The sequence below is a fragment of the Enterococcus sp. 9E7_DIV0242 genome (assembly GCF_002140975.2).
Taxonomy (GTDB): domain Bacteria; phylum Bacillota; class Bacilli; order Lactobacillales; family Enterococcaceae; genus Enterococcus_L; species Enterococcus_L clewellii.
In genome coordinates, this window is the sequence record NZ_CP147247.1 from 230,687 (window position 1) to 288,189 (window position 57,503).

General features: G+C 39.8%; 62 protein-coding genes and 2 riboswitches (2 of these 64 running past the window's edge). Of the genes, 52 read left to right on the top strand and 10 right to left on the bottom strand.

The features are described 5' to 3' along the window. The 17 genes from uraA to A5888_RS01205 form a co-directional block, all read left to right on the top strand. Positions 1-147: the end of a uracil permease gene (gene uraA, locus A5888_RS01125; protein ID WP_086347447.1), read on the top strand. The gene continues 1,167 nt to the left of window position 1, outside the view; only the last 147 of its 1,314 coding nucleotides appear in the window; its start codon lies beyond the left edge, outside the window; the stop codon is at positions 145-147. Between the two features lie 115 nt (positions 148-262). Next, complete coding sequence (locus A5888_RS01130; RefSeq protein ID WP_086347448.1) at positions 263-1,189, top strand: aspartate carbamoyltransferase catalytic subunit; 927 nt, start codon at positions 263-265, stop codon at positions 1,187-1,189. A 10-nt stretch (positions 1,190-1,199) separates the two neighbouring features. Beyond that, positions 1,200-2,483, top strand: coding sequence for a dihydroorotase (locus A5888_RS01135; RefSeq protein ID WP_086347449.1), 1,284 nt, complete (start codon positions 1,200-1,202; stop codon positions 2,481-2,483). A 2-nt stretch (positions 2,484-2,485) separates the two neighbouring features. After that, the gene (locus tag A5888_RS01140; RefSeq protein WP_086347450.1) at positions 2,486-3,571 is read left to right on the top strand and encodes a carbamoyl phosphate synthase small subunit; all 1,086 of its coding nucleotides are present in this window, start codon (positions 2,486-2,488) and stop codon (positions 3,569-3,571) included. Beyond that, entirely contained in the window at positions 3,564-6,752 is a 3,189-nt protein-coding gene (carB, locus tag A5888_RS01145) for a carbamoyl-phosphate synthase large subunit (protein ID WP_086347451.1), read from the top strand. The genes A5888_RS01140 and carB overlap by 8 nt, the downstream gene beginning before the upstream one ends. A gap of 224 nt (positions 6,753-6,976) precedes the next feature. Then, positions 6,977-7,759: a dihydroorotate dehydrogenase electron transfer subunit gene (locus A5888_RS01150; RefSeq protein ID WP_086347452.1), complete on the top strand. Its 783-nt coding sequence runs from the start codon at positions 6,977-6,979 to the stop codon at positions 7,757-7,759. Beyond that, on the top strand, positions 7,759-8,688 hold the full coding sequence (locus A5888_RS01155; RefSeq protein ID WP_086348321.1) for a dihydroorotate dehydrogenase: 930 nt from the start codon (positions 7,759-7,761) through the stop codon (positions 8,686-8,688). Before A5888_RS01150 ends, A5888_RS01155 begins: the two co-directional genes overlap by 1 nt. Then, positions 8,685-9,401 (top strand): orotidine-5'-phosphate decarboxylase, encoded by a 717-nt coding sequence (gene pyrF, locus A5888_RS01160; protein ID WP_086347453.1) that lies wholly within the window; start codon positions 8,685-8,687, stop codon positions 9,399-9,401. The genes A5888_RS01155 and pyrF overlap by 4 nt, the downstream gene beginning before the upstream one ends. Then, a complete protein-coding gene (gene pyrE / locus A5888_RS01165) occupies positions 9,402-10,034 on the top strand; it encodes an orotate phosphoribosyltransferase (RefSeq protein WP_086347454.1) in 633 nt (210 codons plus the stop codon). It begins immediately after the preceding gene. 268 nt (positions 10,035-10,302) lie between these two features. Next, entirely contained in the window at positions 10,303-11,013 is a 711-nt protein-coding gene (locus A5888_RS01170) for a carbonic anhydrase family protein (RefSeq protein ID WP_086347455.1), read from the top strand. 12 nt (positions 11,014-11,025) lie between these two features. Further along, on the top strand, positions 11,026-11,928 hold the full coding sequence (locus A5888_RS01175; protein WP_086347456.1) for a LysR family transcriptional regulator: 903 nt from the start codon (positions 11,026-11,028) through the stop codon (positions 11,926-11,928). Positions 11,929-12,186: 258 nt separating this feature from the next. Continuing rightward, positions 12,187-12,474 (top strand): WXG100 family type VII secretion target, encoded by a 288-nt coding sequence (locus tag A5888_RS01180; RefSeq protein ID WP_086347457.1) that lies wholly within the window; start codon positions 12,187-12,189, stop codon positions 12,472-12,474. A 20-nt stretch (positions 12,475-12,494) separates the two neighbouring features. Continuing rightward, positions 12,495-12,920 (top strand): hypothetical protein, encoded by a 426-nt coding sequence (locus A5888_RS01185; protein ID WP_086347458.1) that lies wholly within the window; start codon positions 12,495-12,497, stop codon positions 12,918-12,920. Further along, entirely contained in the window at positions 12,913-13,197 is a 285-nt protein-coding gene (locus A5888_RS01190; RefSeq protein ID WP_086347459.1) for a hypothetical protein, read from the top strand. The genes A5888_RS01185 and A5888_RS01190 overlap by 8 nt, the downstream gene beginning before the upstream one ends. Before the next feature lie 15 nt (positions 13,198-13,212). Then, positions 13,213-13,509, top strand: a complete 297-nt coding sequence (locus A5888_RS01195) for a hypothetical protein (protein ID WP_086347460.1) — start codon at positions 13,213-13,215, stop codon at positions 13,507-13,509. A 122-nt stretch (positions 13,510-13,631) separates the two neighbouring features. Further along, positions 13,632-14,336, top strand: a complete 705-nt coding sequence (locus A5888_RS01200; protein ID WP_086347461.1) for a hypothetical protein — start codon at positions 13,632-13,634, stop codon at positions 14,334-14,336. Next, positions 14,306-15,901 carry an Mbeg1-like protein gene (locus A5888_RS01205; protein WP_086347462.1) on the top strand — a complete coding sequence of 532 codons (1,596 nt, stop codon included), beginning with the start codon at positions 14,306-14,308 and terminating at the stop codon, positions 15,899-15,901. Before A5888_RS01200 ends, A5888_RS01205 begins: the two co-directional genes overlap by 31 nt. A 169-nt stretch (positions 15,902-16,070) precedes the next feature. On the opposite strand, the gene hisC is transcribed toward A5888_RS01205, so the two are convergent. Further along, positions 16,071-17,117: a histidinol-phosphate transaminase gene (gene hisC, locus A5888_RS01210; RefSeq protein ID WP_086347463.1), complete on the bottom strand. Its 1,047-nt coding sequence runs from the start codon at positions 17,115-17,117 to the stop codon at positions 16,071-16,073. Between the two features lie 290 nt (positions 17,118-17,407). On the opposite strand from hisC, the gene A5888_RS01215 reads away from it, so the two are divergent. The 5 genes from A5888_RS01215 (at position 17,408) to A5888_RS01235 (ending at position 22,009) form a co-directional block, all read left to right on the top strand. After that, positions 17,408-18,577, top strand: coding sequence for a pyridoxal phosphate-dependent aminotransferase (locus tag A5888_RS01215; RefSeq protein ID WP_086347464.1), 1,170 nt, complete (start codon positions 17,408-17,410; stop codon positions 18,575-18,577). Positions 18,578-18,843: 266 nt separating this feature from the next. Beyond that, positions 18,844-19,737 carry a phosphate ABC transporter substrate-binding protein PstS family protein gene (locus A5888_RS01220; protein WP_086347465.1) on the top strand — a complete coding sequence of 298 codons (894 nt, stop codon included), beginning with the start codon at positions 18,844-18,846 and terminating at the stop codon, positions 19,735-19,737. 188 nt (positions 19,738-19,925) lie between these two features. Beyond that, on the top strand, positions 19,926-20,252 hold the full coding sequence (locus A5888_RS01225) for a PadR family transcriptional regulator (RefSeq protein ID WP_086347466.1): 327 nt from the start codon (positions 19,926-19,928) through the stop codon (positions 20,250-20,252). Position 20,253: 1 nt separating this feature from the next. Then, positions 20,254-21,099, top strand: a complete 846-nt coding sequence (locus tag A5888_RS01230) for a hypothetical protein (RefSeq protein ID WP_086347467.1) — start codon at positions 20,254-20,256, stop codon at positions 21,097-21,099. 85 nt (positions 21,100-21,184) lie between these two features. Then, entirely contained in the window at positions 21,185-22,009 is an 825-nt protein-coding gene (locus A5888_RS01235) for a YwqG family protein (protein WP_086347468.1), read from the top strand. A gap of 55 nt (positions 22,010-22,064) precedes the next feature. On the opposite strand, the gene A5888_RS01240 is transcribed toward A5888_RS01235, so the two are convergent. Next, positions 22,065-23,825: a sensor histidine kinase gene (locus A5888_RS01240; protein ID WP_086347469.1), complete on the bottom strand. Its 1,761-nt coding sequence runs from the start codon at positions 23,823-23,825 to the stop codon at positions 22,065-22,067. Continuing rightward, a complete protein-coding gene (locus tag A5888_RS01245) occupies positions 23,822-24,535 on the bottom strand; it encodes a response regulator transcription factor (RefSeq protein WP_086347470.1) in 714 nt (237 codons plus the stop codon). Before A5888_RS01245 ends, A5888_RS01240 begins: the two co-directional genes overlap by 4 nt. A gap of 354 nt (positions 24,536-24,889) precedes the next feature. Between A5888_RS01245 and A5888_RS01250 the strand changes: the two genes are divergently transcribed. From A5888_RS01250 to A5888_RS01280, 7 genes are all read left to right on the top strand, one after another. Further along, positions 24,890-25,366, top strand: coding sequence for a DUF523 domain-containing protein (locus A5888_RS01250; protein WP_086347471.1), 477 nt, complete (start codon positions 24,890-24,892; stop codon positions 25,364-25,366). Next, entirely contained in the window at positions 25,359-26,003 is a 645-nt protein-coding gene (locus A5888_RS01255; protein ID WP_086347472.1) for an NUDIX hydrolase, read from the top strand. The genes A5888_RS01250 and A5888_RS01255 overlap by 8 nt, the downstream gene beginning before the upstream one ends. Positions 26,004-26,051: 48 nt before the next feature. After that, the gene (locus A5888_RS01260) at positions 26,052-26,390 is read left to right on the top strand and encodes a putative DNA-binding protein (protein WP_086347473.1); all 339 of its coding nucleotides are present in this window, start codon (positions 26,052-26,054) and stop codon (positions 26,388-26,390) included. Between the two features lie 4 nt (positions 26,391-26,394). Next, a complete protein-coding gene (gene ffh, locus A5888_RS01265) occupies positions 26,395-27,813 on the top strand; it encodes a signal recognition particle protein (protein WP_086347474.1) in 1,419 nt (472 codons plus the stop codon). 69 nt (positions 27,814-27,882) lie between these two features. After that, positions 27,883-28,662, top strand: coding sequence for a MurR/RpiR family transcriptional regulator (locus tag A5888_RS01270; RefSeq protein ID WP_249274392.1), 780 nt, complete (start codon positions 27,883-27,885; stop codon positions 28,660-28,662). Between the two features lie 157 nt (positions 28,663-28,819). Continuing rightward, positions 28,820-30,091, top strand: a complete 1,272-nt coding sequence (locus A5888_RS01275) for a PTS sugar transporter subunit IIC (RefSeq protein WP_086347475.1) — start codon at positions 28,820-28,822, stop codon at positions 30,089-30,091. 156 nt (positions 30,092-30,247) lie between these two features. Then, the gene (locus tag A5888_RS01280) at positions 30,248-31,687 is read left to right on the top strand and encodes a glycoside hydrolase family 1 protein (RefSeq protein ID WP_086348323.1); all 1,440 of its coding nucleotides are present in this window, start codon (positions 30,248-30,250) and stop codon (positions 31,685-31,687) included. Positions 31,688-31,757: 70 nt separating this feature from the next. Here A5888_RS01280 and A5888_RS01285 read toward each other — a convergent pair whose 3' ends face one another. Further along, the gene (locus A5888_RS01285; RefSeq protein WP_339101864.1) at positions 31,758-33,053 is read right to left on the bottom strand and encodes an MFS transporter; all 1,296 of its coding nucleotides are present in this window, start codon (positions 33,051-33,053) and stop codon (positions 31,758-31,760) included. 123 nt (positions 33,054-33,176) lie between these two features. On the opposite strand from A5888_RS01285, the gene A5888_RS01290 reads away from it, so the two are divergent. The 3 genes from A5888_RS01290 (at position 33,177) to A5888_RS01300 (ending at position 36,436) form a co-directional block, all read left to right on the top strand. Next, on the top strand, positions 33,177-34,154 hold the full coding sequence (locus tag A5888_RS01290; RefSeq protein ID WP_339101865.1) for a helix-turn-helix domain-containing protein: 978 nt from the start codon (positions 33,177-33,179) through the stop codon (positions 34,152-34,154). Positions 34,155-34,219: 65 nt separating this feature from the next. Next, on the top strand, positions 34,220-34,786 hold the full coding sequence (locus tag A5888_RS01295) for a DNA-3-methyladenine glycosylase I (RefSeq protein ID WP_170924673.1): 567 nt from the start codon (positions 34,220-34,222) through the stop codon (positions 34,784-34,786). Positions 34,787-35,004: 218 nt separating this feature from the next. Beyond that, positions 35,005-35,083: riboswitch (Fluoride riboswitch) on the top strand. A 162-nt stretch (positions 35,084-35,245) separates the two neighbouring features. Continuing rightward, complete coding sequence (locus A5888_RS01300; protein ID WP_086347479.1) at positions 35,246-36,436, top strand: cation:proton antiporter; 1,191 nt, start codon at positions 35,246-35,248, stop codon at positions 36,434-36,436. 79 nt (positions 36,437-36,515) lie between these two features. Here the strand turns inward: A5888_RS01300 and A5888_RS01305 are convergent, their stop codons facing one another. After that, entirely contained in the window at positions 36,516-37,073 is a 558-nt protein-coding gene (locus A5888_RS01305; protein WP_086347480.1) for an NADPH-dependent FMN reductase, read from the bottom strand. Positions 37,074-37,265: 192 nt separating this feature from the next. Between A5888_RS01305 and A5888_RS01310 the strand changes: the two genes are divergently transcribed. From A5888_RS01310 to A5888_RS01330, 5 genes are all read left to right on the top strand, one after another. Next, on the top strand, positions 37,266-38,072 hold the full coding sequence (locus tag A5888_RS01310; RefSeq protein WP_170924674.1) for a GNAT family N-acetyltransferase: 807 nt from the start codon (positions 37,266-37,268) through the stop codon (positions 38,070-38,072). Between the two features lie 257 nt (positions 38,073-38,329). Next, on the top strand, positions 38,330-39,229 hold the full coding sequence (locus A5888_RS01315) for a metallophosphoesterase (protein WP_086347482.1): 900 nt from the start codon (positions 38,330-38,332) through the stop codon (positions 39,227-39,229). Between the two features lie 149 nt (positions 39,230-39,378). After that, positions 39,379-39,654, top strand: a complete 276-nt coding sequence (gene rpsP, locus A5888_RS01320; RefSeq protein WP_086347483.1) for a 30S ribosomal protein S16 — start codon at positions 39,379-39,381, stop codon at positions 39,652-39,654. Positions 39,655-39,665: 11 nt separating this feature from the next. Continuing rightward, positions 39,666-39,911 (top strand): KH domain-containing protein, encoded by a 246-nt coding sequence (locus tag A5888_RS01325; protein WP_086347484.1) that lies wholly within the window; start codon positions 39,666-39,668, stop codon positions 39,909-39,911. A gap of 95 nt (positions 39,912-40,006) precedes the next feature. Continuing rightward, positions 40,007-40,552 carry a TIGR01440 family protein gene (locus tag A5888_RS01330; protein ID WP_086347485.1) on the top strand — a complete coding sequence of 182 codons (546 nt, stop codon included), beginning with the start codon at positions 40,007-40,009 and terminating at the stop codon, positions 40,550-40,552. Between the two features lie 116 nt (positions 40,553-40,668). Here the strand turns inward: A5888_RS01330 and A5888_RS01335 are convergent, their stop codons facing one another. Together A5888_RS01335 and A5888_RS01340 are read right to left on the bottom strand one after the other, a co-directional pair. After that, entirely contained in the window at positions 40,669-41,007 is a 339-nt protein-coding gene (locus A5888_RS01335; protein WP_086347486.1) for a hypothetical protein, read from the bottom strand. Then, positions 40,973-42,307, bottom strand: a complete 1,335-nt coding sequence (locus A5888_RS01340; protein WP_086348324.1) for a DUF1576 domain-containing protein — start codon at positions 42,305-42,307, stop codon at positions 40,973-40,975. Before A5888_RS01340 ends, A5888_RS01335 begins: the two co-directional genes overlap by 35 nt. A gap of 202 nt (positions 42,308-42,509) precedes the next feature. Here A5888_RS01340 and A5888_RS01345 point away from each other — a divergent pair, with 202 nt between their 5' ends. The 3 genes from A5888_RS01345 (at position 42,510) to A5888_RS01355 (ending at position 45,163) form a co-directional block, all read left to right on the top strand. Beyond that, positions 42,510-43,055, top strand: coding sequence for a TetR/AcrR family transcriptional regulator (locus tag A5888_RS01345; protein WP_086347487.1), 546 nt, complete (start codon positions 42,510-42,512; stop codon positions 43,053-43,055). Between the two features lie 86 nt (positions 43,056-43,141). After that, positions 43,142-43,639, top strand: coding sequence for a type II toxin-antitoxin system death-on-curing family toxin (locus A5888_RS01350; RefSeq protein WP_139843792.1), 498 nt, complete (start codon positions 43,142-43,144; stop codon positions 43,637-43,639). Between the two features lie 306 nt (positions 43,640-43,945). After that, positions 43,946-45,163: an IS110 family transposase gene (locus tag A5888_RS01355; protein WP_086347488.1), complete on the top strand. Its 1,218-nt coding sequence runs from the start codon at positions 43,946-43,948 to the stop codon at positions 45,161-45,163. A gap of 317 nt (positions 45,164-45,480) precedes the next feature. Here A5888_RS01355 and A5888_RS01360 read toward each other — a convergent pair whose 3' ends face one another. Further along, complete coding sequence (locus A5888_RS01360) at positions 45,481-46,224, bottom strand: peptidylprolyl isomerase (protein ID WP_086347489.1); 744 nt, start codon at positions 46,222-46,224, stop codon at positions 45,481-45,483. Between the two features lie 182 nt (positions 46,225-46,406). Between A5888_RS01360 and A5888_RS01365 the strand changes: the two genes are divergently transcribed. The 10 genes from A5888_RS01365 to A5888_RS01410 all read left to right on the top strand — a co-directional run bounded on the left by A5888_RS01365 (position 46,407) and on the right by A5888_RS01410 (position 54,945). Further along, positions 46,407-47,498 (top strand): DUF871 domain-containing protein, encoded by a 1,092-nt coding sequence (locus A5888_RS01365; protein WP_086347490.1) that lies wholly within the window; start codon positions 46,407-46,409, stop codon positions 47,496-47,498. A 210-nt stretch (positions 47,499-47,708) separates the two neighbouring features. After that, positions 47,709-48,338, top strand: coding sequence for an NUDIX hydrolase N-terminal domain-containing protein (locus A5888_RS01370; protein ID WP_086347491.1), 630 nt, complete (start codon positions 47,709-47,711; stop codon positions 48,336-48,338). Positions 48,339-48,369: 31 nt separating this feature from the next. Continuing rightward, positions 48,370-49,293 carry an alpha/beta hydrolase gene (locus A5888_RS01375; protein ID WP_086347492.1) on the top strand — a complete coding sequence of 308 codons (924 nt, stop codon included), beginning with the start codon at positions 48,370-48,372 and terminating at the stop codon, positions 49,291-49,293. Positions 49,294-49,477: 184 nt separating this feature from the next. Then, the gene (gene xerD / locus A5888_RS01380) at positions 49,478-50,368 is read left to right on the top strand and encodes a site-specific tyrosine recombinase XerD (protein WP_086347493.1); all 891 of its coding nucleotides are present in this window, start codon (positions 49,478-49,480) and stop codon (positions 50,366-50,368) included. A 17-nt stretch (positions 50,369-50,385) separates the two neighbouring features. Further along, entirely contained in the window at positions 50,386-50,742 is a 357-nt protein-coding gene (locus A5888_RS01385; protein WP_086347494.1) for a GNAT family N-acetyltransferase, read from the top strand. A 63-nt stretch (positions 50,743-50,805) separates the two neighbouring features. Further along, positions 50,806-51,585, top strand: a complete 780-nt coding sequence (locus tag A5888_RS01390) for a segregation/condensation protein A (protein ID WP_086347495.1) — start codon at positions 50,806-50,808, stop codon at positions 51,583-51,585. Beyond that, the gene (gene scpB / locus A5888_RS01395; RefSeq protein WP_086347496.1) at positions 51,582-52,199 is read left to right on the top strand and encodes an SMC-Scp complex subunit ScpB; all 618 of its coding nucleotides are present in this window, start codon (positions 51,582-51,584) and stop codon (positions 52,197-52,199) included. The genes A5888_RS01390 and scpB overlap by 4 nt, the downstream gene beginning before the upstream one ends. Beyond that, positions 52,200-52,919 carry a pseudouridine synthase gene (locus tag A5888_RS01400; protein ID WP_086347497.1) on the top strand — a complete coding sequence of 240 codons (720 nt, stop codon included), beginning with the start codon at positions 52,200-52,202 and terminating at the stop codon, positions 52,917-52,919. A 278-nt stretch (positions 52,920-53,197) separates the two neighbouring features. Continuing rightward, the gene (locus A5888_RS01405) at positions 53,198-53,848 is read left to right on the top strand and encodes a GNAT family N-acetyltransferase (protein WP_086347498.1); all 651 of its coding nucleotides are present in this window, start codon (positions 53,198-53,200) and stop codon (positions 53,846-53,848) included. A 186-nt stretch (positions 53,849-54,034) separates the two neighbouring features. Then, positions 54,035-54,158, top strand: a riboswitch (FMN riboswitch). A 184-nt stretch (positions 54,159-54,342) separates the two neighbouring features. After that, positions 54,343-54,945: an ECF transporter S component gene (locus A5888_RS01410; protein ID WP_086347499.1), complete on the top strand. Its 603-nt coding sequence runs from the start codon at positions 54,343-54,345 to the stop codon at positions 54,943-54,945. Between the two features lie 60 nt (positions 54,946-55,005). Here A5888_RS01410 and A5888_RS01415 read toward each other — a convergent pair whose 3' ends face one another. Continuing rightward, positions 55,006-55,833, bottom strand: coding sequence for a DNA-formamidopyrimidine glycosylase family protein (locus tag A5888_RS01415; protein WP_086347500.1), 828 nt, complete (start codon positions 55,831-55,833; stop codon positions 55,006-55,008). A 242-nt stretch (positions 55,834-56,075) separates the two neighbouring features. Between A5888_RS01415 and A5888_RS01420 the strand changes: the two genes are divergently transcribed. Together A5888_RS01420 and A5888_RS01425 are read left to right on the top strand one after the other, a co-directional pair. Further along, positions 56,076-56,504 (top strand): GNAT family N-acetyltransferase, encoded by a 429-nt coding sequence (locus tag A5888_RS01420; RefSeq protein ID WP_086348326.1) that lies wholly within the window; start codon positions 56,076-56,078, stop codon positions 56,502-56,504. A gap of 103 nt (positions 56,505-56,607) precedes the next feature. Beyond that, the gene (locus A5888_RS01425; RefSeq protein WP_086348327.1) at positions 56,608-57,336 is read left to right on the top strand and encodes an alpha/beta hydrolase; all 729 of its coding nucleotides are present in this window, start codon (positions 56,608-56,610) and stop codon (positions 57,334-57,336) included. On the opposite strand, the gene A5888_RS01430 is transcribed toward A5888_RS01425, so the two are convergent. Continuing rightward, a protein-coding gene (locus A5888_RS01430) for a ferredoxin (RefSeq protein ID WP_086347501.1) crosses the window boundary here: on the bottom strand, positions 57,333-57,503 show its 3' portion. 45 nt of this gene lie beyond the right edge of the window; the window shows 171 of its 216 coding nt (coding positions 46-216); its start codon lies off the right edge, out of view — the gene reads right to left on this strand; its stop codon occupies positions 57,333-57,335. The two genes, A5888_RS01425 and A5888_RS01430, sit on opposite strands and share 4 nt — an antisense overlap.

The following is a 57,503-nucleotide window of genomic DNA, read 5'->3' on the forward strand; positions in this document are numbered from 1 at the left end:
GTTATCGGTATCGGCGGAGCTTACCTGAAAATCGGTGGTTTCGAATTGACTAGTATGGCATTAGCGACAGTATTGGGTATTGTATTAAATCTAGTTTTACCAGCACATGCACGAAGTGAAGATGGGCAACAAGAAGTAGATATTTGAGTAACGAACTGAAAAAATGAAAGATGGAGGCAGGAAACTTTCATTGTAACTATTTTATTAGAAGCAAGTTGAAAATGAGGATTTTATTCACAAAATACACAAGGAGGAATGACGAATGATTCATACATCAGAACGTGTCAGTTTGAAGCATCTGTTGACAGTTGAAGCATTAAGTGATCAAGAAGTGATGGGGTTGATTCGACGAGGGCAGGAGTTCAAAAAGGGAGCTGTCTGGCAATCGGCGGGGAAACAATTTTTTGCAACAAATCTTTTCTTTGAGAACAGCACGCGGACACATAAGAGCTTTGATGTCGCAGAAAAGAAGCTAGGTCTTGAGGTTATCGAATTTGAGGCCAGTACTAGCTCAGTTCAAAAGGGTGAAACATTGTATGACACTGTTTTGACTATGTCTGCTATTGGTGTAGATGTGGCAGTCATTCGTCATGGTGAGGAAAACTACTATGATGAACTGATTCAAAGTAAGACGATTCAATGTTCAATAATCAATGGCGGTGATGGCAGCGGTCAGCATCCTACACAATGCTTATTGGACCTGATGACGATCTACGAAGAGTTTGGTCATTTTGAAGGCTTGAAGGTAGCCATAGTTGGTGATTTGACTCATTCCAGAGTGGCAAAATCCAACATGCAAATGTTGAAGCGGTTGGGTGCTGAAATCTATTTCTCCGGTCCGGAAGAATGGTATGATGCACAGTTTGATGTCTATGGGGAGTATGGGCAGTTAGACGATATTGTAGAAAAGGTAGACGTGATGATGCTGCTTCGTGTACAGCATGAACGTCACGACGGGACAGAGAGCTTTTCTAAAGAGGGCTATCACCAGCAATATGGTCTAACAGTCGAACGGGCAAAACGTTTGAAAAAGGGAGCAATCATCATGCATCCGGCTCCTATCAATCGAGATGTAGAGCTTGCGGATTCATTAGTTGAAGGAATCCAATCAAGAATCATTCAGCAAATGAGCAATGGGGTCTACATGAGAATGGCAATTTTGGAAGCAGTACTAGAAGGAAAGGCGTAGGTGGCAGAGTATGAAAACATTGATAAAAAACGGGAAAATTGTAGAAAAAGGAAATCAGTTAACAGAGGCGTCTATTTGGATCGAAGATGGAAAAATCTTTGCTATTGGGAAGGCTTTTGATGAAACGGGTTTTGATAAAGTATACGATGCGAACGGGCAGCTCATCACTCCGGGCTTAGTAGATGTTCATGTGCACTTGAGAGAACCGGGCTTCACATATAAAGAAACAATCGAGACAGGGAGCAAAGCAGCAGCAAGAGGCGGATTTACGACAGTTTGTGCGATGCCTAACCTGAATCCGGTACCGGATACTGCTGAAAAGCTGAAAGAAATTTACGCTATTATTCAAAAGGATGCGGTGGTGAAGGTGCTGCAATATGCGCCCATCACAGAAGAGCTGCGCAGTGAACGTTTAACGGATCAAAAAGCCTTGAAACAAGCTGGTGCATTTGCTTTTACGAATGACGGTGTAGGCGTTCAGACAGCTGGTACGATGTATCTGGCAATGAGGGAAGCTGCGGCAAACAACATGGCGTTGGTAGCACACACCGAAGATGAATCGTTATTATTTGGTGGTGTGATGCACGAAGGCGAAATTTCTAAAAAGCTAGGGCTTCCTGGGATTCTCAGTGCAACAGAGGCGTCACAGATTGCCAGAGATATTACTTTAGCAAAAGAGACAGGTGCACATTATCATGTCTGCCATGTGTCGACAGAAGAAAGTGTTCGTGTGATCCGTGATGCGAAACGTGCCGGTATTCATGTGACTGCTGAGGTTTCTCCTCATCACTTGTTGCTGATCGATGAAGATATTCCGGAAGATAACGGGTTTTGGAAGATGAATCCTCCGTTAAGAGGAAAAGCAGATAGACAGGCGTTGATCGACGGGTTACTCGATGGAACAATCGACTGTATTGCGACAGACCATGCCCCACATGGCTTGGAAGAAAAAAATCAAACATTCTTGAAAGCACCATTTGGAATCGTGGGCAGTGAAACGGCCTTCCAATTGATTTACACGCATTTTGTAGAAACAGGCAAATTTACACTAGAGCAAGTCGTTGATTGGATGGCAGTAAAACCGGCAGCCATTTTCGGATTAGATGCTGGTACATTGAAAATCGGCGCAGCTGCTGACATTGCGGTTTTTGATTTAGCATTAGAAGAAGCAATCGATGAACAGGATTTTGAATCAAAAGCTGTTAATACCCCATTCGTTGGCTGGAAGGTCAAAGGAAATACCATGCTGACGTTTGTGAACGGAAAGCTGGTATGGGCTAAGGAGGAAGTGTAACGTTGAAACGATTACTTATTTTAGAAGATGGAACTGTCTTTGAAGGAAAGGCCTTCGGAGCGGATGCAAATGTAGTAGGCGAAGTCGTATTTACAACAAGTATGACTGGCTATCAGGAAACAATCACTGACCAAAGCTTCAACGGTCAGATCATCACCTTTACGTACCCAATGGTAGGGAACTACGGAATCAACCGTGATGATTATGAATCTATTGCTCCAACCTGTAAAGGAGTAGTAGTTAAAGAGTTTGCACGTCTGGCTTCTAATTGGAGGAATCAGCTTACTTTAGATGAATTTCTAAAGCGTAAAGGTATTCCTGGGATTGCCGGGATCGATACACGTGCACTGACGAAAAAACTTCGTTCGGCAGGAACAATGAAGGGAATGCTTGTTGATAAAGGGGATGAACTAAACCATCTCTTTGATCAATTGAAAGCGACCGTGTTGCCGCACAATCAAGTGGCTCAGGTTTCTACAACAAAGCCTTACCCTAGTCCGGGGATCGGCAGAAATGTCGTGGTTGTTGATTTTGGGTTGAAACACAGTATTTTACGTGAGCTTTCCAAAAGAGAATGCAACCTGACTGTTTTACCATACAATACGGATGCACAGACGATTCTTGATCTTCATCCAGATGGGGTGATGTTGACGAATGGACCAGGCGATCCAAAAGATGTACCTGGTGCAATCGAAATGATCCAGCAGATTCAAGGGAAAGTCCCCATTTTCGGTATATGCTTGGGGCACCAGTTGTTTTCATTAGCAAATGGCGCAGACACGTATAAGATGAAATTTGGTCACCGCGGATTAAATCATCCGGTAAAAGAAATTGCAACAGGGCGTATTGATTTCACCTCACAAAACCATGGGTATGCAGTTGATGAAAACACCATTGATCCTGAGAAGCTGATGGTCACTCATATTGAAATCAATGATGGAACTGTTGAGGGAGTCAGACATAGAGAATTCCCGGCGTTTACTGTTCAATACCATCCAGATGCTGCACCTGGTCCTCATGATGGACTGCACCTGTTTGACGAATTTATGGAATTAATGGATGCATGGAAGGAGCAGAGAAATGCCTAAACGTACAGATATAAAGAAGATCATGGTTATTGGTTCTGGTCCAATCATTATTGGTCAGGCCGCAGAATTTGATTATGCGGGCACGCAGGCATGTCTCGCCCTAAGAGAAGAAGGCTACGAGGTCGTTTTGGTCAATTCGAATCCTGCAACGATCATGACAGATAAGGAAATCGCCGATAAAGTTTATATTGAACCGATCACACTTGAGTTTGTATCAAGAATTCTTCGTAAAGAGCGTCCCGACGCGTTACTACCAACCCTTGGTGGTCAAACAGGCTTGAACATGGCAATGGAGCTTGCGGCTTCCGGCATCCTAGATGAACTGGAGGTTGAACTGCTAGGAACGAAATTAAGTGCGATCGATCAAGCGGAAGACCGTGACCTATTCAAACAGCTGATGGAGGAATTAGGTCAACCGATTCCTGAGAGTGATATTGTACACACTGTCGAAGAAGCGGTGGCGTTTGCTGATACGATTGGTTATCCGATCATTGTTCGTCCCGCATTTACGCTTGGTGGGACTGGTGGCGGAATGTGTGACAATGAAGAAGAGCTGAGGATCGTTGCTGAAAATGGGTTGAAGCTTTCTCCAGCTACGCAATGTTTGATCGAGAAAAGTATTGCTGGGTTCAAGGAAATTGAATACGAAGTGATGCGTGACTCAGCAGATAATGCTATCGTTGTTTGTAACATGGAAAACTTTGATCCGGTCGGCATTCATACAGGAGATTCGATTGTATTTGCGCCAAGTCAGACCTTGTCAGATTATGAATATCAAATGCTGAGAGATGCTTCCTTGAAAATTATTCGAGCGTTGAAGATCGAAGGTGGCTGTAACGTTCAACTTGCACTAGATCCTCATAGCTTCAATTATTACGTGATTGAAGTAAATCCTCGGGTTTCTCGTTCCTCTGCTTTGGCAAGTAAGGCGACAGGCTATCCGATTGCCAAATTGGCAGCGAAGATTGCTGTTGGTCTGACATTGGATGAAATGAAGAATCCGGTAACAGGAACAACCTATGCAGAGTTTGAACCGGCGTTGGATTATGTTGTAGCGAAAATTCCACGTTGGCCGTTTGACAAGTTTGAAAAGGGCGATCGTTTGCTTGGAACGCAGATGAAAGCAACCGGAGAAGTTATGGCAATCGGCAGAAACATTGAGGAATCTTTACTTAAAGCTGTTCGCTCACTGGAAATTGGAACTCACCACAATGAGTTGAAGGAGTTAAAAGAAGTTTCCGATGATGCTTTGACTGAAAAAGTGGTCAAAGCCCAAGATGATCGCTTGTTCTATCTCTCAGAAGCTTTGAGAAGAGGCTATACGATTGAAGAATTAGCGCTTTTGACGAAAATCGATTTGTTCTTCCTTGATAAGTTGTTGCACATCGTAGAATTAGAAACGGAACTTGCTGCAAATATTGATGATTTAGATGTTTTAAAGGATGCGAAGCAAAATGGCTTTACGGATCGCAAGATTGCCGAGCTGTGGCAAACAACACCTGAAGCGATTGTTCAAATTCGTAAAGCGCATGGCATTGTACCCGTTTATAAAATGGTTGATACTTGTGCGGCGGAATTTGAATCACAAACACCTTATTTTTATAGTACCTACGAATTTGAAAATGAGAGTGTTCGCTCAGAAAAACCGTCAGTATTAGTTTTAGGATCAGGACCGATTCGTATTGGTCAAGGGGTAGAATTTGACTACGCAACGGTTCATTCTGTGAAGGCTATTCAAGCAGCGGGCTATGAAGCAATTATTATGAACAGTAATCCTGAAACAGTGTCAACGGATTTCTCAATTTCTGACAAGCTGTATTTTGAGCCGCTGACCTTGGAAGATGTCATGAATGTCATTGACTTAGAGCAACCAACTGGGGTTATCGTTCAGTTCGGTGGTCAAACAGCGATCAACCTAGCAGAACCTTTAACGAAAAATGGCGTAAAAATCCTAGGAACGACGATCGAAGATTTGGATCGAGCAGAAAACAGAGATTTATTTGAACAGGCAATGAATGAGTTGAATATTCCGCAACCTCCTGGCGACACAGCAGTCAGCGAAAGTGAAGCAGTAGCGATTGCAGATCGCATCGGTTATCCGGTATTGGTTCGCCCTAGCTATGTGTTGGGTGGTCGAGCAATGGAAATCGTAGAAAATCAGAAGGATCTTGAAGATTACATGCGTAATGCAGTGAAAGCTTCGCCGGAACATCCGGTTTTAGTAGATAGCTATTTATTAGGACGCGAATGTGAAGTGGATGCTATCTGTGATGGGGAAACAGTACTGATTCCTGGAATCATGGAGCATATTGAACGCGCGGGTGTCCATTCCGGAGATTCAATGGCTGTTTATCCGCCACAAACACTTTCTGATGCAATCAAAGAAACTATTGCGGACTATACAAAAAAATTGGCACATGGGTTAAACTGTATTGGCATGATGAATATTCAGTTTGTCATCCATGATGAGACAGTCTATGTCATTGAGGTCAATCCAAGAGCCAGCCGTACCGTGCCGTTTTTAAGTAAAATCACAGGAATCCCAATGGCTCAGGTAGCAACAAAAGCAATTCTTGGTGAAAAGCTGACGGATTTAGGTTATGAAGATGGCCTCTATCCAGAAAGTCAGCAAGTTCATATCAAAGCACCCGTTTTCTCTTTCACAAAATTACAAAAAGTGGACACTTATCTTGGCCCTGAAATGAAATCGACAGGTGAAGTTATGGGCTCAGACTATAGTTTGGAGAAAGCTCTTTATAAGGCGTTTGAAGCTTCTGGCCTGCATTTACCAAGTTATGGCGCAGTACTCTTTACAATCGCTGACGAAACCAAAGAAGAAGCCCTAGATTTAGCAAAACGTTTTAATAGTATCGGATACAGTCTGGTAGCTACCTCAGGAACAGCGAAGTTCTTTGCAGAAGCCGGTCTTCGCGTCAAGACAGTCTTGAAAATCGAAGAACAGGAAGTAGGAAAAGAAACGGTTGTTGACTTGATTCGCAGCGGCCAGACACAGGTCGTGGTCAATACGATGGATAAGAATCGTTCGTCCGTGAATGAAGATGGCTTTATTATCAGAAGAGAATCCGTTGAGCATGGCGTTCCATTATTTACTTCGCTGGATACCGCGAATGCTATTTTGAAAGTATTGGAATCAAGAGCCTTTTCAACAGAGGCGATATAGCCGTTTACACAGTTTAAGATAATTTATCAGAAATGTCGTCCTCTGCTTTTTCCTAAAGAAGCAGAGACGACAATTATCGTATATTTAGGAAATAAAATACAACGCATATAAACCTATGTTAAATAATGAGAAGAGCGGTTACTTCCTTTCCCTACTAAATACGGGGAAAAGGCACGTCTTGTGTAATGAACTATTTAACTGGATTTATAGAGAAGGAGTCGGACATGAAACAGGAAATGATGACAATCGTTGAACAAGAGCAGTTGGCACCGAGAATTTTTCGACTGACCTTGACTGGAGAACTGGTAGACGAAATGGGGATTCCAGGACAGTTTTTACATATCAAGGTTCCAAGAGAAGATTTTCTTTTAAGACGACCAATCAGCATCAACCAAATCAATAAGGAAGACAAAACCTGTTCGATCATATACAGAACAGAAGGCGATGGAACCCTGCACTTTTCTAAAATGACTGCGGGAGAACAGCTGGATGTTATGGGACCGCTGGGCAATGGCTATGACCTTTCTTTTTTGAATTCTGGTCAAAAGGTGTTTGTCGTTGGTGGGGGAATCGGGATTCCGCCTATGTATGAATTATCCAAACAGCTTCGTCAAAAGGGCATCGAAGTCATTCATTTTCTGGGATATGCTTCGAAGGAGGTCGCTTATTTCCAAGAAGAATTTATTGCATTAGGGGATACCCGATTTGCGACAGATGATGGTTCTTTTGGAATTCAAGGCAATGTCGGGAACTTGCTGATGGAAGCGATGAAAGATGAGACGCCCGCGGCAGTGTTTGCTTGCGGAGCAAATGGGATGCTGAAAACGGTAGCGCAGCTGTTTGAAGAGAATCCGAATGTTTTTCTGTCATTAGAACAACGTATGGCGTGTGGTATGGGTGCCTGTTATGCGTGTGTTTGTCACGTAGCTGACGATGAAACAGGCACGCAAAGTGTGAAGGTTTGTGACGAAGGACCAATTTTCAGAGCGAAGGAGGTTGTATTATGATGGAGAACAATCCATTAGCTATCCGTATTCCGGGATTAGAGTTGAAAAATCCGATTATTCCTGCCAGTGGTTGCTTTGGCTTTGGGGAGGAATACGCAAAATATTATGACATCGGAAAGCTTGGATCGATCATGATCAAAGCAACGACTGCGGAGGCTCGCTTTGGCAATCCGACACCACGAGTAGCAGAAACACCTAGTGGGATGTTAAATGCTATTGGGTTACAAAACCCCGGACTAGAGGCAGTGATGACACAGAAACTACCCGCTCTTGAAAAATACGATCTGCCGATCATCGCGAATGTTGCCGGTGCTTGTGAAGAAGATTACGTGGAAGTCTGCGCAAAAATCGGAGAGGCACCCAATGTAAAAGCTATCGAATTGAATATTTCCTGTCCGAATGTGAAACATGGGGGAATTGCTTTTGGTACAGATCCAGAGGTTGCTTTTCAATTGACACAAGCTGTGAAAAAGGTAGCGAAGGTTCCTGTCTATGTGAAGCTTTCGCCCAATGTGACGGATATTGTTCCGATTGCTCAAGCCATTGAAGCGGGTGGTGCAGATGGGTTCAGCATGATCAACACGCTGTTAGGAATGCGTATCGATCTCAAAACTAGAAAGCCGATTCTTGCAAATGGTACAGGTGGGTTATCCGGACCGGCAATCAAACCAGTAGCGATTCGATTGATACATCAGGTAGCACAAGTTTCGGATTTACCAATTATCGGGATGGGCGGCGTTCAAACCGTGGATGATGTACTGGAGATGTTTATGGCAGGAGCCAGTGCAATCGGTGTTGGAACCGCAAACTTTACAGATCCATATATTTGCCCGAAGTTGATTGAAGCCTTGCCATTGCGAATGGCGGAATTGGGTATCGATTCACTTGAGCAACTGAGAAAAGAAGTGAAGGAGGCGCGGCATTCATGAGTAATCGTCCAATTATTGCATTAGATTTTTCTTCAAAAGAGGAAGTCACAGACTTTCTAACGAAATTTCCAGCAACGGAAGCGTTGTATGTAAAAGTTGGTATGGAGCTGTTTTATCAGGAAGGCCCCGAGATTGTCAAGAGCTTGAAGGCAGCTGGACATTCTGTTTTCTTAGATTTGAAGCTGCACGATATTCCTAATACAGTCGAACATGCGATGAAAGGCCTGGCTAAGCTAGGTGTTGATATGACCAATGTTCATGCGGCTGGAGGAATTCAAATGATGGCGGCGGCTAAACGAGGATTAGAGGCTGGGAAACCAACAGGGAATCCGACACCTGTGCTGATTGCTGTAACCCAATTGACCTCAACAAGCGAAGCCGAGATGCAGCAAGAACAGTTGATCAAGGTCTCCTTAGAAGAAAGCGTACAGCACTATGCTAAATGTGCTGAAACAGCAGGACTTGACGGTGTTGTTTGTTCTGCACTAGAGGTTGAAGCCATCAAGAAGAAAACGTCTGCGGACTTCGTTTGTCTGACACCTGGAATTAGACCTGCAGGCAGTGCAGTCGGCGATCAAAAGCGCGTGATGACACCTGCCCAAGCAGCAGCAATCGGTTCAACATATATTGTAGTAGGACGGCCTATTACACAGGCAGAAGACCCTTATCAAGCGTATAGTGCAATCAAAAAAGAATGGAATGGGGAAAAATAAATGACTGAATTAGCAAAAAATATTGCCAAAGATTTATTAAAGATTGAAGCTGTTTTTTTAAGTCCAAATGATCCATTTACGTGGGCAAGCGGGATCAAAAGCCCAATTTATTGTGATAACCGAATCACGATGAGTTATCCAATGATTCGTAAAGAAATCGCGCAGGGACTAGCTGATCAGATCAGAGAAAATTATCCTGAGGTTGAAGTGATTGCCGGTACAGCAACGGCTGGTATTCCACATGCTGCTTGGGTAGCAGATATTTTGGATTTGCCAATGGTTTATATCCGCAGCAAGGCTAAAGAACATGGAAAAGGCAACCAAATCGAAGGACGGATTTCAGAAGGTCAGAAAATGGTTATTATCGAAGACCTGATTTCTACCGGTGGAAGTGTACTGGAAGCTGCGGAAGCAGCGAAGCGTGAAGGTGCGGATGTATTGGGCGTAGCTGCAATCTTTACGTATGAGCTGCCAAAAGGTAAAGAAAATTTCGCTACTCAAGGAATTGAGTTATTGACATTGACGAATTACTCAACGCTATTAGAAGCAGCATTGGAGTCTCAATATATTGAAGAAAAAGATTTGGACTTGTTGAAGGAATGGAAACAGAATCCAGAGGCATGGAACAAGTAGTTTTTTTCTGAAAACAAAAGAAATTCTTTCGAATTATATAGCAAAAAAGAGGGACGATCATCGAAATGAAAATTGTTCTTCTTTTTGCTATAAGCCTTGATTGAAAGCGGGAGAGTTCAATCAAGGAAGATTATCTTAATATGAGGGTTTGTTAATGCTATTTAATTGATTTGGTGGATTCTATCATCCACATAATTTGACGGATATCTTGAAATAAGATACAGTATCAAAATAAAATAGTGCACTCAAAGAAGCAATGGAGGGGCGTATGAAAAAGAGAAATATAAGAAATATGGATGTAGAATGGAGTTATTCCGGCGATCGAGGCCCAGAGCATTGGCATACCTTATGTGACTGGTTTGCTCAAGGAGCGGCCTTTCCAGATCAATCACCGATTTCTCTTGCGTATACGTCTATTTGTGGTCAAAAAACAGTGGATGAGAGTATTGCTTTTCATTATGAAGAAGAGCTGTTTTCAGAAAAAGAATTTAAGAATACGATTCATTTTGTTCCACCAAATACACAGAGCTTTCTGGTTTTTCAAGGGACGGAGTATCGGTTGACAGATATTCATTTCCATACACCAAGCGAGCATCTATTGGAAGAGATTCAGTATCCGATAGAATTTCACTTAGTTCATATGAATGAAGCAGGACAAAACTTGGTTGTCGGATGCCTGTTTGATCTTGTTGAAGAGGAGAATAAATTTTCTCAATTGAAGAAACGGATCGAGGTTAGTCAACGAACACATGAGTTTTCGTTCGATCCTTCGCTATTTTTACCGGAGCAACGGGCGCATTTTCACTATACGGGTTCGTTGACTACGCCACCGACAAAAGGACCGATCCCTTGGTTTGTTTTTCAAGAGACGCAAAAAATGGATTGGGCACTTGTTCGTTTGTTGAAAGCAGGAATGTTAGAATACAATAACAGACCTTTGCAGGCGAAGAATCAGAGAAAGATTTATTTTGTTGAGTAATGGAGAGAAGATATGAATATCAAGAAAATGAAATATGTTGTGGCAGTAGCTGATAGTGGTGGTTTCCGAGAAGCTGCTAAGCGTCTGTTTGTCACACAACCAAGTCTTTCAAATGGTATCAAGGAGTTGGAGGAAGACTTAGGTGTAACGCTGTTTATCCGAACAAATAAAGGGGCAACGTTGACCGAAGAGGGGATTGTATTTTTGTCACATGCTGAAAAAATATTGACACAGCTATCATTGTTAGAGAACCGCTTTCAACATCATCAAAAGGAAGAGCGTTTCTCCATTTCTTCTCAGCATTATGATTTCTTGGGTGAGATCATGGCAGCCACTATTCGGAAATTTGAAGAACAATATACGGATTTTCGTCTGTTTGAGACCACGACATTAAAGGTTATTGAAGATGTGAAGAGCTACAATAGCGATATCGGTATTCTTTATTTAAACAGTCAAAATCGATCAGGAATAAAGCGGCATTTATCTGGGACAAATCTGACGTATGAAGTGATTGGTGGATTTACCACACATGTATTTGTTGGGAAACATCACCCGTTAGCAGATGAAAAGGAATTGAGTGTCGAACAGCTGCTGGATTATCCTCAAATCCGGTTTATCCAAGAAGGTAGTGAGTTCAATTATTTCTCAGAGGATCTCTTAACTGAATCGAACCAACAAGCAGTAATCCAAGTCAGCGATCGTGGGACATTGATGAATATTTTGACAGGGACACAAGCTTATGCCACTGGCTCAGGGATAATCACAGGATTTACTAAAAAGGAAATAAAGCTGATTCCTTTGATAGGGCAGGAAGAAAATAAAATCTGTATTCTTTATCAGAAAAATCAGCAAAAAAGTACTATCCTTGCTTACTTCATAGATCAGCTAAAAAAAACACTCGCTGCTTTTTCTTAAAGTGTGAGGATTCAAGAGGAATAGAACCAAACAATATTTTTTATAAAGTCATTGCCTTCTAGTAGAATGTGCACTGGCTTTTTTGTATTTAAGAGGAAGGAAAATGTTTTTTTATCAAAATTCATTCTAGTGAAATGACGATCTTGATTTGTTGCGTATCTTTAATTTAGAACACGTAAATCAGACACAGGAAGATGAAAAACTCTTTCCTGTACGTATGGCTGAAAAGGAGTTCATTTATAGGTGGGAGGGGATGACATGAAAATACGTTTGGAATACTCAGGCTTAGAAAGCTTGACAAAGCAGCTGAACGCTCAATTGGACGTTTTTCAACAATGCATTGCGGAGTTGAATCGGTTGATTCACTCAGTGCCGGATTCATGGGCAGGAAGAGCAGCTGAGACCTATGTCAATCAATTTGATGAGCTGCAGCCAGCGTTTGAACAAACGGAATGCATCATTGAGCAGTTGGAGCTACAAGTGAAACATACGATGGCAGCTATGAAGGAAAAAGATGAATCTCTCGCAAAAAAACTAGATTTTTAATAGCTGTTGGGGGAAAAGAGATGAAGGAATCATATTATCAAGGTCAGATGAAAGCCAAACAACAGGAGATTTACCAAATAGAGGATGAACTGAGGGTAAAGCAACGTGAAATAGAATATTTACATATTTTTAAGCAGGAACATCAGAAAAAGACAGCTGAAATTGAAGCTCATTTTCAGCATAGAAATCAAAGAATAAAACAGAGTGCTGTTGACGATGTACAGGTAAAATTTCTGCGTTCTTATCAAATGTCTATGGGTGATTTACTAAAGGAAAATAGCTTGCACACACAAAGAAAAGAAGAAGAACAGCAGGAAATTACTCATGCTGTTCAACGATTGGAGGATGAAATCGTCACATTAAGAAGACAAAGAGTGATTTATGAGAATCAGCTATCAGAGCTACATTACCAGATGAAAATGGATAGGGGGAAGAAGGTTGAGTAAGGAGTTGAAAATTTCAGATGCAGAATACATCTTTGCTGAAAATACCCTGCTTGCTTATTTAACCGCCATGGTTGAAGCTGAAATAGAGTTTCAAAAAGTGATAGGGGCTGTTCTGATTCATGCCTTAGAAGACCCTGTGATTTCAACCAAGCTAGGAAATCTTTCTGAGAAAATGTCTGCAATTGCTGAGAAGACAAGCAGGTTGGCCAACGGACTTACTGGAGGAAGCCATGACTTTATCACAGATATTGATGAAAAGGATCAGTTTATTTATTAAGTGGAGGAGAATAGCATGAGTAAGATACAGCTTGATACGGAAGAATTAGACGGATTAAAAATGGCTATGCATCGATCAATAGATAGAATCAAAGAGGTTTCTTCTGGTGGGTATGTCACAGAAAATCTTTTCAATGAGAGTCAAGGGGCCTCTGCTGACTCGCTTTCCCAATGTTTAGCAGTATTGGTAAAATGCTCCAACCAAATGGAGGGAATTATTGGAAAGACAAGCTTGTTTTTAGAAGAAATAATTGAGGGATTTACAGAGGTTGATTCAACTAGTGCGTCAAAAATCAACAGCCATGGTAAGTAAGAGTTAGTGAATAGTTTGGAAAGGTTGTCGCTATTAAAAATATGGAAATAAAGGTGGGAATGAAAAAAGCATTTATCAGTAATGTGATACTGTTATTTTTTATAATGGGAGGGTGTAGAAGGATGAACCAAGAGGAGATACAAGCTCAAGCTACCAGAGAAGAAGTAAAGCAAGAGATGTTGGCGCATCTTCAACAAAAGTATGGAGAAGACTTTGTGTGTCAGTCGATAGAGTATAAATCATGGGCGCAGCCTGGGTATGAAAATATGCTGGCTTATCCTGTAGAGAACGACAGCGAAGAAACCTTTGCTGTTTATCGTTATGATGATGGTGCTAGCTATGAAGACGGGTATGTGGGCTTGTTGATGAAGCCTCGTTATCTCGAGTTTATCAAGCTGATAATCAAGAAGCATTTTGAAGAAAACACTATTACTCTCAATTACAACTATGCCTATCCCAGCTCATTTGATTCTGACATATCATTTGAGGAATTTTTACGCTATGCGAATAAAAAGAATAACATTACCATTTCTATCCATGTATTGGTACAGGAGGGGTTCACTGAAAAAAGCTTGAATACTATTTTTGAAGAGGTGAAAGATGAACTAGAACAAACGATAAAGATAGGTTTTCTCTCAATTTCCTGCTATCTGGAGGCAAGTTATCGAGCAGATATCGAGGCGAGGGTGGGACAAAATCTGGGATCAAGTAGTTTTCCAACGAAAAATAGACTATTGATGCGTCATGCCTCTTGGGGACAAATAGATTTTGAGTATGAGTACAAGGAGAGGGATGAATGGCTCAACCAACAGAAGAAGAATTACTGATTTTAAACTCAATTATCTACACAGACAGCTTTGCTGAAAACGGACAGGGACAAACAGTTTATTCATGGGCCAATCAATTTGATGTTAACAGCATTGACAATACAAAAAAGCCAGCAGAAATTTCTAAAGCTGAATTTGCAACGATTCTTCAAACGATCAAAAATAATCCGACAATCTATGAAAATATGTTAATTAATGACGTGGAGAATTCTCAATACGCGAACGAAAGCGGCTCTCAGAGAATTACCCAAGCAACCATTTCTTATGGAGAAGATTTGATTCTTGTATACAAAGGAACCGCTGGAGATATGGAATGGCGAGATAATGGTGAAGGTGGGTATTACAATATTGCAGATACCAAACAGCAGCAATTGGCTTTAGAATATTTTGATAAAACGACTGCAGCACATGGGAATGGAAAAATCTATGTCAGCGGCCATTCTAAAGGTGGAAACAAAGCACAATACATTGGTGTTCTTAGAGGAGAGCAGGTTGAACATACCTATTCTTTTGATGGTCAAGGCTTCAATCAAGCCTTCCTGTTGAAATACAAAGAATTGATTGAAAAGAATAGTGGGAAAATTACATCTATCAGCAATGAATTGGATTTTGTAAATATTCTACTATTCCCAATTGCAGGTAACAGAAGGTATATTGATTCTTCGACTAGCTGGGGAGTCAGTGATGGCAGCTCATTTTCTCTGAGTAAAAAGGAGGCTGAAAAGCTTCAGAAAATGGTAGCAAGCGGTACAGATAATGGCAGGATTCTACTCACACTTCTTAAAATGTATGGTTCAAGTATGCTCACACATAAAGTTGGTGCTTGGCATTCTCCTTATTCGATGTTCACTGTTGGGAAACATGGGATGCTTTCCTTGAATGCAGAAGTTGAACAAAGTGAATTGATGTCTGAGGTTCAAAACTTGTTTGCTCACTATGTGAAATACATGAGAAAAGAAGATTGGCGCTATCTTTGTTATACATTGATGTCGGCTATGCAATCTGGTAGCCTAGCCTATGGTGATGACTACTCTGAGATGCCGAAAGGTTTTATTGAGCGGCTGTCGGCTTTGACAAAGGGTTATTTACAAAAGCAGAGAGGAATGAATGGTCAGGATATTTTTCGGCTCGTCAATTCTCTCTTTGGTAATAGTATTCTAGGAAATAGTATCGGTGTGATGCTAGGTGTTGGCTATGAAGCAGTTCCTAGCGAAGGATATACAGATACAATCCGTGATTTTACTCAAGCAACCAAAGACCAGCTTCTTGCTCTGGTTGAAGAAGTTGAGGATGAACCTTGGTGGGATGTCACGAAATGGGATGTTTTTTATCGAGTAGACAAGTATTTGCTAGGTGGCATTGACTTTCCGAAAAATAGCTCGGATTTGATGGGCTATTATCGAAAAGTGATTGATCTGCAAGGGACAAGTGCATCTGAGATTCACCGTATTTTTGATGATGTTTATAATGCTGAATCCATCTTTGCATCAAAGATAATGCAAAGAAAGGAAGAGGCAGAAGAGCTGTTTCAGCGTTTAACAGAAATCGCTGAAGGTTTTAGATAGACTATATTTGAAAAAATTAGTGGAAAACAAAATTCTTATTACAGCTTTGGGTTCTATGAGGGTTGTTAGAATCAGAAAAAAGCAGCCTATATTGAGTGCCCGGAACAAGTCATGCATAAACGAAAGGGACCTGTTGCTTCGGACAGCGCAAGTTTTAGCTGCTGTTAGACTAATTTAAATAATTTGTGATTGCCTCAAGAACTTTTTTCATCTCTTTTTTTGTTCCTATAGAGATACGAAGATACTTGTTTAAGCGTTCCGGTTTTGAGAAGTAGCGGACAAAGATATTTTTGGAAGCTAAAAATTGGTAAAGCTGTTCCATATCCAATTTATAATGTGTAGAAAGAACAAAATTCGTTTGAGAAGGTAGCGACTCAAAGCCTAAAGTCTGCAGCTGTTGGCTGAACCAATCTCTGGTTTCGCAGATTTCATCCGTAATTTTTTTGTAGTAAGTGTGGTCTTTTACGGCTGCTGCCGCCAATGCTTCTGCTAAGGTGTCCACAGAATATGGGTTGAAAGAAGATTTTATGCTTTCAAGTATAGCAATATATTCCGGAGCTCCAATCGCGTAACCTATGCGCAGTCCAGCCAATGACTGAGATTTAGATAGGGTACGAACGATAATCAAATTGGGGTGGTCATCCAATAGAGAGAGCACGGAGTCTTCTGCAAATTCTACATATGCTTCATCAATAATTACGATAACATCTGTCTGTTTTTTCAGAAATAGACGTATCTCTTCGACAGTTTTGAAGAGACCGGTCGGTGCATTTGGATTAGCAATCACAAGTCCACCATTCAATTGTTCATAATCCTGAAGATCGATTTCAAAAGCCTCATTTAAAGGAAGTTCCTTAAATGGAATGTGAAAAAGATCCGCCCAGACCTTATAAAACCCATAAGTAATATCTGGAAAAAGTATGGGGTCTTCGCTGTTAAAAAATGCAAGAAAGCTAAAAGCTAGTACTTCATCAGATCCATTACCAATCATTAACTGCTCTGGAGAGACGCCATACTTTTCAGCTAAGGCCATTTTTAGAGATAAATTATCTAATGAGCTGTAGCGTTTCAACTGGTTGCTATCAAATGATTTCAGTGCTTCTGCAACTTTTGGAGAAGGCGGATATGGATTCTCATTCGTGTTGATTTTTATCATGTTGTGTGAATTCGGCTGAACACCGGGAACATAAGGAGCAATTTTTCTAATACCTTTCATACAACTCAAACCCTCTCTTTTATATATACGTGACATTCTTCTTTTATAGTAGAGAAAACAACCATAAAATGCAAGATTAAAATGAGAAAACAAAGAGTAAATTGTTTTGATTTTAAATAGGATTTTCATTTTAAAAGAGAATATGGTACGATAATGACCAAGTAAAAACATTAAAAATGATGATAGTAGCATTAATCTTGCCATTTTAGTATTGTATTATTTGATTGCAACGCGTACAACTGATGAGTTAATTGTTGATACGTATATCAATAACTTGAGGAGGAGTATGAATGGAATTAACAAGCCGATTTAACAAACAAGTGTACAAAATTGCGGTGTCCATGATTCGTAGATTCGACGAGCAAGTGACAACGATCCCCGATATTTTAAAACTGACTCTAGGAGAACCGGATTTTAATACACCGGAGCATGTAAAGGAAGCTGGACAAGTAGCAATTAAAGAGAACTTCTCTCATTATTCTGGAATGGCTGGTTTGACAGATGTCAGAGAAGCAGCGGCCTATTTCATGAAAGAAAAATATGGACTGACTTATGATCCATTGTCCGAGGTTTTAGTAACGATTGGTGCGACAGAAGCAATTTCAGCTAGCCTATTAGCAATGCTGGAGGCAGGCGATAAAGTTCTGATGCCAGCACCAATTTATCCAGGATATGAACCGGTCATCACCTTAGCCGGGGCAATACCCGTTTATATTGATACGACTGAAAATGGGTTCGTTTTAACCCCTGAAATGATTGAAAAAGCTATGGCTGAACATGGAGCTGCCGTTAAGGCTGTTATTCTGAATTATCCAAGTAATCCGACTGGTGTGACGTACAATCGTGAAGAGGTTCAAGCTATTGCTGACGTATTGAAGAACTATCCGGTTTTTGTTATTAGTGACGAAATTTATAGTGAACTGAGCTATGAAGATACACATGTTTCTATTGCTGAATTTATTCCAGAGCAAACAATTGTAATCAATGGTTTGTCGAAATCCCATGCTATGACCGGTTGGAGAATCGGGTTCATTTTTGGAGACAAGCAATTAACAAGTGAAATCATTAAGGTACACCAGTATCTTGTGACTGCTGCTTCGACGATTTCTCAAAAAGCAGCTGTTCGTGCGCTTGTTGAGGGAATCAACGATGGTGTGATCATGAGAGAAGAGTATAGAAAACGCCGTGATTTTGTTTACGAGCAGATGTCAGAGCTAGGGTTTGAGATTGCACGTCCAAATGGCGCTTTTTATATTTTCGCGAAGATCCCGATTGGATTTGAGCAGGACTCTATGAAGTTTTGTTTAGCACTTGCCAATAAACAAGCTTTGGCGATTATTCCTGGTATCGCCTTTGGTCCGGAAGCAGAAGGGTATGTTCGTATTAGTTATGCGGCAGATATGAGTCGTTTGGAAGAAGCGATGAAACGATTGACAGTTTTCATGAAAGCAGAAGCCTGAGAAATCATTCTTTCAGTAGAAAGATAAAAAAAAGATAGATGAAGCAAAGAGTGTTGAAGTAGCTGTTTGCTCGGTGAACAATAAGAGCTTCTGAAAAATGGTTATGCAAAAATAATAAAAATGCACATAGTCAAAACCATTCGATTACTTGAGAATCCTATACTTAATTTTTACACTTCTTTACCGATTATTTACAAGATTTTGGATTGGCCTTAACACTAGGTTGATAAACTATGCTTGTAACTAATTATGAAGGAAGTGTTGAAATGAAGAAAAAGCTTTTGACGACATTGGTAATTACAGTAGGAGTGCTCTTAACAGGTTGTGGAAGTAGCACGAATTCTGCAAGTAGTGGAAGCTCTGATAAAAAAACAAATGAACAAGTGAAAATAGTCGCGGTAGGCTCAACAGCGCTACAACCTTTAGTGGATGCAGCGAAGGATCAGTTTATCACTGATGAGCCAAATTATTCGATTTCTGTCCAAGGCGGAGGAAGTGGAACAGGACTTTCTCAGGTTGCGGATGGTGCAGTTACTATTGGTAACTCAGATGTTTTTGCAGAAGAAAAATCAGGGATCGATGCAGAAAAATTGGTTGATCATAAAGTTGCTGTCGTTGGCATGGGCCCAGTTGTCAACAAGGATGTTGGGGTAAAAGAAATTACCAAATCTGACTTGATCGATATTTTTACTGGGAAAATCACGAATTGGAAAGATGTCGGTGGGAAAGATCAAACTATTGAAGTTATTAACCGTCCAGAAGGAAGTGGAACGAGAGCAACCTTCGAAAAATGGGGATTAGACGGAGCGGCTTCTGTAAAATCACAGGAACAGGACTCTTCCGGAACGGTTCGCCAAATTGTTTCTCAAACACCAGGAGCAATAAGCTATCTAGCCTTCTCTTATATGGATGACAGCACTGTTGCATTAAGCTTGGACGGTGTGAAACCAACAGAAGAAAATGTTGCTGATAATTCTTGGCCGATTTGGTCTTACGAGCATATGTATACAAACGGCGATCCTGATGCGGACGTTAAGAAATTTTTAGATTACATGGTCAGTGATGATGTGCAGAAAAGCATTGTAATAGAGCTTGGTTATGTACCAATTACAGATATGAAAATCGAACGAAGCGTAGATGGTGCGGTAACGAATAACTAAATCAAAAAATGAAATCCTAAATTTAAAATAGTTGGACGTTGTGCTGGGAATTTTTCCGGTACAACGTTTATTTTTTTGTAAAGTAGATGAATAAATAAAAAAATTCACTAGTATGTTTTACAAACTAGTAGTGATATGCTATAGTTGTATCAAGGTAGTTTGTATTACATACTAGAGGAGGTCGCTTTTTGAAAGAAACGCAATTATTAAAGGGTGTTTTAGATGGCTGTGTGCTGAAGGTCATAGGAAAAAAAGAGATTTATGGCTATGAGCTGGTCCAGTATTTAAAAGAAAATGGGTTTCCAACGATTGTTGGTGGGACAGTTTATCCCTTACTTCAAAAGCTTGAAAAGCAAGGGTTGATCAAGAGTAGGCTGAAACCATCTAAAGAAGGACCGGATCGCAAATATTTTTCCTTAACAAATGAGGGGAGACAATACCTCGTGGATTTTACAGTTCAGTGGTATGGCTTGGTAGAAAAGGTGGACGATATTTTACATGAGGAGTGTGAATGAGATGAAAAAAACACAAGCAGATTCTTATCGGGAAGCAGCCAATTTGATTGAAGAAAAATTGACTGATAACAACAAAAAATATTTTGATGACTTACGTACATATCTGATAACAGCGGGTCTTTTTTTTGATGAAGAGGAGATCAATCAGCAGGTTTATGAGTTAGGCAGTGATCTATTGGAAGCTCAGCAGAATGACGAGCGTGCGGAAGACTATTTTGGAATGGATGCAAAAGGGGCAGCAGATGAAATGATTCGAAACTTCAAGAAAACAAGTTTGAAGGAGAGAGTTAAAATCAGTAGCTTAGTTATCGGGATTTTTTGGTTGTTTAAAATTATGAGTGATGTTTCGGGAAGTGGGCCTATTAAGCTGAACGTATTGAGCTATTTCTTTTCGGCGGTATTTGTCATGATTGTTCTAGTTGGTGTATTTAAAGTCTTACATTATTCAATTTATAGCAAAGAGCAGTTTTTCAATAGGAACAAGATAGGAAAATTCATTCTTCTTTGGCTTGCTATGTTCGGTGTTATTGGTGGATTTGTTTTGATTCATCTCTACACACCAGAGCTATGGGTAGTGACAATTCCAGCACCCTATGATTTATTAATGATTGGCGTATTGGTGGTTGTTTATGCAGGTGCAATTATTACCATGCGATGGCGCGATTTTTACCCAACGATCATTATTGTAGTGGTGTTGGGAATTTTTGGACTTGCTTATCGCATACCCTTCTTTGCACCGATACTTTCTGGGAAAAATGGTCTTTGGATCAATTTAGGAGTACTACTAATTGCTTATACAGCTTATATCATTTGGACTACCAGAAAAGTAAAAGAAGCACGTAGCTAAGCTTAACTGAGAAGAATATCCTTATAAGAAATCTTTACATTGAAAGAGCGAAGGGCTAAGATAAAAGGAAAAGGGGAGAGATATAATGGAAGAAAAACTGAGAGAGCTACTACCAGCGGAATGGCTGGAACGGTTTATTGAAACAAAAACAGAGTGCCTGAAGCTGAGCTTTAGCAATGAGGGAGAACTGGCATTAGAAACGAGTAAAGCAGGAGGATTTGGCTATTTACCAATAGATCAGGAGTACCCGAGACATGCTGAAAATGGGGTGCCACTATTCTTATTAGCTCAGCTCAACTTTTCAGAGCTGCCATCACTACCTAATTATCCGAAAACAGGCTTGTTAGCTTTTTATGTGGATTATGTAGATGACTTAATTGGTCTCGATTTTGATGCCCCGACAAAGCAAAATGGTTTTCGAGTGTTATTCTTTGAAGATACTTCTGCTGCATCTTATACGAGAGAACAGCAACAGGCGATCCAAGCGGAGATCAACGAGGAGCTGTATAAAGTCGTCGAAGGGGAATTTAAGCTGACAGGAGTGAAAGAAACCCACTATGTTGGCAGTGATAGTTATGAGTTTAAGCAGTACTTTGGAAAGACAATGTATGAATGGTTAGATAATATTTCTGATGATGATGAGCAGAGAGAGAAAGTGTATAATGAATTGTCTGATTCTGCTGCTGGAAGTAAACTAGGTGGTTACCCTTATTTCACACAAGAAGACCCTCGCATCTATGAGGAAACGACAAACTATGATACATTGTTGTTCCAATTGGATACAGAAAAAGTAGGAAACGATTGGCCAATCATGTGGGGTGATATGGGTGTCGGCAACTTCTTTATCAATCTTGAAGCACTAAAAAGCAAAGAGTTCACGGATGTTCAATACAATTGGGACTGTGGCTAAAATAGAATGAAAAATGGTCCAGAAGCATGCTGATTTGCCTCTGGGCCATTTGATTTTATGAAATAGGTATTCTTAATGTGAAGGTAGAACCAACGCCAGGATAGCTTTCCAACTGGACGGTTCCTCCTAGAAGTTCTGTGTAATTTTGCACGATTGCCAAGCCAAGCCCGGTTCCTCCGGAATAGCGAGTACGTGCTTTATCTACGCGATAGAAGCGTTCAAAAATTCTGTTTTGATCTTCCAACGGAATCCCGATACCGCTATCTGCAACGGATAAGACCAACTCATGATTTTCAAGAACAAAAGCAACTGTAATGGTTCCTTCAGCAGTGGAATATTGCACTGCATTTTCAATCAAGTTTTTAATGATTGGGTAGAACAGTTCGTAGACGGTAGAAATGATTATTTTCTGATCTCCATGTATAGATAGCTGTAACTGTTTTTCAGCAATCATTTTTTGATAAGAATGAGCGATTTCATTGATCAATGGATAGAGTGGGACTTGTTGTTTGTCATACGTGTTTTTTGAATCTCTGGATAACAGGATGATTTCTTGAATCAGTCGTTGTAGTCGATAGGCATCCTTTTGAATGATTCCTAAGAACTGTGTCAGAGTTTCGGGGTCATCCTTTGCTCCATCTAACAAGGTTTCTGTAAAGCCAATCAGAGAAGTGATGGGTGTCTTTAATTCATGAGAGACATTTCCAACAAAATCCTTCTGCATTTTTTCAAGGCGATGAACTTGCGTCAAATCATAAGCAACACCAAAGACTTGATGATTATTAAAATCATTATTAAAATAATGCAAGGATAAATCAACGATTTTTTCTTCGGCATCAGTATTTAAGGTGATTTCTTGGTGCAAAGAGACTTCTTCAGTAATCGCTTGATTGATCAGTTGGATCAAAAGAGGATCATTGATTGTTTGTTGATAACTGCTACGTTTAGAAGGCACAGATTTAATACCCAAAAAATCGCACATCACAGGATTGATCAGCTCAAGCACACCGTTTTTATCGACAATAAAGATCCCAATCATCAGTTCGTTTAATAGAATATGGAGCTGTTCTTCGCTTGATAGATAGGCACGATAGGTTTCGCTCATCTGGCTGCTCAGTTCATTTGCTGTTTCATAAAGCTCATGCCATTCAGAGGACTGTTGAATAATCGATCGTCCTTTTTGCGGATCTTGAATCATCCGTTTTAAAAATGGTAGGACTGTCAATAACGGTTTGTTTTTTTGCCGAATCATCAGAAGTAAAAATACAGTAATAATCAGGAATAATAGCCCAAAAATAACAAGTAGAAAATTGCGAAATGCGGAAAGGCTTCCGGAAAATTTACTTGCTTCTTCAGAAATTCGTAAGATACCAAGTAGTTTGCCATTTTGCTCTATCGGAATGGCTAAATACAGCAAATCGATATCGAGCGTCTCGCTCGTACGATGGTCAGAGCCATAAACTGCGCCCGCGAGTACAGCTTTAATTTCCGGCCGTTCCTTTCGCGAATCAGACAGATCATCATCATCCGTATCATAGAATACATCGCCTTGTGCAGAAAGCAGACTAATCCGTTCATCATTCATTCCAACATAATCATGAATAAATAATTGCTCTTTTTCAGTGAGTGTCTCCTGTTGGAAAGTAGTTTCTGAAAGCTGTTCGGCCAGAAATTCAGCCTTTTTCAGCAAGTAGCTCTCTTGTTGATTAAGCAGTTCATTTTTGAAAAAAGAATTGACAGTGAACATACTGGCAAAAAAGAGAAGCAGCATGACCAATACCGTAAAAAAGTATTCAAACCGCTGTTTGTTGATCATTTTTTAGGCTCCTGAAAACGATAACCGAAGCCTCTGACAGTGACCAGATAAACCGGGCGTTTTGGGTCCTTTTCGATCTTATCGCGCAAATGGCTGACATGAACATCTACGATTCGACTCTGACCGGAAAAGTCATATTGCCAAATACGCTCTAATAGCGTATCACGATTGATGACACGATCCTTGCGTTTCATAAAATAGATTAGTAGCTCAAATTCTTTAGGTGTCAATTCGATTTTTTCTCCTCGAACAAAGACTTCATAATTGTCTTCATCGACATGAATTTCTCCAATTGAAAACGGCGCTTTATCTTCGCTATCAGCTGTTTGAACGGTTCTTTTTGATCCTTCTGTTCGTCTGAAAATAGCCTTCATTCGTGCCAGTACTTCTCTTGGACTAAACGGCTTTGTCAAGTAATCATCGGCGCCAATTTCCAGTCCGATGATTTTATCTACTTGGTCATCTTTTGCAGTAAGGATCAAAATGGGTGTTTCAATCTTCTCCCGTCGTAAGGCTTTGGTGATATCAAGCCCATCCATACCAGGAAGCATCACATCAAGAATAATGAAATCAAAGGACTGATCTAACGCTAATTCGTATGCTTCTGTTCCATTTTCAGCAGTAGACACTTTGTAGCCGTCTTTCTCTAAGTTGAATTTCAACAAGGTTAAAATCGATGGTTCATCATCTACAACTAGTACATGTTTCATGGAGTCGCTCCTTTTAACTGTCTGTTTATTATTTGGCATGAATAGATTGTATAACATCGATAATAGACGAACAACATTTTTAAATAAACTTGACTGTGATAGTTGAAATTTGTATTCTCAAATAAATTATCTGTCAAAAATAAATAAAGCTGTTATATCTGTTTGTAAGACTTAGACATGTTCATCCCATCCATATTTGTCATACCAACTCTATTTTATCACAGTTTAAAATGAACAGAACAGGAATAACCTGCGATTAGTAAGTAGAACATGGTATAATGGAGAGACTTGAAAGAAAGCAAAAGGCCGTTTGATATAAATAAGTAAAAAGTATGAGTGATAGGAGGCAAAAGAATGATTGGAATTAGTTCTTGTTTGGGTGGAATTTGCTGCCGGTATGATGGTCAGGCGAAAACGATTCCTCAACTAGAGGCATTAATTAAGGATGGCAAGGCGTTTCTGGTCTGTCCGGAGGTTTTAGGCGGCTTACCTGTCCCTAGAGAGCCTGCTGAGATCATTGGTGGTGATGGAGTGGATGTCTGGCAGAATCGTGCCAAAGTGCTGACGATACAGGGCGAGGATGTAACGGAAGCCTTTAAACAAGGAGCAATCATTGCTTACGAACAGCTAAAAAAAATGAAAATAAATCATCTCGTGATGAAAGAAAACAGTCCTTCCTGTGGGAATCGAATGATTTATGATGGTAGTTTCTCAGGGACTCATAAGGAAGGAATGGGCGTAGCAACTGCTTATTTTAGGGAAAAAGGGATTCAGGTGGTTTCAGAAGCTGACTGGGAATGTGTGTTGGAGGAGATAGGGCAAAATGGCTGAAACGGAACGCTTAAGAATATTTAATGAAAACTATGAACCAGTGGGCACCGCAAGCCGTAATGAGGTCCATCGTGAGGGACTGTGGCATGAGACATTTCATTGTTGGTTCTATACGGTGGATCAAGAGGAGCTGACGATTTATTTCCAAAAACGATCACTGGATAAAAAGGACTTTCCGGGAATGCTTGATATCTCAGCGGCCGGTCATCTTCTTGAGGATGAAGAAGTGCTCGACGGTTTTCGAGAAGTGAAAGAGGAGCTTGGAATCGATGTTTCTGCTGTGGACGCTGAAAGTTTAGGCGTATTTATTGTAGAGATCCATTTGGATGGCTTTATTGATCATGAGTTTACGAATGTGTTCTTAGTGAAAAAGCAATTGAATGAAGGCGATTTTTTCTTACAGGAAGAAGAGGTTGAAGGGATTTTTCCCGTCAAGCTAACACAGTTGAAAGAGATTTTCTATGGAACGGTTGAAACAGTAACCTTAGATGGCGTGTGTCAAAGTAAAAACAGGCAATTTTTTGATCGACAAACCTTTAGAAAATCGGACTTTTGTGCGAATGCCTATACTTATTATGATCGGTTGATTCATTCTTTTGAAAAAATCCTTGAAAATGAAAGGAAGACTCTTGACTAATGCAAGTGAAATCGGTAACCTAAAAGGGATTGAGATGGAGGCGAAAACATGGAGATAGAAAAAACGAATCGTATGAATGCCCTGTTTGAGTTTTACTCCACATTACTGACTGAAAAGCAGATGAATTACATGGAATTGTATTATGCAGATGATTTTTCCTTAGGAGAAATCGCTGAAGAATATGAAATTAGTCGTCAAGCAGTTTATGACAATATCAAGCGAACTGAAAAAATCATTGAGGATTACGAAAAGAAGCTTCATTTGTATTCTGACTATGTTGTTCGTGGGGAGTTGCTGGACAAGCTGAAAACATATTCCGCAGAAACATATCCAAAGGACGAGACACTGATCAGTTATATCGAACAAATTCAGGAAATAGAGGAATGATATTATGGCATTTGAAAGTTTGACAGAACGCCTGCAACAGGCGATGAGTAAATTACGCCGCAAAGGAAAGATATCTGAGGCGGATGTAAAAGAAATGATGAGAGAGATTCGTCTGGCTTTGCTTGAAGCCGATGTCAATCTTCAAGTAGTAAAAGATTTTACTAAAAGAGTGAGAGAACGTGCGGTAGGAGCGGAAGTCTTAGAAAGTCTTTCTCCTGCACAACAGATCGTAAAAATCGTTGATGAAGAACTGACAGCAACATTGGGTTCAGAAACAGCCGAATTGATTAAATCACCGAAGATTCCAACCGTTATTATGATGGTCGGTCTACAAGGGGCCGGTAAAACAACCTTTGCCGGTAAGCTGGCAAATCAGTTGATAAAAAATGAAAAAGCACGTCCGTTGATGATTGCAGCCGATGTGTATCGACCAGCGGCGATCGATCAGTTGAAGGTGCTTGGACAGCAATTGGACGTGCCTGTCTTTGACATGGGAACAGATACAAGTCCTGTTGAGATCGTAAAGCAAGGGATGGCGCTTGCTGAAGAGAAGAAAAATGACTATGTATTGATTGATACGGCAGGTCGTCTTCACATTGATGAGAACCTAATGGAAGAGTTAAAGCAGATTAAAGATGTTGCACAGCCGAACGAAATTCTGTTAGTTGTCGATGCGATGACCGGTCAGGATGCTGTTAATGTGGCTGACAGCTTTAATCAGCAACTGGGAATCACTGGGGTTGTTATTACCAAACTGGATGGTGATACTCGTGGTGGTGCGGCACTATCTATCCGTGCGGTTACAGGCGCGCCAATCAAATTTATCGGTTCCGGTGAGAAACTAACGGATCTTGAAGTCTTCCATCCAGATCGTATGTCTAGCCGAATTTTAGGTATGGGAGACATGTTGACGCTGATTGAAAAGGCGCAGAATGAATACGATGAGAAAAAGGCCGAAGAGCTTGCTCAGAAAATGAAGGAAAACAGCTTTGACTTCAATGATTTCATTGAACAAATGGATCAGGTAATGGGCATGGGGCCAATCGAAGACCTGCTTAAAATGATTCCTGGGATGAACCAAATGCCGGGTCTTGAAAATGTACAAATCGATCCGAAGGATATGGCACGTAAGAAAGCTATGGTTCTTTCCATGACTCAGGCTGAGCGTGAAAATCCTGACTTGCTGAACCCAAGCCGCAGACGTCGGATCGCTGCGGGATCAGGGAACAGCGTGGTTGAAGTAAACAAAATGATTAAACAGTTCAAGGAATCCAAGAAAATGATGCAGCAAATGTCCAACGGAAATATGAATATACCTGGCATGGAACAAATGATGGGTGGCGGCATCAAAGGAAAACTTGGTAAGATGGCGATGAATCGCATGGTCAAGAAGAACAAAAAGAAGAAGAAAAAGAGAAAATAATTATCGGAGAGAGCATGGCGAAAATGTAGTAGTTTTCGCTGCTCTCTTTTTTGAAAAAGGGGTGTAGACATGAATTTGAAGGCTAGTCGTGTGTATATTCGTCTGACGGAGTTTCTATTTAAGTGTGTGAAACAAGATGTGAATTATACGATCGCGAAACATCTAATTGAACATATCGATACATTTCCAGATATCTATATTGAAGAAATAGCTTATTTGTCTAATACGACTCCTGCCAGCGTGACCAAATTTTGTAAACGAATTGGTTACAGCAGCTTTAAAGAGATGCGAACAGATATTGGGGTGTATACAGATGAAATGTTTTTGGATCATATAAATGTGACTTCCGGTATTGAAAACGCAATTACCGGCTTTGTTGAGCAGGATCAGTTAATTCAAAAAAAAATTTTTTCTTTGATGGATCAGAAGCAATGTAAACGGATCGCAGACAAAATAAAAAAGATCGATAAAGTTGCTGTTCTTGGCAACACATACTCTTTTTCAGGAGTCAATCTGTTTCGAGAATTACTTAGCCAGCAAGGCTATACTGTTTATGAAGTCAATCGACGCGCAGCATTTGATGTTTTGACAGCTTCCTTTAGTGAAGTGGATGTGGTATTTATCATTAGCTTGACTGCTGATTGGGTTGAAAAAAATCAGGATTTTTTACAGACATTTGATAAACCATTGTTCTTACTGACACAATCGGATCAATCGCAATACAGTACTTTGTTCGAAGAAATTATTCATTTTGATCAGTTTGATTTTCTTTTATCTTCGAATTACTACTCGCAAAAAGTCATTCATTCTTGGATTATTCTATTATCTATCTACGTGAAGATGAAGTAAGCTATAGCATTATCATTATATAATGTGTAGTTTAGATAACTATCAGTCTGTTAAAAACCGTTTTCCAATTTTGGAAAATGGTTTTTATTGTTTAATCAAATGGTAGCGCTTATATTTTAGGTAAGAGATCTCGACAAAAAGAACTAGGAGGAAACAAATGAATAATTTAATGAGTTTTGTCGAAAATAAAGTAATGCCTCCAATGATGAAGGTATCAAACCAACGTCATTTGAGCGCGATACGTGACGGGTTGATTGCAACAATCCCAATCACTGTAATTGGCTCCATATTTTTACTGATTCCATATATCCCATGGCCACAATCCTATGTTGATTTTATGGGAAATAATCCAGATTTGGTCAGTAAATTAATTTTGCCGTTTAATATGAGTATGGGACTGCTATCTATTTATTCTTCTTTTGGAATTGGTTCGCGCTTGGCTCAAAGCTATGACATGGACAGTCTAGCTGGTGGTATTTCAGCAATTTTTACATTTTTTATGACATTATCGTTTACCGTAACAGATGAGGGTTCTTTTATCAGTACAAAATACTTAGGCGGAGAAGGGATGTTTACCAGTATTTTGACCGCAATTTTAGCGGTAGAAGTTATGCGCCTTTGTAAAAAATACAATATTGGCATTCGTTTGCCGGAGCAGGTTCCAAGTAATGTAAGTAGTAGTTTTGAGGTGCTGATACCAGTCTTCTTTTCAATGACAATTGTTTGGCTGGTGACACATGTTTTAGGTTTCAATGTAAACGAGTTGATTGCAGACATCATTACACCTTTACTAAGTGTTTCATCAAATTCTATTGCAGCACCTATGATTTATGTGTTGTTGACGTGTTTGATGTGGATCTTTGGGATTCATCCTCAGATTCTCGCAACGGTCATGTTACCTATCTGGCTTCTAAACTCAGAAGCAAACATGGCTGCTGCACAAGCGGGAACAGCTATTCCTAATATTGGTGTACAGCCGTTTATCTTCACTTTCTTGTGGATTGGTGGCGGAGGAGGGACCTTGGCGTTATGTGGCTTGATGTGTTTCTCAAAATCTAAGTTTCTCAAGAAATTGGGTCGTCTGAGTATTGTTCCCGGATTTTTCAATATTAATGAGCCGCTATTATTTGGCTTGCCGATCGTATTGAATCCGGCATTGGCAATTCCATTTGTATTAGCACCAGTCATTTGCACATTTACGACTTATTTTGCTTTTACAACAGGTATTGTTCCTGGAATGGGTTATCCATTGGCAGCTGTTTGGACTGTTCCAAGTGTATTTGCCGGAGTTATTGCAACAGCGAGTATTCGTGGTGCATTGCTAGTAATCTTTAATTTCTTGATTTATCTGGTTATTTATTACCCGTTTTTCAAAACCTATGAGCGAAAAATGGTGCAACAAGAGCTTGGTGAAGAATCTACCAATTAGAAAGTAGATAAGCTTATCAGTTTCCACAACTAATCAAAGAAAGGCTGTTACTCTTGTGCAATAACAACTAGAAGTAACGAACATCAAACTATAAAAAAAGAGGCTGTTCAAGTGCTTGAGCAGCTTTCACCTAATAAAAAGGAGCTCAGAAAAATTATGAAAAAAAATCCAACAACTTTTCCTAAAAATTTCTTTTGGGGAGGTGCTGTTGCAGCAAACCAGCTGGAAGGCGCTTATCTAGAAGGTGGAAAAGGGCTAAGCGTGGCAGACATCAATCGTTTTAGAGACGATGTTGATATTCGCAAAAAAAGTAATAAAGAAATTGCTACAGAGGATATTGAATTTGCGATAAATGATAAAGAAGGGATTTATCCAAAAAGAAATGGGATCGATTTTTACCATACCTTTAAAGAAGATTTGAAGCTACTTGCTGGAACGGGGATGAATTCTTTCCGGACATCTATTAGCTGGGCAAGAATTTTTCCAAAAGGGGATGAGCTTGAGCCGAACGAAGAAGGGTTGAAATTTTATGACGCATTGATCGATGAAATCATTGCCAATGGAATGGAACCGATGATCACCATTTCCCATTATGAAATGCCGCTTTATTTAACAACCGAATATAATGGCTGGCATAATAGAAAAATGATTGACTTCTTCACCCGTTTTTCTGAAGTGTTGTTCAAACGTTACAAAGGAAAGGTAACGTATTGGATACTGGTTAACCAAATGAACTTGATCACGCATGAGTCGTTTAATCATTTAGGAATTCCCTCAGATCGAGTAGAAAATTTAGCAGAAGCGAAGTATCAAGGAGTTCATAATGAACTTGTTGCTTGTTCACGAGCGGTGAAATTAGGCAAAGAAATCGATCCGTCTTTTCAGATAGGTATGATGTCTTATTACGGGAATTCTTACCCGGCTACCTGTAAACCGGAGGATGTTCTAGCCGCGCTGAAAAATAATCAAATGGAGTATTTTTATTCAGATGTTTTGGCTAGAGGGTATTACCCGAACTATGCGTATCGATTTTTCGAAGATAAAGGCATTGAGATTGTTTTCGGTGAGCAAGACGAAGAAGACTTCAAGAACACCGTGGACTTTGTGAGCTTCTCTTACTATTATACGCGGATCATTGATGCGGAAAGTAGTAAAGAAGAGGATGCCAGTTATGCCAATCCTCATTTAAAGGCAAACGATTGGGGCTGGGCCATCGATCCGACAGGCTTGAGAATTGCTTTGAACGAGTATTATGATCGGTATCAATTGCCTTTGATGATCACGGAAAACGGTATGGGCTTTTATGAGGAATTGAATGAGGAGAATACGATTGAAGATGATTATCGTATTGATTTCTTACGTCAGCATATCGAAGCAATGCAGGAAGCCATTCATGATGGTGTGGAACTTGTAGGCTACTACCCATGGGGGCCAATTGATTTAGTTAGTTGCTCTTCCTCAGAGATGAGCAAGCGCTATGGCTTCATCTATGTCGATCTTGATGATTATGGAAAAGGGAGCGGCAAACGCTATAAAAAGAAAAGCTACGATTGGTACAGACAGGTTGTCAACTCAAATGGAGCGGATTTAGCCTAAACTAACAACCAAACGTGTAAAAGCAGTGAACAGACTATTTCTGTTTCACTGCTTTTTTTGATGAGTTCATTTAGCTATTTATTTCTATATCACTTGCTTTTAGACCTTCAGGGACCACTTTCGTCGGCTCAGACAGGTGTCGTGAAAATAGAAAAGCAGCTAACCCGATTACTCCTGCAATCAAAAGATAGAGCTGCCAGCTGATTGCTGCAGTCCACGCGTTTGCAATACCGAGGAAAATTACTTGTCCAATTGGTCCACCTAGCAAAACAATGGTTGTGAAAATCCCATTTGTGACAGCAAGCCGTTCCTCGTCGATTTGACGCATCATGTAAGCTGACATTCTTGGGTTGATTTTTCCACTTGTATAGCCGATGACGAAAAGACAAACAAACATGAGCCAAACATTTTGAAGCCATAAAAAGTTTAGCGCCAAAAGAGCTAAAGCTGTCATGGTAAAGCTGACGATGCGTAAGGTGGTGACATTTTTCAAAAAATCGCCAGTGATCAAGGACCCGAGAATTGTTCCGAAAGATATGATGATACTAATGATAGCTAGTGTATTGCCGTAATTATTTAGAAGCATTTGTGTGAGTGTTAAAAGGCTAATATTCATCAGCCCATCAATACATGCGCCAAGGGTATTAACTGCAAGAGCAAAGAGCATGATGATTTTCAAGAAACGATTGCTATACAAAAGGCTAATGGTCGTTTTTAGACTTGAACGAAAGCTTTCAGCTTGTTGATTAGCTGTTTCGGTCTGAGGAGGCTCCGCTTTGCGCAAAGTCGTTCGATGCTGCAAGATCGACAAACCCGCGAATAACAAAGTAAGAGCATTGATCAAACCAAAAAGAGAAAAATCATAACCAAGCAAAACGATTCCCCATGCTCCGACTCCTTGAAATATAATTTGGACCAATGTTTGAGTAGCCATTTGAAAACCCATCGCTGTATCTAAAGCATCTTCTGGAAGTAGCCGGCGTAAAAGAGGTAGCTGAAGGCCGCCACCGTAGGCACCTAGGCAATCGGAAAGAATATTTATCAATAGTAATATCAGAAACAAGGGAATGGTGGCCGGTAAACGAATTAGTAACGTAAGAGCGCCAAAAAGGGCAAACTGGGCGATTCGAGAAAGAATCATCCAGCGGGTTTTATCTCTTGTTCGGTCTGCCAGATAGCCTGTTAGGATATTCAATAAGCTTGGAATAAGCAAGGCCATTGATGCCAAAGAAACGGCGAGTGTTTTAAAAGGGGTTGTGCTGGCATAGATAACAAAGACAATATTAAACAGGCTATTGCCGATTCCGTTAAGCAGAGCAGCATTGGTCAGCGCCCGATAGCCTTTATTTGTCAGATATTCATTCATATAATAGTCTCCTTTGAGTGATGATTTTTAGCAGATACCTAAATTCATTTTGTAACTTTACTATAATCGAGGTATGATTAGTGTAGGAAAAAAATCCACTATAGTAGAAAAAAGGTGAGTATAATGAATGAAGGACAGCTGTTTCGACAGCTTAGAAAAGATCGAGGGTTAAGTATTCGTCAGGTTGCAGATGAATTGAATAGCGTCTCCTTTATCAGCAAATTTGAGAAAGGGGATTCTCATATTAGTATTCATCGAATGGAACGACTGCTGGAGAATATCAATGTGACGATCGAGGAGTTTTACTATTTACGTGCTCCGGAATCTGAGTTAAAAACATTTCTTAGTGTTCCAAGTATAATGAATTATATGACGGGGCCTTATCTTGTCTACTTAAATCGTATTCTACTCATCAATAATAAGTTTCATCAACATGATTTTAAAAAAGGGATTGTTGAAATGACGAAGATTTCGGAGGAATTAAATAGAGAAATCCGATGGCAGAATTACTTATATATTTTTTGTCAGCTGTTGATTGAAGCTTATGAAGCAAATTTACTTGAATCAGAAGAGATCGACAGTGAAAGATTGATTGAACGATTTCGCTTGATGAGTCGTCCGATTGTGAGCTATCTTTATAGCGTAGAAAATTGGGGAGTATTTGAAGTCCTGCTTTTTCGACTATTTCAATTTGCATTTCCAGTAGAAACGATTCATCAACTGCTGCCAACAGCTTTTTCCAGAACAGAAAAGGAACTGGGACTGCCCGTGATGAGAGAGCTTCGAGTAGGATTGCTTTTCTCCGTTCTGACTTCTTTTTTGAATTTTCGTTATTTTGAAGAGAGCAAAGAAGTGATGAAACTTCTTGAAAAAACCTTGTATGACACGGAGGATTCAACGAATAGCATCTATCTGCTTTTTTTTAAAGGCTGGTATCAAATTATCACAGAATCAAAGGAGAAGGGAATGGAAATGTGTCAACAAGCGATTTCTATTTTTCGTATCTTGAAGCAGCCTTCATGTGTGAAGCATACAGAATATTTATTGGAAGTCATTTTGCAACATAAGGAAAATCCGAAAGAATACATGGCATTTGTTTAAAAACCGGCGTAGTAATAGATGGTTAAAAGGGGAAAAAGGTTCTATTTGATGTAGGAGGAGTACTGATGGATAAATGTGAATGGGCAAAAACAAGTGCGAATATGGAGCACTATCACGATGAGATTTGGGGTGTACCAATTTATGAAGACCGCTTGCTTTTTCGAAAGCTGATTTTGGATATCAATCAAGCCGGACTTAGCTGGCAAACGATTTTGAATAAAACGTCGGCGTTTGATCAAGCATTCGATCAGTTTGAGATTGAAACGGTGGCTAACTATAAAGAAGAGAAAATCCAAGAGCTGTTACAAAACAAGGGGATCATACGCAACAGACGAAAAATCGAAGCAGCTATTCATAACGCACAGGCAGTAAAAAAGATTCAAGCAGAGTTCGGTAGCTTTTCGGATTATCTCTGGCAGTTTACGGATCATCGGACAATTCATACCCATAGACACAAAAACGAAGCAATGATCCCAACGAGTGAGCTTTCCGATCGTATTAGTAAAGAGCTGAAAAAACGTGGGTTCAAGTTCATTGGCAGTACAATTATTTATGCCTTTTTACAAGCAGTAGGTATTATCAATGATCATGAAATAGAATGCTTTCGATATAAAGAACTAGCAAAGAAATAGGTAGAAGTGTTAGAGATTGCTTTTGATCCATCATTTGTTCCGGTGTAGGAGTTGAATTACAAGCCTCAGCCAAGTTTTTTGTACACTTAAATGCAGAGTATAGCAGGAACTGCCATGCATGTTTATCTTATCCTTTTTGTCGAAGAAGAATGGATAAGATGACAACTTATCAAGCAAAAAAGAAGGTTGACTTTTTTTATTCTTTTGGTAATAATAGAAGAGCAATAGGGAATGAAGTTCTCCCTAGACAGTGTATGTCAAAACCGCAATTATTTTGCTGATGACTTCTACCACCATTTTATTTGGTGTGTAGAAGTCATTTTTTTATTGTCTAGCTTCACGAGTTTGCTCAGTCAGCAATAAGATAAACGGAATATAGAGGCAAAAGGCACCTCTCTATCAGTTTCCTATATTGCTTGTGAGTAGAGCGACTCATCTATATTTTATTGGAGGTATTTTATGTTAATCAGTGTTACTATCGTTATTCTTTTAGGGTTATTTTTTGGTCAGTTGATGCAAAGGTTGAATCTGCCTTCTCTGGTAGGCTTTCTTTTGACGGGGATTCTTTTAGGGCCATCTGTCTTGAATCTTCTTTCATCACACTTTTTGGCACTTTCAGCAGATTTAAGAGAGTTGGCCTTGATCGTGATTTTAACACGAGCTGGGCTGTCGCTGGATCTTGGTGAACTAAAAAAGGTTGGACGTCCAGCCCTATTGATGTGCTTTGTTCCGGCGCTTGTTGAGATTGGTGCAACAGTTATTTTTGCGCCATTGTTGTTTGGATTTTCAATTTCGGAAGCTTTGCTGCTTGGCAGTGTGATTGCTGCTGTTTCTCCAGCTGTAGTTGTGCCGAGAATGTTACGGCTTATTCAAGAGGGATATGGACGGAAAAAGCATATTCCACAAATCATTTTGGCAGGAGCATCCGTGGATGATGTTTTCGTATTGGTTCTTTTTACTGCATTTTTGGGGATCAATCAGGGCGCAGAATTTACAGCCTCAACCTTATTACAAATTCCAATGGCTATTCTTTCCGGTCTGTTACTTGGTGCTGCAGTTGGGTGGTTGTTGGCACAGTTTTTCGCTCGTTATTCTATGAGAGATTCAATAAAGGTCTTGGTTATTTTGAGTCTATCCTTTCTTTTGATGGGGATGGAGGATAGGTTGGAAGGTTCATTTGCTTTTTCTGGCATGCTGAGCGTAATGAGCTTAAGTCTGATGCTGTACAGATTCAGACAACCTGTTGCCAAAAGGTTGTCTGTCAAGTTCAATAAGCTGTGGCTGGCTGCGGAAATCTTTTTGTTTGTGTTAGTTGGAGCAAGTGTGAATTTATCCTTTGCGTATTCTGCAGGGTGGCAGCCTTTCCTATTGGTTCTGTTTGTTTCGTTAGTGAGGATGCTTGGCGTTCTCTTAGCTTTGGCAGGGACAACACTTACCGGTAGAGAAAAGTTGTTTTGCATGATCAGCTATCTTCCTAAAGCGACGGTTCAAGCAGCGATAGGCGGGATTCCGTTAGCTTTAGGCATTAATAACGGTGAAATGATTCTTACTGTAGCAGTTATTTCTATCCTAACGACCGCTCCGATTGGTGCAGTAGGAGTTGATAGGCTCTATAAAAGGCTTTTGTCTAACGATGGCACAGAGGAATAGTATAAGGATCGTCCGCTAAAGCTAAAGAAATCCTCAGCAGCTACTATTTTCAAGTAGCTGCTGAGGATCTGTTTTTCTATTATACTTGATAATTGGCTTCGGCAAATTTGATGAAAGCATCTACAATGACTTGTAGGAAATTTCTAGTTCCTTCAACGATAGCGCCATTTTCATCAATCAGATTTGCGATATTGCCGATATAAGCTTCGGGTTGTTGCAATGTTGGGACATTCAAGAAGACAAGCGATTGTCTCAAATGATGATTCGCCCCAAATCCGCTGATAGCGCCAGGAGAAACACTGACGACTAGACCGGGCTTTTTATCCCAAACACTCTGCCCGTACGGACGTGAGCCAACATCCAATGCATTTTTCAATACAGCTGGAACAGAACGATTATACTCCGGTGTGAAGAAAGCTACTGCATCAAGTGTCTTCACTTGTTCTCTAAAAGCTGTCCAAGCAGCTGTTGGCGTTCCTTCATCGTCTAGATCTTGATTATATATTTCTAAAGGAGCCAAATCGACAAACACTGCTTCATAGTTATCCGGTAATAACTCAGCTAGTGCTTTTGCCACCTTTTTATTATAAGAATCTTTTCTCAAACTACCTACAAAGAAACCAATTTTTTTCGTCATAACTAATTCCTCCATTCTGATTAACTATTCACTCTTTATCATAGGCTTCAAAAGAAAAAAATGCAAGAGAAACGCTGTTATGTAGGTATTGTAATCCCTTTTTCATTCAAGTATAATCAAGGGAATTGACCAATGTATGCGGACACATTTTTTATTGTCGCACACATAAAAAAAGAAAAAGGGGAATTGCGTTTGAAAAAATTTGAATGGAAAAAAGTATTGACGAATAAAGAGAAGGCACAGGTGCTTGCACTAAAGGAAAGAAGTGAGAAACTTCAACCCATCCACTATAAACTGGATCTTGGTTTTACAGAAGGTGAAAAGTGGTATGCTACCCATATGCTTTACTGGGTGGGGGAAGAGTTGGTGGGCTACGGCTGGGCGCTTAGCTTTGACTCCTCCGAGCTTGAAGCTACGCTCATTTCACCGAAAATGGCTGAGCATCTGCCTGCTATCTTGACCGAAATACAGCGTTATGGGAAAGAACAATCTGTAAAGAGCATTGTCTTGATCGCAGATTCATCAGATACGGTTTTGGCAGAAGCATTTAAGGAACGGAAGATTAAGAAACAGTTTTCTGAGTATTATATGCTGCTAGATATGAAGAAGGCCAAATCAAATGAGCAGACAGGTATCAAATTAGTCTCTCCTGAGCAAACAGACCTTGAGGTGTTGGAACAGTTATTAGGTGGTCGTCCTATAGAGGAGGATTTGGCCAATACGTTTGTTTATAAGGAAGATAAGGAGTTGCTTGCCTGTATTCGTTTGGAAGAAACTCAGAAGGAATGGGGAATATTTGGTTTTGTTGTTGATCAGAGCCAACGTGGCAAGGGATTGGGCCGAAAAGTGATGGATGCGGCGATTCAACAAATGTTCGCTTCTGATCCAAAAAGCATTTATTTAGAAGTTGAGACAGACAATGTGCCGGCCTATCCACTGTATTTATCGACAGGATTTGTCGTTAGAAACCAATACGACTATTATGAGTTGATTAAATAATAAAAAGTCGAACAAAAAGGGGCATCTGATGATTCCTCTTTTTTGTTCGACTTAGGCAATAAGTTGCCCCTGCCAAGGTAGGTTTACTATAGCATAAGGATTTGCTTATGGACAAGAGTCATTATCATTTAATTGTAAAAAAGAAGGGCAGGTCAAATGAAGAGCCTACGAATCCGTAGGTAAATCTAGCCTACCCAATCTTTTTTTCTAAAATTCTTACTAATTTAGGGTATACTTATCCTTTGGAGGAATCAACTATGGGCAAGTTAGCAATCATTAGTGATCTGCATGTAGATATCAATCAGTTTAGTGAACAAGAGCTGCTGTTACTGATTGAGGTGTTGCAAGAGAAGCAAATCACGCATCTACATTTGGCAGGTGACATAGCGAATCATGTATCACGTGTGTTAGAGGTTCTGGCATTTATTCGCAGCAATCACCTGACAGTTACCTATAATTTTGGCAATCACGAAATGCCTAGTCTCACTGATGTAGCGGAAATAGAACATTATCCGGATCGTTCTTTTTTGAATCAGCAGGTCATTAATCTAAATGAAAAATTAGTCTTACTCGCTTTCAACGGGTGGTATGATTACAGCTTTTCTGATGAAAGTGACGATAAGAAAATTCTTGCGGCAAAAAATTTGTATTGGTATGATCGCTTTATTCATCGCGAAGCATCCGATCCGATAATCAACCAGCAAATTCTCGAGAAATTGAAGACCGTACTGGATCAATTGGCAAGTGAAGAAAAGCAAGTGGTCATTGCCACTCATTTTGTACCTAAGCAAGAATTTATCGTTTATCAAAAGGGGAAGTATAAGCGTTGGAATGAATTGAACGCTTTTTTAGGATCGAAAAAAACAGGAGAACTGTTAGACCAGTACACGAATATCCAGCAAGTCGTCTTTGGTCATACCCATCGTCGCTTTGAAGAACAGACGATTCACGAGACAATCTACAGCTGTCATCCATTGGGGTATTATTTTGAATGGCAGCTGACACGCACCTTCATTTTGAGTCAGAAGCTGGCTGAGCAGTTCAATCCGATAAAAACTCGGGGCATTCTGAAAGCAAATAAAGAAGCGTTTCATGAATTTCGACTGTTGCATTTGAAAGAAGAGTTTGAAAAAGGAATGACGATCATCGATTATTAGCCTAAACTGAAGAATTTAGGCTCTGAAATGTGTTGAAAACACAGTGTTTTTCTGGTTTTTTTAAGCTGTCAAGAAAAAACTCTTTACAGCTGTGAATTAATCTGGTAAACTAGCATTTGTGATTAAGTTATATGGAGGTGTAATTAATAATGGCAGTTAAAATTCGTTTAAAACGTATGGGTTCTAAAAAGAAACCTTTTTACCGTATTGTAGTAGCTGATTCACGTTCTCCTCGTGACGGACGTTTCATCGAAACTGTAGGAACTTACAATCCTTTGAAAGATCCTGCGGAAGTAGTTTTAAAAGAAGATTTAGTGTTGAACTGGTTGTCTAAAGGTGCACAACCTTCTGATACTGTTCGTAACATCCTTTCAAAAGAAGGCGTGATGCAAAAACATCATGAAGCTAAATTCGTAAAGAAATAGGGTGATTGATTATGACTGATGTAAAAGAGTTAGTATTGACGATTGTTCGTCCGTTAGTTAGTCATCCGGAAGCAGTTTCTTTGGAAATCGAAGAATCTGATAACTTCCTAGAATACAATTTGACTGTATCTCAAGAAGATATTGGACGTGTTATTGGAAAACAAGGACGAGTAGCGAAAGCAATTCGTACGATTGTTTACAGTGTGCGTACAGATGGACCCAAAAAGGTTCGTTTAAATATCCTAGATGGTCAGTAAAAAAGAATTCTGAACCGGCAAAACAATTGTTTTGCTGGTTTTTTCTATTTATCTTAGCGATAATGAAATGAGAGATAGCATAGGGAGGTAGTCATATGGAGGAAATCAATACATATAGAGAACAACTCAAAACAGGGCTGAATGAGTATTTTACTGAAAACCATTTGTCAAAAGGCTCACTTTTTGTGTTAGGATGCAGCACAAGTGAAATCATTGGTGAACGAATTGGTAGTCATTCGACTTTATCGGTTGGTGTAATGGTGATCGATACCTTGTTGGAGGTTCTGAGAGGCAAAGAGGTGTTTCTTGCTGTTCAAGGCTGTGAACATATTAATAGAGCCTTGGTGATTGAGCGTGAGGTAGCTGAACATTTTGGGTTTGAGCTTGTGACGGTTGTTCCATCTTTACAAGCAGGCGGTGCAGCTGCAACCGCAGCCTATCGTTCCTTTTCAGATCCTGTAGTGGTTGAGCATATCACCGCTGTTGGTGGAATAGATATTGGTGATACGTCTATAGGTATGCATGTCAAGCATGTACAAATACCTGTTAGAACGAGCGTAAAGCAAATAGGAGCAGCACATACCACCTATTTGTCCTCTAGGCCGAAATTGATTGGCGGCCCTCGTGCAGTGTATGAATAGGGAGTAATGAAGCTTGTTGGTATGAAGAATAAAAAAATCTGGGAGGCAATGTTCCTTGAAAAGGTGAGTGTTCATCTTTTCAATAGAGCAAAGCTTCTCAGATTTTTTTATTAATATCAACGCTTTCTAAATACTTTAATATCAAAAATTGATGAGTCGAAGGTGATTTCAGCTTCATCGATCATTAGTCCAAGAAGATGGTAATCCTCTTCTTCATGATGGGTGATTCCTAACAACTCATCGTAGTAGGATTCGATACTGGGGTCTCTGGGTGTATTCAAAAGATTCAGTAAATGAAGAACATCCGAAGGCTCCTCATCAATTTTTCCCTGCATTTCAATATAAAATCCTTCTTCAGCGAAATCCAAACCGATTCGAATATCTTCTATATCATTGGAAAAGAAGTAGGTCAGCAGTTCATCAATAATTCTTTTTGCTTTTTCTCTTTCCTGCATGCTGATTCACCTTTCTAATTTGAAAAATATTATCAAGCAATGGTACCATGATTGCCGCGACAAATCCAGTAGAAAAACCATTGTTGTAAAGATTTAAACCACCGTGTAGGAAGCTGACATTTGTAACCAGAGCCATATGGAAAAATCCGGCGATCACACCATAAATTGGCCCATAGAAACCTGCGATTGGCGCAAGACTGGTTCCGAAAATTCCTGTCATAACAACAACGGTTTGATCTACTTGAAAAACTAAAGAAAGCTTAGCTGTCAGAAAAATGCCAACCAGTAAAGGAAAGCTATTTAATGGATGATTACCAAAAGCACTAAAACCGACTGCGGAAAGAATTGCACCAAGTATTGGTCCGTTTAGTGTCCCACCGCTGATCACCACATAAAGAAGCAATAAAAATCCCATCATCGCCATGTTCATCAAGGTTGGACCAACGGATGTGATCGAAATAAAGTCCGTAACCAGTTTTCCGGAGGTCTTACTGATAGCTTTTAGTCCTTTAAATGAGAAATGATTTAAAATAAAACCAGTGATAAACATGAGTGTAAACAGAAACGCCAGGAAAATCATTAACTTTCCATTTGAAGTGGTAGAGATGATATTTTGAGTTTCTACTTGTTTTCCGAACATCTTCAGACTACTTGTAAATAACATGGCGATTAATCCTGAAGTGAAGCCGATGTTGTAAAGTGAAAAGCCTTGATGGAAGATCAGTACATGAGATGCTAAAGGCGGTAAAATCATCCCTAAAAGAATGCCAATAGCGTAACTTAATGGAATACCGATTACTAATGGAAGAGACAAACCGAAAGTAATGTAGCTGATAATAGGAGAGAGGGCACTGCCAAACAAACTAACGACAATGACAGAAGAAAATGGTTTTTTGGCAATTCTGCAATAAAGATACCCGCCAATGATGATTGGAATGGAGTTGTACAGATTTTTCCCAAAAAAAGAACACCCTGAAACAGTGAAAAGAGCAGCTATTACAGGTCCTGTAATCAATAATTTGTGCCGCTTTGTGAGCAAAACACTTACCAACGTCAAAACACCACTATTGAAGAAAGCGCTATTAAAAGAACCCAGTTGAATATAGTCCGTCAGGAGATGACTGGGGGAGGTTAAGATATTAACGGTACCTGTCAGTAATTGAGGAAAAGGTCCGCTGAAAAGTCCAATGAGAATCAACAGAAGTGAATAAGAAATGAGAAGGATATAAGACAAACGGCCATTCTTTTCTCGAAATTTCTCCTTTTTTGTGTGAAGCAACGTGATGCTTTCGTTTTTTATCTCCAAAAAATCCCCCCTTGTGATATCTGTCTACTGTTAATATACCTATAATAGGCAGTTCTGGTCAATAAAAACTCGTTAAATTATCATGTTTTTTAATGAATTTCACAATTATTGAGAGAACTGCAAGGAGAGAACAGTGTAAAATGGAGATAAACGAACGTCAGGGGATGGATTATTCTATAACCGGAAAGGACACAGTATGGTAAGAAGAAAAGTATATACAAAAGACCAAATTCTGAAAGCTTCTTATAACATCGTCTTGAAAGAAGGGTTTTCAGGTATTACTGCCAGAAATGTTGCTGACAAGATGGGAATTTCTACACAACCGATTTATTTAGAGTTTAAAAATATGGAAGATTTGAAAGTTTCTTTACTATTATTGATATATGATGAGCTGGAAACTCAATATTACAATAGACACTCTGTAGGAGATCCAGTTATCGACATGGGATTGAATGTGATTGAGTTTGCGAAAAAAGACCGAAAATTATTCATGTATATGTACATTGATTCTCACGGATATGGCGAGATGTTACGAAAATTGTCTTACGAAAAATTGGAGAAGAACATACGAGAGGTGAAAAAATACCAAGACTTATCATGCGAGGTATTGGCAGATATCTATGAAAAGATTTGGATCACGGCTGCAGGAATAGCAACTTTGCTGGCCACAGAAACAATTATTATGAGCGAACTGGAAATAAATGAAGCGTTAAAAGAATCCATTCAGAAGTATTTTCCATAAGCAACAAAACACAGAGCCTATCGACTGCCGACACTCTATCCGAGTCTGTTAGTTGATAGGGCTTTTTTTATGAAAGGAGTTAGGAAATGACTTGTTTAAGTGAAGAGTTGTTGATCGAAGTAAACATTTTCTGTCAGAAAAAAACGGAACAGCAGGTAAACTCAATGTACGGTGTTCGAGATAGAAAAGGGTTGGCGAGCATTTCAGCATCGGTGGATCAAAGCGTCTTTGGCATTGATATCTATCCAACTGTCTTCAGTAAAGCGACTTTTTTATGGCGCTCGCTCACAAATTACCACTGCTTTTATAACGGAAATAAGCGCACGGCATTTGTTACAGCCTACCTTTTTTTATTGATGAATGATTTTCAGTTGCTCATTGATACACGAGTCTTTTATGAAGCCGCTCTAGCAATCGCTGCGGGAGAGATGGCAGATGAACAAATTGAAGAGCTGCTGCTGGCACAAGCTACCAAATGTAAAAGTGAAGTAAGGAATGACTTGGAATTTTCCAATGTGTTGGAAACAGTTTACGAGAAGGATGCTCACCTTAAAAAGCTGATTGAAGAACTTTCATTGACCTGATGATAAGAAGTGGATGGGCAAGAAGCGTTTGTTCAGGTATGGATACAGAAACATACTAAGATTAGTGGGTAAGATATTCGACGGAATAGCTTACCCACTATTTTCTATTTATAGCGTATAGTGGGAGTGAAAGGAAGCTCGGACATGACCTCGTGGACTTCGAGTCCGAAGTGCAAAATGAGCTCCTTCACTGACATTTTAGAATCTGGTTTAAGTATGTTGGGACTCCGAGTCCGTGTAAAGGAAAGTAGAATTGAAATGGTTCAGTGAAGGTCTTTCTATAAAAAGAGAAGGAGAGAAAAAACTATGTCATCTATTTTAGCTTTTGATGTATCAAAAGGAGAAAGTTACAAAGTACTCTATCAGGACAACTTTTGCTTATCTGAGGGAAAAGTAGTTCACAATCAAGAAGGATTTCAGCTGCTATTAGAGGAAATTCAGACCTTACCAGAGGTCCCTGAAATTGTTTTTGAAGCAACTGGTATCTACTCACGTCCCTTAGAAAAGTTTTGTCAGGATAATAAACTGACCTACTGCCTTCTAAATCCTTTAGAAGCAAAAAAACAGATGGAGGAAGGCTCGCTTCGTAGCTGGAAAACGGATAAATTTGATGCTCATAAACTGGCTCAAACTCATTGTAAAAATAGACGCCAACCAAAGCTACACCAACAAGCAATCTATCTCGAACTACGAGAACTTGCCCGCTTCTATCAGGAAATTGAGACGAAAATCAGTCATGTTCGTATGAATCTTCATAATGCTCTTCAATTGACTTTTCCTGAATTGGAACAGTTCTTTTCCAGCCGTATCACTCCCTATGCCTTATCCCTGATTGAATGTTTTCCACATCCTGCCTTCGTTCTCGCTTCCAGTCGAACAAAAATCAAAAATCGATTGATGAAAACAACGAGGAAACGAATTTCTGAAAATAGGGCTTGGCAGAAAGCTGACCAGATTTTCATTTACGCCTCAAACTCTTATCCAGCTGTTGAGTCCAATAGTGTTCTCTGTCAGAAAGTCATTTACTATGCCCAGCTTCTTCAGGACCTATTAGAACAGAAAAATAAATTGATGGAACAAATGATGAACGCTGCTCATCCTCTTGAAGAATTTGAGTTGTATCAGACGATTCCAGGAATTGGTGCGCCAACGGCTGCACTTCTGATTGGAGAATTAGGCGATATTCGATGTTTCTCTACATCAAACAAACTCAATGCATTTGTCGGGATTGATATCCGGCGGTTTCAATCTGGATCATATATAGGAAAGGATCATATCAATAAAAGAGGGAATCCAAAGGGGCGAAAGATTCTTTACTTTACTATTCGTAATATGATTCGACAACAACACGCCGCCTCCAATCATATCGTCGACTATTATTATAAATTAAAAAAGCAACCCCTTCCTAAAATGGAAAAGGTTGCCACAGTTGCCTGCATGAACAAGCTCCTGAAGTGTATGCATTCCATGGTTAGGAATCATACAAGGTACGCTTATGCGTATACGGCCTCCAACGACCAATAAGGACGAGTCCTTATTCTAAAATTATAGCACAAACTAGATGAAAAATTCAGAGATCCATCTAGTTTATTTAGTGTACTTTCAGATAGTTCTTCACTTCTTTAAAAACTATAAGGAATTTGTTTCCACTTTCCCCTTGACTAATCGTAGGAAAGAGGTTGTGACAGAAGTGGTCAGCTTCAAGCAATAAGGCGGAAATTCCGAAAATTGTCCCATAAATTTTTGTGAATTTTCGACTTATTGTCGAAAAAGCTGCTTCTGGAACACCGTTTATTCGGTTTAAAAGGTCTGAGGCATACTAATGTCTCAGACCCTTTGTATTATTTTGCTTCTTGCAAAATATTGATTTTTTCAATCTTGATATCTTCTGTTGGTTTATCACTTGCGTCTTTTTCAGCAGCTGCAATTTCGTCTACAACGTCCATTCCTTTGATGACTTGCCCAAAGACTGTGTGTGCACCATCTAAATGAGGTGTCCCACCGTTTTTATATGCATCAATGATATCTGCAGGATACTCATTTTTCAAAAGGCCGTCAGACATATCATCGGAGTTCTGAACGATGAAGAATTGACTGCCGTTTGTTCCTGGTCCGGCATTTGCCATTGATAGCGCACCACGTATATTATACAGTTGATTGCTGATTTCATCTTCAAACGGCTCGCCCCAAATACTTTCACCGCCTGTACCATTTCCTTCCGGATCGCCACCTTGAATCATGAAGTCATCGATGACACGATGGAAGACTAAGCCATCATAGTAGCCGTCTTTTGCATGCGTGATGAAGTTTTCCACTGTTTTTGGTGCAATTTCAGGGAATAGTTTGATTTCAATAGATCCTTTTGTTGTCACCATTTCAATCAAGTCTTCATTGTCAGCAACTTCTGTTGACAATTGAGGAAGCTCTAACGCGTTTAGGTCAACTGATTCTTTTGTTGTAGAACTTGAAGAATCTGCTGAGCTTGAAGATGAACTGTTTGTTTTTGAATTATCTCCACAAGCTGCAAGTAAAAGGACAGCAGCCGATAGTGCGAAAATTGATGTTCCGAATTTTTTTAGCTTCATATTAAATAGTTCGCTCCTTTGATTTAATCATCCTTGTCTATAATAACAAAACATTTGGCCAACTACCAGTCTATTTCTAACAAAAATAGAATTTGAAAGGTGTAGACCATTTTTTTTGGTTCTGCTATAATAAAGGCTGACATAGATTATCAATAAAGACGAAAACTTAGGAGGCAATACAAATGGGAAAATTAGGAATTTCTATTTATCCTGAACGCTCAACATTTGAAAAAGATAAGGCATATTTGGATTTAGCACACAAGTATGGATATAAGCGTGTGTTTACAAGCCTGCTTCAAATTGAAGATGACAAAGAAAAAGTTTTGGCGGAATTCAAGCAAGTTGTCGATTATGCAAACAGCCTGGGAATGGAAGTTATGGTAGATATCAACCCAGCCTTGTTCACACAATTAGATATCTCTTATGATGATTTATCATTTTTCCATAAGATGGGCGCTTATGGCGTTCGTTTAGATATTGGGTTCACTGGTAGTGAAGAAGCGAAAATGACAAGAAACCCATATGGTATCAAGATTGAAATCAACATGAGTACAGGAACAAGCTACGTAGATAATATTATGAGCTATTCTCCTAATACAAATAATCTGTTAGGTTCGCATAATTTTTATCCGCATCGCTATTCTGGCTTAGGCTATGACCATTTTGTCTATTGCTCCGAAAAGTTTAGAAAATATAACATCAATACAATGGCGTTTGTTACTTCTCAAACGGCTGATTTTGGTCCATGGCCGACATCTGACGGTCTTTGTTCTTTAGAAGACCATCGCGATCTGGAACTTGCTACACAGGTGAAACATCTTGTATTGACTGGTTTGATCGATGATGTGTTGATTGGAAATGCTTATGCATCTGAGGAAGAATTAAAAGCAATGGCTGACGCGTTTAATGCAGATTATCCAACCTTGAAGGTGGACGTAGAAGAAGGAATCACAGAAGATGAACGAATCTGTCTCTTTGACAACCTGCACAGCTATCGTGGCGATCGTTCTGATTACATGCTTCGCTCAACTATGACTCGAGTATACTACAAGGATAAAGAATTTCCGGCACACAACACACGCGACATGGTAAAAGGTGACGTGTTGATTGACAATGCTGGTTACGGTCAGTACAAAGGTGAAACACAAATTGCTTTGAAAGAAATGAAAAATGACGGACGCGTAAATGTTGTTGGTCGGATTTCAAAAGATGAATTATTCCTATTGAATTTCTTGCGTCCATGGTCAAATTTCAAATTGATCGAAAATAAATAAATCCGTTTTAAAAGAAGTTTGGCTCAAGAAGCCGACAAGTTTTCCTATGATTTATTTTGTGTTACCTATAGTGATCCGGCTGTTCAAGGCGTTTGACCAGCCGGATTTTTCTGCTCTTTTTATTGTTCTGTCTACTAGACTTGAGAAAATAAGACTTTTTTCGAGACAAGTGGTAAAATATACTGATGACACTGAATGGAGTGAGAGAAGATGGAAAAAGAACTGGCTGTTTTACTTTCCAAATTACAGGGAATTGCTCAAACTGGGAATGAATACGCAAAAGATCCTTATGATCTGGAACGCTACGAAGAACTCCGGCAGATCACCGGACAGTTGGTCAAGCTATTCTACGCTAATGTTCCCGATGAACAGCTCGCCATTTATCTGTCTGAAGATGACGGGTACGCAACACCTAAAGTAGATATTCGCGCAGTGATTTTTGATCAGCAGAATCGTTTGCTACTTGTACAAGAAAAAAGTGATTCCCACTGGGCTTTGCCAGGTGGTTGGGCGGATATCGGTTACTCACCAATGGAAATCGCTGAAAAAGAAACGTTTGAAGAAGCGGGGATTCAGGTCAAAGGGGATCGCTTGATTGCTGTCAGAGATAAAGCCAAGCACAATTATCCACCAGCATTGATTTATACATATAAGTTTTTTATCTCTTGTTTGTTTGTAAATGGAGAGTTGGAGACCGGACTGGAAACCTCCGATGTGCGTTTCTTTTCTAAGAAGGAGATTCAGACCCTTCCTCTTTCAAAAGAGCGAAATACGCTTGAAGATTTGGAGATGTTGTTTGAAGACCATGCTTCACCGAATAGAAAAGTAATGTGTGACTAAGTTTAATGTATAGGGGTTGACATAAAGGAAGATGTGGAAAAAAGTGATGATATGTGTCGTATTACTTATAGGCGTCGTATTGATCGGCGCAGGCTTGTATTTCTATAATTACGCAGTTGTTCCGTCGGAAAAATCATTTATCGCGGATGATACAGCTGGGACAAAGGTGACTGTTTCTCCAGAAGAAACATGGTTTAAAAATGAAGCTGCTCGTGAGACATGGTCGCTGACTTCAGAAGACGACTTGAAGCTAGAGGCCATCTACATACCTGCTGAAGGTAAGACTGACAAAAATGCTATTCTGGCACACGGCTATATGGGTTCAGCAGAGACAATGGGCAGATATGCGAAAATGTATCATGATTGGGGCTATAATGTCCTTGTACCGGATGCTCGTGGTCATGGTCAAAGTGAAGGTGATTCTATTGGCTTTGGCTGGCCGGAGCGCAAGGATTACCTCCAATGGATCAACAGGATTCTGTCTGAAAATGGGAAAGATAGTCAAATTACATTATTCGGAATCAGCATGGGAGCTGCGACGGTCATGATGACCAGCGGTGAAAAGCTGCCTGATAATGTCAAAGCCATTGTTGAAGACTGTGGCTATACCTCTGCAAAAGACGAGCTTGGGTATCAATTGAAGGAAATGTTCAATTTGCCGAAGTTTCCGCTTATTTACGTTACAAGCGGCATTACTAAAATAAGAGCAGGTTACTTTTTTGGAGAAGCTAGTGCGATAAAGCAATTGAAGAAAAATAAAACACCGATGCTATTTATTCACGGAAAAACCGATGACTTTGTGCCATTTTATATGCTGGATGAAGTCTATGAAGCAACGGATGCACCGAAAGAAAAATATGTGGTTGAAAATGCCAAGCACGGTGAAGCGTACAAGAAAGATCCGGAAATGTATGAAAAACAAGTGTCTGATTTTTTAGCTAATTACATCAAGTAGAAAAAGCAAAAGAGAGAAGAGAAAGATGACTCATGCCGATATTGAAGGACAAACATGCTGGGTTACTCGAAGTAGCTACCGAGTAATTTGTTAAGAACATGTCTGATTATAGGAGTGTTTTTATCTCTGTTTTACTGAATCTCTAACTTTGTCACAATTTTTAGATAGGAAATGAGGAGAAATGATGGACGAGGACATCAAAGAATATTTGCATTACTTACAAATAGAACGAGGTCTGTCCTTAAACACCAGAAAGAGCTACGAGAGAGACTTAGAAAAATATCTTCTTTTTTTAAAAGAAGGAAAAGTGACATCATGGGATTCGATCGACCGGTTTATGGTCATGGAATTTTTACAAAAGCTGCATGAAGAAAAAAGCTCATCGGCTTCTGTTATTCGATTGATCTCTACTTTAAGAGGCTTTCATCAGTTTTTGCGCCAAGAAAGAAAAGCGGAGCACGATCCGATGCAGCATATTGATTCTCCGAAGAAAGCGCAGAAGCTTCCTGATACACTTTCTGTTGAGGAGGTCACGTTACTCATTGAAACACCAGATATCTCTAAGCCGCTAGGGATCAGAAACCGAGCCATTCTTGAAGTGATGTATGCCACAGGATTACGAGTGAGTGAACTGATCGAGCTCAAAATGGTGGATCTTCATTTATCCATTGGATTACTTCAGACTATTGGGAAAGGAGACAAAGAGCGAATTATTCCGCTTGGGGATCATGCGATTTTTTGGATAGAAAAATATTTGAATGAGAGTCGACCGAATTTGGTCAAGGCTTCAGTGGACATCCCTCAGCTTTTTGTCAATCATCATGGTCGTTCGTTATCCAGACAGGGGATATGGAAAAATTTAAAACAGATCGTTCAAGAAGCGGGTATTCAGAAGAATATTACCCCACATACCCTAAGACATAGCTTTGCAACACATTTATTGGAAAATGGTGCAGATTTACGGATTGTACAGGAATTGTTGGGGCATGCAGATATTTCAACGACGCAAATCTATACACATATCACAAAAAAACGAATGGCAGATGTCTATAAAAAGCATTTTCCAAGAGCCTAGTAAAGGAATGAAAAACGATGCTAATACCTTATCGAAAGGAACAACAGAAGATTGCAGTTGGCTTACTTAGCTTTCATGATAAAATGGAAAAGTACCATTCACTGCTCAATGAGATCGATATGTATGAGCAGGAGGAGCGATTAACTTTGTTTTTCTGGGTTCCCGCTCAGGGAGAAAACATTCAAGGCCTGCTAGGTGTTGAGTACATAACAGAGACACAGCTTATTTTGCATGATATCAGTCTTAATCCATCCTATAGAGGCGAGGGGCTAGGGTTTCAATTGCTGGATGAATTAAGAGATAGCTATAGCGAGGTTGAGATCATCGGCACTTCGGCGACGAAGGAGTATTTGGATAAATGGTTACAATTGTAAAATTATTAAGTATAATGCATAAAATGAGCGATAAAGATTTTTAAGTAGAAAGTTGGAAGCACTTTGCAGGAGATCAATATAAAATTAGATGTATTTGAAGGTCCACTGGATCTGCTTCTTCATTTGATAAAAAAATTGGAGATAGATGTCTATGATATCCCTATTGCTGCTGTGACAGAGCAATATATGGGCTATATTCGAGCAATGCAATCGTTAGAGCTTGAGGTTGCAGGTGAATATTTAGTTATGGCGGCAACCTTGATGGCGATCAAGAGTAAAATGCTGTTACCAAAGCAAGAGTTGGAACTTGTTGATGATGAAGAGGTCGAGGGAGAAGATCCTCGAGAAGCTTTGGTTACACAGCTGTTGGAATACCGAAAATTCAAATATGCTGCGGGTCTTTTACATGAAAAAGAAGCGGAGCGCAGCTTGTATTATACAAAAGAACCGATGGATGTCGATGAGTATAGGGAAGAGCAACCACTACTTGAGCCAAATAAACTCAATACAATCGATCTATTTTTGGCGTTTCACTCTATGCTGGAAAAAAGGAAAAGCCGTCAGCCCGTAGAAACAACTGTAGCCGGTGAGGATATTTCGATAGAGATGAAGCTTGCGGAGCTCACAGATACAATCAGACAGTTAGAAAAGGACGAGCCGATTAAGCTAGAGGCCTTTTTCATCACGTACTCAAAGCAAGAAATCGTAACAACATTCATGGCTTTGCTTGAGTTAATGAAAAAACATCTGGTGCGTGTAGAACAGGAATGTAATTATGGATCGATCCTGCTTTATAACGATCAGGATGAGGAAACAACAAATGATTTGGAGGAAACACAGTGACCACAATGAGTCAAATTGAAGCAGTTCTTTTTGTCGTTGGTGATGAGGGCATAAGCTTGGAGGAAATTTCCTACTTGCTTGAGCTGCCAACAGCAAAAGCTTATGAGCTGTTGAATACATTGAAAAAACGCTATGAACAGGATGAACACTCTGCGTTGAATATTTTGGAAATCGGCAACCAGTTTGTTCTTTCAACAAAAAAAAACTTTGCTCCTTTATTGAAAAAATATGCGCAGTCTCCGATTGCAAATAATTTATCTCAGGCCGCATTAGAGACTTTATCGATCATTGCCTATAAGCAACCGATTTCAAGGGTTGAGGTAGATGAGATACGTGGTGTTCAATCGGCTGGTTCGATTCAAAAGTTAGCTGCGAAGCAATTGATCGAGGAAAAGGGCCGTGTTGATGGCCCTGGTCGAGCAATTTTATATGGAACCACAGATTATTTTATGGATTATTTTGGCTTGAAGGCGTTAGATGAGTTGCCTGATATCCATCAAATGGAAGAAGAAATCAACGAAGAACTTCCTTTGGATCTCTTTTTTGATCGGTACAAGGACAATGAATTGCTTGCATCACCAGAGGAAAAAAAAGAGCCTGAGGAGGAAGAATAAATGGAAAGACTGCAGAAAGTTATTGCACATGCAGGGGTGGCTTCGCGTCGTAAAGCGGAGGAGTACATCCAGCAAGGAAGAGTAAAAGTAAATGGTAAGGTATCGAAGGAACTGGGAACGAAGGTCAGCCGAAACGATTTGATTGAAGTAGATGATGTGCCGATTTATCAGGAAGAGTATGTATACTATCTATTTTACAAGCCAAAAGGAGTGATTTCTTCTGTTTCTGATGACAAAGGAAGAAAGGTCGTCACAGACTTTTTCCCTAGTGTTGTTGAACGAATTTATCCTGTTGGACGTTTAGATTATGATACTTCCGGTATTTTACTGTTGACGAATGACGGCGATTTTTCTCAGAAATTAACACACCCAAGTCATGAAGTGAATAAAGTTTATGTTGCAAAGGTCAAAGGTGTTCCGAAAAAACATGACTTACAGCCGCTGCGAAAAGGGGTAAGAGTCAATGGGTATAAGTCGGCACCGGCAGAATTTCAGATTCTATCAGTCGATTTGCAAACAGGAACTGGGATCGTCGAGTTGACGATTCATGAAGGAAAAAATCATCAGGTGAAAAACATGCTTCAAGCAGTGGGGTATCCGGTGCAGAAATTGAAGCGGGAACGTTTTGGCAACTTGACTTTACAGGGATTGAGACCAGGAGAGTATCGAAGTCTTAATAAAAAGGAAATCAGCAGTCTCTTAAATGAAGTGAAAGCATAAATTTCTAAAATACATTAAAAGAAGTGACTCGTCTTAATTTTTTATTACTTTGCAGTCGTAAAAGAGCTATTTAAATCAGTAATGAGCTTCATGAAAAAGAATCGCAGGATAGGGTCGTTCGGCCTCTTGCGATTTTTTTCATTAACCTCTTTATACAGTTTTTGTTTAGGAGAAGTGGAGCAATTGACCGTACTTTTAGAATACTTGCGGTGCTTCGCAGGTATTTTCGGGCGAATTGCTCTATGTTATATTCAATTGAATGATTTAGGAGGAGAATTATGAGCATCAATATTAGACTTGAAGAAGAAAAAGATCATCGGATCGTTGAAGAAGTCACGCGAGAAGCTTTTTGGAATTTGTACCTCCCTGGTGCTGAGGAACATTTCGTCGCTCATAACATCAGAACATCTCCTGATTTTATTCCGGAGCTGACTTTTGTTATTGAACTGGACGATAAAATCATTGGAAGTATTATGTATACACGGGCTAAGGTAATTGATACATCTGGTGGCGAGCTTCCGGTCATCTCTTTTGGGCCGGTTAGTATTCTTCCGGAATATCATAGACAGGGCTACGGTCGACTATTGATCGAACATTCAATCAATGAAGCGAAAAGGCTAGGGTTCAATGCGATTATTATTGGCGGCTACCCGTATCATTATCATCCTTATGGATTTATTGGTACGAAAAAATATGGGCTCTCTATGCCGGATGGAAAATTTTACACAGGAATCATGGCGCTACCTTTATACGAAGGAGCGTTGGATGGTATTAACGGCAGTATTCATTTTTCTGAATCTATGTATCCAGATGGTGCTGGTCTGGACGCGTTTGATCAAAGCTTCCCGCCAAAAGAAAAGAAGGTTGAGGCCAGCCATTTAGAATTTGAAAAAGCTGTCAGTGAAATCGATACAAATGATTATGAATAACTGGAGCATCACAGACTAAGGAATAAGCTAAAATACCCTACTGATCATTGGTCATACTATTGATAATTGCAGCGTATTTTCTTGTATTGGACTCAAAATGATTTGAGGACATTTGTTGTGATAGCTGTAACTATTGCTTTATGCGTGAAATGATGTATAATAGGGCTGTAACATAATTTAATAAAGGTTCGTCTTCAGGGGCAGGGTGAAATTCCCGACCGGTGGTTATAGTCCACGACCTACTTTTTAAAAGTAGCCGAATTGGTGTAATTCCAATACCGACAGTACAGTCTGGATAAAGAAGATAGGGCTTATTTGATTAGCTTTCTTTTTCAGATAAGATAACTCTAACTCTATTTTTCCCTGCAGAAAAATAGAGTTTTTTTCTGCAGTTATAGAGAGGGAATCTTACGGATTTAGGGCTTGTCCGTGATGAAAAACAGCTAATTCAAATGGTTCGTTTGAAGATGGATCCTTGTCAGGAGGATTTCATAATGAGAAACAGCAAGGTACAAAAAATGGTGGGAGTAGCGATGTTGGCTGCTCTGGGCGCAGCGTTACAATTTGTAGGATTTCCGTTATTACCGGCAGTCCCTTTTCTTAAGGTGGACTTTAGCGATATCCCAGTAATGATCAGTATGTTTTTATACGGACCATTTGCTGGAATTATCACTGCATTGATTCGTTCTACCCTACATCTGGTGCTGACTGGTCCATCACCACAAAACATGGTGGGCGATGTTGCCAGCTTTTTAGCAACAACGTTATTCACATTACCAATGTATTACTTTTTCAACAAGGGATCACACAAAACGAGAAACAAGGTTGCTGGAATTGTTACTGGAATTATAGCGATGACTGCTTTCATGAGTATTGCCAATTATTTCGTCATTACGCCGCTTTATCTTAGTTTGTATGGTGTAACTGCGCAATCATTCTTAGGTAGATCGATGGAAAGCTATATTGCAGTGGGGATCATTCCGTTTAACTTAATCAAAGGTGTTATCATCAGTACAGTGTTCATGCTGTTCTATGCGAAAATACTTCCTTGGTTGAGTAGAAAGCAATCAAGTGTGGGCAATACCCTAGCAAAATAAATAGTAATGAATTTGATAAAAAACTTCCTTAACCGTTTAACGGGAAAGGAAGTTTTTTTGTTATAACGGTTGACATTCCGGGCAATAATAAATCGTTCCACCAAGGTAACTTTCTTTTACGATATCTGTACCGCAAACCTTACAGCCGTGTTTATAGGTATTTTTTGAAAGGATTGTTTGATAGTCGCCGGCTTGGCCATAAATATTCTTTTCTGTGTCTCGACCCCCTAACTCCTTCATTTTGGTCAATGTCTGAATTGTCTGTTGGTAAAGCAAACGCAGCTCAGCTTCTTTAAGAGAGGCAATAGGTCTTTTGGGATGGAGGCCAGCCAGAAAGAAAATATCCTGCATACAGCCATTCCCAACACCGGGAATCCGCTGCTCTGTACCTAAGAAAGCTTTGACAGACATTCTTTTTGGATTTTCGGGAAGTAGTGAACCGAAATAGTCAAAATCAAAGCCTGCATCATAAGGCACTGGTTTTTCGGCAGAAGCCTGATAATACTTGTCTGTCGGGTGCTGTGAACCATGATAAAGTAACATGGCGCCATACATAGCCACGGAACAGGCTAGATAAGAGCCATCTGTAAACTGTAAGAGCAACTGATGCTTTTTAGGCAATTCTGCTTCGCTCTCAACATAATAAAAACGAATACCGTCTCTGAAAACAAGACGAAGCTGATTCTCACATTCCATCACGATATAGGCAGCTACAGGATAGATTGCTTTGATTTTTTGCCGTTCCAGAAGTACTGAATAATCGGTGTCTTCACTGAAAAAAGCAAATTTATGAGGGGAGCTTTGTCTTGAGAGAGAAGCAATTTCTTTTCCTTTCAACAAAGGATGGAGCTGTTCGGAAAAGGCGTATGTTTCTGGTAATTCTAACATTTTCTTACCTCCTGATTGTTTCACTTCTTTTTTTTAGTGTATCTGATAAAATAGGAAAAGACAATGTTTGGAGGAGAGTGCGGGTTTCAAATTTTCTAAAGAGCCTCTGGGTACCTTAATAGCAAATGATTGCACAAAAAATGCGTAGTTTTTTCTGTCTATTCTATTTAGGTATTTTTACAAGTATTGGTCAACAGCTCTTTGATACCGATGAATTGATTTTTATGGAGGTTGAGGAAATGATGTGGACAGTCAGATATGTTCAGATGGAAGACAAGAATTTCTGGTTTGAACGCGACCCTCATTTGTCTGAGCAGGTGTTCGAAAAGAAAGTAAAAGATCGCATGGGCTATGTGCTGCTAGAGAAGGATGTACCGGTCGGAATATTAAGATATAATCTTTTTTGGGATAATACGCCTTTTTGCACCATGTTGTTTATTGATTCGGAACATCAGCACAAGGGCTACGGCACAGCATTGATGGATTTTTGGGAAACGGAAATGGTGCAACAAGGATATGGCATGGTGATGACCTCAACACAGGTGGATGAAGAGGCACAGCATTTTTATAGGAAAATGGGTTACCAAGATGCAGGGAGCCTGCTTCTTACGATCCCTAAATACAAACAGCCAATGGAAATGTTTTTAGTCAAAGAAATCGGTGCGTTTTAGTCATGTTACTAAAGACTATTGGGTGAAACCGAAGAATATGATTGATAATGGGAGAGACAAACATAATTTAGGCAGTGTCTCGAAGGTGAAAGGATATGGAGAAATGAAGAAATGGCAAAAAATCAGTATATCAATAGGAGTTGCATTGCTTGTAATTCTATTAGCAGGCTTCTTTTACATAAAAAACAGTACTTATCAACCAACGGAAACAGCGGTTCAAGCTGCGACAGCTGCTGAAAAGGAACGTGATGTATTGTTCTTTGAAGGTGAAAAAGGGAAGCCAACGATTTTGTTTTATCAGGGGGCCCTGGTTGAGAACACTAGTTACAGTATTTGGGCCGAACAGGTAGCAGCAGCAGGTTTTAGTGTCTATTTATTGAAACAGCCATTAAATATGGCAATTTTGGGACAGAATAATGCGGAAAAAATAATTGACGACAAGAAGATCCACTCATATATTATTGGTGGTCACTCTCTTGGAGGCGTCATTGGTAGTCGTTTTGCTCATGAACATTTAGCGGATACGGGATTAAAGGGTGTTTTCTTTTTGGCTAGCTATCCAGATAAAAAAGGTGATTTATCCTCCTTTGATGGAGGTGTTTTATCAATTACAGCAGACAGTGATGATGTACTGAATGAAGAAAAATATACTGATGCCAAGGAATACCTTCCGGCAAATACGGTATTTGAAGAGATAACTGGTGGAAACCATGCGGGATTTGGCAGCTATGGGAAACAAAAAGGAGATGGCCAAGCGGAAATCACAAATGCCGAGCAGCAACAGCTAGTAGGAAATATGATTATTCGTTGGGCATCTCAGTTGGCAGACTAAAGGCTTTTTGCGAGCTCAATTGCATGAACCGGGCATTTGCGATAGGCTGTAGTAACTGTTTCAGCATTTTGGCTGTCGACAGTTATGGACAAGGCTTCCGGCTTATTTTTAAATAACACGATGCCTTCCTCTGTATAATCAAAAACATCTGGCGCATAGACTTGACA

Coding starts and splice junctions, on each gene's coding strand:
- A5888_RS01130 (WP_086347448.1), top strand. CDS start 263: ATGATTCATACATCAGAACGTGTCAGTTTGAAGCATCTGTTGACAGTT.
- A5888_RS01135 (WP_086347449.1), top strand. CDS start 1,200: ATGAAAACATTGATAAAAAACGGGAAAATTGTAGAAAAAGGAAATCAG.
- carB (WP_086347451.1), top strand. CDS start 3,564: ATGCCTAAACGTACAGATATAAAGAAGATCATGGTTATTGGTTCTGGT.
- A5888_RS01150 (WP_086347452.1), top strand. CDS start 6,977: ATGAAACAGGAAATGATGACAATCGTTGAACAAGAGCAGTTGGCACCG.
- A5888_RS01155 (WP_086348321.1), top strand. CDS start 7,759: ATGGAGAACAATCCATTAGCTATCCGTATTCCGGGATTAGAGTTGAAA.
- pyrF (WP_086347453.1), top strand. CDS start 8,685: ATGAGTAATCGTCCAATTATTGCATTAGATTTTTCTTCAAAAGAGGAA.
- pyrE (WP_086347454.1), top strand. CDS start 9,402: ATGACTGAATTAGCAAAAAATATTGCCAAAGATTTATTAAAGATTGAA.
- A5888_RS01170 (WP_086347455.1), top strand. CDS start 10,303: ATGAAAAAGAGAAATATAAGAAATATGGATGTAGAATGGAGTTATTCC.
- A5888_RS01175 (WP_086347456.1), top strand. CDS start 11,026: ATGAATATCAAGAAAATGAAATATGTTGTGGCAGTAGCTGATAGTGGT.
- A5888_RS01180 (WP_086347457.1), top strand. CDS start 12,187: ATGAAAATACGTTTGGAATACTCAGGCTTAGAAAGCTTGACAAAGCAG.
- A5888_RS01185 (WP_086347458.1), top strand. CDS start 12,495: ATGAAGGAATCATATTATCAAGGTCAGATGAAAGCCAAACAACAGGAG.
- A5888_RS01195 (WP_086347460.1), top strand. CDS start 13,213: ATGAGTAAGATACAGCTTGATACGGAAGAATTAGACGGATTAAAAATG.
- A5888_RS01200 (WP_086347461.1), top strand. CDS start 13,632: ATGAACCAAGAGGAGATACAAGCTCAAGCTACCAGAGAAGAAGTAAAG.
- A5888_RS01205 (WP_086347462.1), top strand. CDS start 14,306: ATGGCTCAACCAACAGAAGAAGAATTACTGATTTTAAACTCAATTATC.
- hisC (WP_086347463.1), bottom strand. CDS start 17,117: ATGAAAGGTATTAGAAAAATTGCTCCTTATGTTCCCGGTGTTCAGCCG.
- A5888_RS01215 (WP_086347464.1), top strand. CDS start 17,408: ATGGAATTAACAAGCCGATTTAACAAACAAGTGTACAAAATTGCGGTG.
- A5888_RS01220 (WP_086347465.1), top strand. CDS start 18,844: ATGAAGAAAAAGCTTTTGACGACATTGGTAATTACAGTAGGAGTGCTC.
- A5888_RS01230 (WP_086347467.1), top strand. CDS start 20,254: ATGAAAAAAACACAAGCAGATTCTTATCGGGAAGCAGCCAATTTGATT.
- A5888_RS01235 (WP_086347468.1), top strand. CDS start 21,185: ATGGAAGAAAAACTGAGAGAGCTACTACCAGCGGAATGGCTGGAACGG.
- A5888_RS01240 (WP_086347469.1), bottom strand. CDS start 23,825: ATGATCAACAAACAGCGGTTTGAATACTTTTTTACGGTATTGGTCATG.
- A5888_RS01245 (WP_086347470.1), bottom strand. CDS start 24,535: ATGAAACATGTACTAGTTGTAGATGATGAACCATCGATTTTAACCTTG.
- A5888_RS01250 (WP_086347471.1), top strand. CDS start 24,890: ATGATTGGAATTAGTTCTTGTTTGGGTGGAATTTGCTGCCGGTATGAT.
- A5888_RS01255 (WP_086347472.1), top strand. CDS start 25,359: ATGGCTGAAACGGAACGCTTAAGAATATTTAATGAAAACTATGAACCA.
- A5888_RS01260 (WP_086347473.1), top strand. CDS start 26,052: ATGGAGATAGAAAAAACGAATCGTATGAATGCCCTGTTTGAGTTTTAC.
- ffh (WP_086347474.1), top strand. CDS start 26,395: ATGGCATTTGAAAGTTTGACAGAACGCCTGCAACAGGCGATGAGTAAA.
- A5888_RS01270 (WP_249274392.1), top strand. CDS start 27,883: ATGAATTTGAAGGCTAGTCGTGTGTATATTCGTCTGACGGAGTTTCTA.
- A5888_RS01275 (WP_086347475.1), top strand. CDS start 28,820: ATGAATAATTTAATGAGTTTTGTCGAAAATAAAGTAATGCCTCCAATG.
- A5888_RS01280 (WP_086348323.1), top strand. CDS start 30,248: ATGAAAAAAAATCCAACAACTTTTCCTAAAAATTTCTTTTGGGGAGGT.
- A5888_RS01285 (WP_339101864.1), bottom strand. CDS start 33,053: ATGAATGAATATCTGACAAATAAAGGCTATCGGGCGCTGACCAATGCT.
- A5888_RS01290 (WP_339101865.1), top strand. CDS start 33,177: ATGAATGAAGGACAGCTGTTTCGACAGCTTAGAAAAGATCGAGGGTTA.
- A5888_RS01295 (WP_170924673.1), top strand. CDS start 34,220: ATGGATAAATGTGAATGGGCAAAAACAAGTGCGAATATGGAGCACTAT.
- A5888_RS01300 (WP_086347479.1), top strand. CDS start 35,246: ATGTTAATCAGTGTTACTATCGTTATTCTTTTAGGGTTATTTTTTGGT.
- A5888_RS01305 (WP_086347480.1), bottom strand. CDS start 37,073: ATGACGAAAAAAATTGGTTTCTTTGTAGGTAGTTTGAGAAAAGATTCT.
- A5888_RS01315 (WP_086347482.1), top strand. CDS start 38,330: ATGGGCAAGTTAGCAATCATTAGTGATCTGCATGTAGATATCAATCAG.
- rpsP (WP_086347483.1), top strand. CDS start 39,379: ATGGCAGTTAAAATTCGTTTAAAACGTATGGGTTCTAAAAAGAAACCT.
- A5888_RS01325 (WP_086347484.1), top strand. CDS start 39,666: ATGACTGATGTAAAAGAGTTAGTATTGACGATTGTTCGTCCGTTAGTT.
- A5888_RS01330 (WP_086347485.1), top strand. CDS start 40,007: ATGGAGGAAATCAATACATATAGAGAACAACTCAAAACAGGGCTGAAT.
- A5888_RS01335 (WP_086347486.1), bottom strand. CDS start 41,007: ATGCAGGAAAGAGAAAAAGCAAAAAGAATTATTGATGAACTGCTGACC.
- A5888_RS01345 (WP_086347487.1), top strand. CDS start 42,510: ATGGTAAGAAGAAAAGTATATACAAAAGACCAAATTCTGAAAGCTTCT.
- A5888_RS01350 (WP_139843792.1), top strand. CDS start 43,142: ATGACTTGTTTAAGTGAAGAGTTGTTGATCGAAGTAAACATTTTCTGT.
- A5888_RS01355 (WP_086347488.1), top strand. CDS start 43,946: ATGTCATCTATTTTAGCTTTTGATGTATCAAAAGGAGAAAGTTACAAA.
- A5888_RS01360 (WP_086347489.1), bottom strand. CDS start 46,224: ATGAAGCTAAAAAAATTCGGAACATCAATTTTCGCACTATCGGCTGCT.
- A5888_RS01365 (WP_086347490.1), top strand. CDS start 46,407: ATGGGAAAATTAGGAATTTCTATTTATCCTGAACGCTCAACATTTGAA.
- A5888_RS01370 (WP_086347491.1), top strand. CDS start 47,709: ATGGAAAAAGAACTGGCTGTTTTACTTTCCAAATTACAGGGAATTGCT.
- A5888_RS01375 (WP_086347492.1), top strand. CDS start 48,370: ATGTGGAAAAAAGTGATGATATGTGTCGTATTACTTATAGGCGTCGTA.
- xerD (WP_086347493.1), top strand. CDS start 49,478: ATGGACGAGGACATCAAAGAATATTTGCATTACTTACAAATAGAACGA.
- A5888_RS01385 (WP_086347494.1), top strand. CDS start 50,386: ATGCTAATACCTTATCGAAAGGAACAACAGAAGATTGCAGTTGGCTTA.
- A5888_RS01400 (WP_086347497.1), top strand. CDS start 52,200: ATGGAAAGACTGCAGAAAGTTATTGCACATGCAGGGGTGGCTTCGCGT.
- A5888_RS01405 (WP_086347498.1), top strand. CDS start 53,198: ATGAGCATCAATATTAGACTTGAAGAAGAAAAAGATCATCGGATCGTT.
- A5888_RS01410 (WP_086347499.1), top strand. CDS start 54,343: ATGAGAAACAGCAAGGTACAAAAAATGGTGGGAGTAGCGATGTTGGCT.
- A5888_RS01415 (WP_086347500.1), bottom strand. CDS start 55,833: ATGTTAGAATTACCAGAAACATACGCCTTTTCCGAACAGCTCCATCCT.
- A5888_RS01420 (WP_086348326.1), top strand. CDS start 56,076: ATGTGGACAGTCAGATATGTTCAGATGGAAGACAAGAATTTCTGGTTT.
- A5888_RS01425 (WP_086348327.1), top strand. CDS start 56,608: ATGAAGAAATGGCAAAAAATCAGTATATCAATAGGAGTTGCATTGCTT.